This is a genomic window from Desulfofundulus thermocisternus DSM 10259, from assembly GCF_000686645.1.
In the GTDB taxonomy this organism is placed as follows: Bacteria; Bacillota; Desulfotomaculia; order Desulfotomaculales; family Desulfovirgulaceae; genus Desulfofundulus; species Desulfofundulus australicus.
Map to the genome: position 1 here is coordinate 57,672 of NZ_JMLG01000006.1, position 57,671 is coordinate 115,342.

Here is a 57,671-nt window from a genome sequence, read left to right on the forward strand (position 1 = left end):
CGACACGCATAATTTTTCCCCTCTTCCAATCATGACCCTGGATTGATGCGTCGAATACGCACAGCCCGGTCGATAAATAGTATACCATCCAGGTGATCAATTTCATGCTGCAACGCCCTGGCCTGATACCCCCGGGCATGGTGTTCTACCGCATTTCCGTACCTGTCCATTCCTTTAACCCGCACCTCAGCGGCCCTGGTTACTTCACCTACCACATTGGGCAAACTTAAACATCCTTCAGTATCAGTATCTTCTCCCCGGGCCTCCACTATTTCAGGATTAATTAGTTCAATCAAGCCTTCCCCGGTGTCTACCACAATCACCCGTTTGGAAACTCCAATCTGGGGCGCAGCCAGCCCCACCCCCCGGGCATGATACATGGTATCCTTCATGTTGTCCAGGAGCTTGTGAATATTGGGGGTAATTTTGGTAACCGGTTTAGCTTTTTCCCGTAAAATCTCATCTCCAAAAAGTACAATCTTAAAAACTGCCATTTTTAAAACCTCCCCAATTACATCATACTCTGTGGAGCAATATCTACGGAAACTTGTACCCGGCGATAATTACTCATATTGTAAAAACCGTTCATCGCAGCTGTAGCCGCTTCCCGTAAAAAATTTTGAACTGGAGCTTTTAAAACCAGATGCCAGCGGTAACGATCTTTAATCCGGCCGATGGGAGCAGGAGCTGGTCCCAGCAACTCTACAGGCGCGTTTGTGGTTCGAACTGCCTGCGCCAGGAAATCTGCTGCCTCCTGAACCTCCCTTTCCAATTTCCCTGTAACCAGCAACCGGGCAAGATGCGTAAAAGGAGGGTAACCCAGAGCCCGTCTCAAGGCCATTTCCCGGCGGTAAAATCCCCGGTAATCATGGTTTTGGGCACAGGTTATAGCATAGTGTTCCGGGGAATAGGTCTGGATCATTACTTCTCCCTTTTTTTTGCCCCGTCCTGATCGACCTGCTACCTGGGTGAGCAATTGAAAAGTACGCTCACTTGCCCGAAAATCAGGCATATGAAGGGAAATATCAGCATTAATTACCCCCACCAGGGTCACGCCGGGAATATCCAGACCTTTGGCAACCATCTGAGTACCTACCAGAATGTCCGCTTCACCCTCGCGAAAAGTTTCTATGATTTCCCTGTGCGCGCCACGCCGGCCTACCGTATCGCTATCCAGGCGCAGAACACGGGCCGCAGGGAATAAGCGACGGATTTCCTGTTCCACCTTCTGGGTTCCCATGCCCAGGTAAGCTACATAATGGCTACCACAACCGGGACATAAAGAAGGAGCCATTACACTGTAATTGCAGTAGTGACAGCGCAGCCGCCCGCTGGCATGATAGGTAAGGGAAATATCACAGTGGGGGCATTTCAAAACTAACCCGCATTCCCGGCATACTACCAGCGTGGAATAACCCCGCCGGTTCAAAAAAAGGATGACCTGCTCCCGGCGGGACAGACGATCGGCTATGGCTTCCTGAAGAACTCCGGAAAAAATCCCCTTATTTCCCTTTCGTAGCTCCCGGCGCAAATCGATAAGATGAACGGAAGGCAAGGTAAGCTCGCCCACCCGCTGGTTCAATTCCAGCAACTGATACGTTCCCCCACCAGCAGCCTGGCAATAAGATTCCAAAGAAGGCGTTGCACTGCCCAGAACCACCACTGCCCCGGTATATCCGGCCAAACGCAGGGCTACCGTCCGGGCATGATAACGGGGGCTTTCCTCCTGTTTGTAAGAAGGCTCGTGCTCCTCATCTAAAATGATTAAACCCGGTTTTTCCAGGGGGGAAAAAATAGCCGAACGAGCTCCCAGAACCACCTTCGCCTCTCCCGTACGCAGGCGATGGTATTCATCATATCTTTCCCCGTCAGAAAGGCGACTATGCAGAACAGCCACCTGATGGCCAAAACGACTCCTGAATAAATCAATCATCTGTGGGGTCAGAGCAATTTCCGGAACCAGTACAATGGCCTGCTTCCCCCGGTTAAGAGCTGCGGCAATAGCCTGAAGGTAAACCTCTGTCTTCCCGCTACCCGTTACCCCGTGAAGTAAAAAAACATGCCGCCCGTCCTTTTTATCCAGTGCCTCAATAATTTTTTTTACCGCCCGCAACTGCTCTTCATAAAGAACGGGCGGAACACTCCTTTTTTCAGGCAGGTTCCGGCACGGATCTCTGAGTTCAATGCGTTCCTTGCTGGCTAAAAGCCCCCTGGCCACCATGGAGTCCACCACTCGCGGAGAAACACCGGCCGCCTCTGCCAGCTCTTTCCTGGTGAGGCCGGGGCGGGCCTGAATAACCTCCCATACTGCTGCGCTCTTAGGAGCACGACGGGGATCGGGAACATTACCGCAAACTGCAGGCCACAATCCTTTTACCTTTTTCGGCCCCTTTATCTGAAGTAAAGGCCAGATAATTGCCCGCAAGGCCTTCACTGTGGGGCAGAGGTAATACGCCGCCATCCAGCGGGCAAGTGCCAGCTGAAGGGGAGTAAAAATGGGATCTTCATCCAGCAGGGCAGCCAGATCTTTTAATTCTTCTTGATTTGGTGCCGGGTTAAGACCAACTACATAACCTTCTATTTTTCGACGGCCAAAGGGTACCAGTACCCGGCTGCCAACCTGAACCCTGCCCGCCAGGGATGGAGGTATATTATAATAAAAAACCTTGTCCACCTGATGGTGAGCTATAGACACCAGCACTTCCGCTTGCAAACCTTATCTCTCCCTGCCGCCGAACTTTAAACGGGGTATACATTCTCCCGGAGGTGGAACAGAAACTTCCGGGATTTTTTTACTCCTTCTTTCCTGGTAATTAGTTTTATTAACCGGCGAGTCACCTGTTATGGCATTTTTATCACTCATCAGCGCGGGTGAACGACTTTCCTGCGCAGGAAAACGGGGTGCATGGGTAATGGTAATACTATTTAAGATAAATTCTTCTTCCTGAACCAGCTCACCATTGCTATAATAACGGCGCCGTATCTCAGCCCTTGGAATAAAGGCTGCAAACTCCGCCGGCACATCCAGTTTACTGCGCCGGCTCATAATCATGTTCATCTCCCCGAGCCTGATGTCAACCCTGTCATTCTGGCGCCACTTATCCCCATGTGAATGCTGAGGTATGGAAAACCAGGGATGGAGAAACATGGCAAATCACCCCTGGTATATTTTACTACCCGGAAAACGAAAAAGATACACCCCGGGGAACCATTCTGAAAACCAGGCCATAAAAAATGGGATCAGCCATTGACGAAAATATTTAATATATTTACAATTAAAGTACGGAATACTTTTGAATGGGAGGATTTTTCTTGCCTCCAGAAAACAATCAAATCCAGGGAGAAGGTTATCTGGCCGTACGCACCGTGATTGAGCTAACCCGAACCATGGATCTGCTTGAAGACCTGCTGGCCAGGCATTTGGCCCATTTTAACCTCTCCCAGCCCAAATTTAATGCTCTAATGGAACTTTACTATGCAGGGGAAGAAGGCCTCCCCCTTTCCGAACTGGGGGAGCGCATGCTGGTAAGCCGGGCCAATATTACCGGACTGATTGATCGCTTACAAAGGGACGGGCTGGTGGTTCGGGCGGTTGATCCTAAAGACCGGCGCGTGATTCGCGCTCAACTTACTCCCCGGGCTGTACAGCTTATTCACGGAGTTTTACCTCTGCACATGAATTTACTGAAGCAGGCCACAGCCAGTTTAAACCCCGAAGAAAAGGAAACCCTTATCCGCCTGCTGACCAAGTTGCAGGAAGGTTTAGAGAAATTATAAATAATTTTGTTAAGGGAGTTGATTTTCCATGAAATGTGCCAGATGCCAGGAAGAAATACTGCCCCAGGACAGCTATGATTATTACGGGCAAACTCTATGTGAGGACTGTTATATTGCCGCCCTCCAGCCTCCAAAACCCTGTGACCCGACTGCTGTAGCCAGTGCCACAGCTACCAGAAAACAATTGGGACAAACAGGTACGGCAGGTTTGACCCCACTTCAACAAAAAATTTATGCATACATTAAAGAAAAAGGGAAAGTAACCAAAGAAGAGGTGGCCAGCTTTTTAAATCTGCCCCCATGGGAACTGGAAAGACAATTTGCCGTCCTGCGCCATTGTGAGCTGGTTAAAGCCACCAAAGAAGGACAGCAAATATTTTTAACCTTATGGTAAAATATCTAACTGTAGCTATTCCCGGTAGAACGAAGTTCTCTAATAGCATCGAGAATGCGGTGTGCCAGCGTTTTCTTATCCATTAGCGGTAAGGATTGAATGCGACCATCACGGTAAAACAATTTAACAATATTGGTATCACTACCGAAACCCGCCCCCGGCCGCGTTACATCGTTGGCTACGAGCAAATCCAAATTTTTAGCGTGCAGTTTATGATGAGCATTTTTTTCCAGTTCCTCAGTTTCAGCAGCAAATCCTACCAGAGTTTGATCTGGTTTTTTTCGTTGCCCCAATTCATACAGTATATCGGGGTTCTTTTCCAGTTCAAGAAGCAGGGTTCCTTCCTGCTTTTTTATTTTGTGGCTGGCCACTATTTTGGGACGATAGTCAGCCACCGCCGCTGCTTTAATCACTATATCCTGCGCAGGAAATCGTTCCATTACTGCTTCATACATTTGTTGAGCAGTCTCAACGGAAACCAGTTCCACCCCTGCAGGCGGGCTCAAACTGGTGGGAGCTGATACGAGGGTAACCGTAGCCCCACGCTGTAAGGCCGCCGCCGCCAGGGCATACCCCATTTTACCTGAGCTGCGGTTAGAAATGTAGCGTACCGGGTCCACCGGCTCCCTGGTTCCCCCGGCAGTAACCAGGACTTTCAATCCCTTGAAATCAGCCGGTGAAGATAATAATCCCTCAATGTATTCCAGAATGATTTCGGGAGCCGGCAAACGTCCCCTACCCTCCGCACCACAGGCCAGACGGCCTTCAGCTGGCTCAATAATATGGTAACCCAATTCAGCAAGCCGTTTGAGGTTTTGTTGTACCGCCGGATGAGCATACATCTGAACATTCATGGCCGGGCACAGGAGCACAGGACAGGTTGCCGCCAAAACCAGGGTGCTTAAAAGATCATCGGCATGACCATAAGCCAGCCTGGCCAGAACATTTGCCGTCGCTGGCGCTATGACAATTAAATCGGCCTTCCTGGCCAGCTCAACATGGGGAATAGTTTCACCGTCAGGAAGATGACCGAAAAGAGCGGTATATACCGGTCTACCTGTTAGTGCAGTAAAAGTTAGGGGTTGCACAAACTCCTGTGCGGCCCGTGTCATGACTACATCTACCAGGGCACCGGTTTTAACGAGGGCACTAGCCAGTTCGGCAGCTTTATAAGCGGCAATTCCCCCGGTTACACCCAGGATAACGGATTTACCTGAAAGCATACCTTCTTCTCCTCTCATCTCACTTAACTCCATGTTTGGTCCGCCGGTAACGAATTTGCCCCTGTACTACCTCATGCAGTGCCCTGGTAACCGGTTTGGTTACCGGGTCATCCTCCTCACCCTTTTCGGTTAACATTCTCGCCCTTTTTGCCACCACCACGACCAGCGTATAACGGCTATCAACTTTCTTCATTAATTCATCCAGAGAAGGTTGATTCACAGCCATCCCCCGCACTACCGGTATTTTATTCTAGAAGTCACTTAAATTACCCCAGCTTTCATCTATTTTCAGGCGCTGGGGACGACATTTTTCAGCTAAAATAATGGCTTGCAGAGTAGCAACAGCCTCTTCTACCTGCCGGTTAATCACCACATAATCGTAACGTTTAAGGAAACCCAACTCCGTATTGGCCCAGTGTAATCGCCGCTGAATTTCTTCGGCAGAATCCGTACCCCGGCCGGTAAGACGTTCAACCAGTACAGCCCGTGAAGGAGGGAGGAGAAAAACCAGCACTGCCGAGGGAAATTTCTTTTTTACCTGCAATCCCCCCTGGACATCGATCTCCAGGAGCACGTCCTCACCCCTGGCCAGGGCATCTTTCACAGCCTTCAAAGGTGTACCGTAATAGTTGCCGTAAACCTCTGCCCATTCCAGCAATTCTCCAGCATCAACCATTTGCTGGAATTTTTCCCGGGATACAAAAAAATAATTAACTCCGTCCACTTCCCCTGCCCGTGGCTTCCTGGTCGTAGCGGAGATGGAGAGGTGAATGCCCGGTTGCTTTTCCAGCAAAGCCCGGCAAACGGTGCCCTTACCGGCCCCCGAAGGGCCGGATAACACCATCAATATACCCTCAGCTTTCATAGTTATTCATCCGCTCGCTCTTCCAGCTGGGCTGATGTACTCTCCTTGTTAACCAGACGATGGGCCACCGTCTCCGGCTGTACAGCAGAGAGAATTACATGATCGCTATCGGTGATAATTACCGCCCTGGTACGACGCCCGTAAGTAGCATCGACAAGCTTGCCCTGATCGCGCGCCTCATTGATAATGCGTTTAATGGGAGCTGATTCAGGGCTGACAATGGCCACAATACGATTCGCCGAAACAATATTACCAAAGCCAATATTTATCAGTCTAATGTCCATTACTTTCCCCCCCGTCACGGGATTATTCAATATTTTGAACCTGCTCCCGCATTTTCTCCAGTTCACTTTTTACCTCTACTACCATCTGGCTAATCTCAATATCAGGAGCCTTGGAGGCAATGGTGTTGATTTCCCGGTTCATCTCCTGAATCAAAAAATCCAGCTTGCGACCAACGGGGCTACCTTTCTCCAGTAATTCGCGAAATTGACTTATATGGCTGGCCAGCCGTACCACTTCTTCAGTAATATTAGAGCGTTCGGCAAAGATGGCTACCTCCATGGCCAGCCGGTTCTGATCCAGTGGAATATCTGGCAACCATTCCCTTATTCTTTGTAGCAAGCGTTCGTGGTATTCTGTTACCACCTCTGGCGCCCTGGCCTTTATTTGCCCGTTTATTTCTGCAATTCTTTCCAGGCGACGGATCAAATCCATTTTTAGTTGCTTACCTTCGGCCAGGCGCATTTCCATCAAACTATCCAGAGCCTGTTCGATGGCCTGGGAAATAACAGGCCACCAGGTTTCAACCTCTTCCTCGGGTTCAGCCAACACCAGTAACCCCGGCAGGTTAATCAGATGCTGGATGGTAACAGGATCAGTTAAACCCAGGGTTACCTTTAATTCTTCCATTGCCTTATAATACGATGCTGCCAGGGCTTTGTCAACTTTTACAACCGGCTCCTGCTCACTGCATTCCTCCACCGAAAAGTAACCGTCTATCCTTCCGCGGGAGATGCGGGATTGAATTAGCCTTCTGGCCCGATCCTCCAGGGAAACCATATTTCGGGGTAAGCGCAGTATAACTTCGCAAAAACGATGATTGACGGATTTAAGTTCCACCGTAAATTTCTTGCTCTCCCCGTATGCTTCACCCCGGCCGAAACCGGTCATGCTTTTAAGCAACAAATCCTGCTCCTTTCCTTATAAATGTTAGAGCAAGGGGAACGATTTCGTTCCCCTTAATCAATCCGGGAGATAAACTGTTCAATGCGGTTAAGCCCTTCCTCAATATTTTCCATGGAAGTGGCATAGGAAAGACGGAAGCAGCGGTCATCACCAAAAGCCACTCCGGGAACCACCGCCACTTTAACTTCATCCAGGAGAAGGCTGGCCAGATCACTGGCGCCGTTTATTCGCCTTCCCTTATACTGACGACCAATATACCCGGCTATTGAAGGAAAAACATAAAAGGCTCCATGGGGAGTGCTACAGGAAATCCCCGGCATGGCGTTCAAGCGCTGAAGCATGTAATCGCGCCGCCGCCGGAACTCCGCCACCATCTCCTTTAAGGGTTCCTGGGTTCCGGTTAGAGCCGCCACACTGGCCGCCTGAGCAATAGAGGTAGGGTTGGACGTGGAATGGCTTTGTAAATCAACCATAGCTTTAGCCACTTCCGCAGGAGCAGCAGCATAACCAATGCGCCATCCCGTCATGGCGTAAGCCTTGGACATGCCGTTGATAATCACAGTCAGTTCTTTTAAGGCCGGGCTCAAAGAGGCTATACTAATATGGCGGTAATCATCATAGATCAGCTTTTCATATATTTCATCGGAAATGACTACCAGGCCGAATTCTTCAATTACTTTCCCGAGCTCCAACAATTCATCCCTGCTGTATACCGCCCCGGTTGGGTTACCGGGAGAGTTTAAAATGACCATCCTGGTACGGGGACTGATGACCGAACGAAGCTGCTCAGCCGTCAATTTAAAGCCGTTTTCCTGGCTGGTCTGGATAATTACAGGTACGGCACTAGCAAGCTTTATTTGCTCCAGGTAAGTAACCCAATAAGGTGCCGGCAGGATAACCTCATCTCCCGGTTGCAGGAGCACCATCATGGCGTTATAAAGTGAATGCTTGGCCCCCACAGAAACCACTATCTGGTCTGTGGTGTAATCCAGGCCGTTATCAACCTTCAGTTTTTTTACAATGGCTTCCCTTAATTCCAGAATACCACCCACCGGGGTATATCTGGTCTTTCCCATACGGATAGCGGCCATGGCCGCCTCTTTTATATGTTCTGGAGTATCGAAATCCGGCTCACCAGCACCAAAATTAATCACCTTTTCCCCGGCAGCAATCATTTTCTTGGCCCGGGCATCGATGGCCAGAGTGGGTGAGGGACTGATGTTTTTAGCCCTGTCTGCCAGCCTCACAGTTGATCATCTCCTGCAGTAGTTTAGAATTTGACCGGCCCGAGATTACTCTTTAACCGTTCCACCGCTTCCTTTAAACGGGCGGTGTCTACAGTTAGAGATATCCGGAAATAACCTTCCCCGTTGGCACCATAACCGGTACCTGGCGTTATTACCACCCCGGTTCTTTCCAGTACCAGCTCCGCAAAAGATTCGCTGGTATACCCGGTGGGAACGGGAGCCCAGATATAAAAAGTTGCTTTTGGTTTTTCCAGTTTCCAGCCCAGAGAATTCAAACCTTCCACCAGGATATCCCTGCGCTCACGGTAAAGTTCGTTTACCCGGCTGATAACTTCCTGCGAACCATTTAATCCTGCCATGGCAGCATACTGGATGGCCTGAAATTGCCCGGAATCCAGGTTGGATTTCAGGCGACCCAGTGCCTCGATAACCTCAGGACAACCTGCAGCCCAACCTATCCGCCAGCCAGTCATATTAAAGGGTTTGGAAACGGAGCCAAACTCTATACCCACCTCTTTGGCACCGGGAACCTGCAAAAAGCTGGGCGCGCGGTAACCATCGAAAGCTATTTCCGTGTAAGCAGCATCGTGACAAACCAGCACGTTAAATTCCCGGGCAAAAGCAACCACTTCCGCAAAGAATGCTTCGTCAGCTACCGCACCTGTAGGGTTGTTGGGATAGTTGATAAATATCATTTTCGCCCGGCGGGCCACTTCTGTGGGGATAGAAGCCAGATCAGGGAGATACCCCCGCTCAGCCTTTAATGGCATGTAATAGGGAACTGCCCCGGCCAGAATAGCTCCTCCGGCATAAACAGGATAACCCGGGTCTGGTACCAGCACCGTATCCCCGGGGTTCAAGTAGCACCAGGAAATATGAGCAATACCTTCCTTGGAACCGATAAGGGCAACCACTTCGGTCTCAGGATTCAATTGTACCCCGAACCGCCTGGCATACCAGCTAGCAACCGCTTGCCGGTAGCAGAGCATCCCGACAGAAGATGGATACTGGTGATTGGCCGGATTACGGGCCTCTTTAATCAGTTCCTCAATAATATGATCTGGAGTAGGTTGGTCAGGATCGCCTATCCCCAGGCTTATTATGTCTACACCGGCAGCTTTTTTTTCCTCAATCAACCGTTCCACGCGGGCAAAGAGATAGGGGGATAAATTTTTCAGGCGTTGTGCTTGTTCAAATCGCAAAATTGATACCTCCTTTTTCTAGACACAGGGAATATGACCGCAAAATACTTCTTCTGCCGGTCCCGTCATAAAAAGATGTCCATCTTCTCCCCATTCAATGTCCAGGGTTCCTCCCGGAAGGTGAACCATGACCTTACGACCCGTCAGGTTGTTCAGCACACCTGCCACCACAGTGGCACAGGCACCTGTACCGCAGGCCAGGGTAGGTCCGGCACCCCGCTCCCAAACCCTCACCTTAACCTCATCCCTGCTTAAAACCTGCACAAATTCGACGTTAGTTTTTCGAGGGAAAGAGGGGTGATTTTCCAGTTTGGGCCCCAAACCGTACAGGTCTACCTGTTCTACATCGGGTACAAAAAGCACACAGTGGGGATTACCCATAGAAACGGCAGTTATATAAAAGGTCTGTCCTTCAAGAACCAGGGGTTCATTGATCACCATCCCCCCCGGGCCAATCATGGGTATTTCCTCCCTTTCCAAACGGGGAATACCCATGTTTACCTGCACTGCTGCCACCCGTCCCTTTTCCACCAACAGGCGGGGAATCATTACTCCGGCCCGGGTTTCAATATGCATCACTTCTTTTTCAATCCCGCCCCGTTCGTAGAGATATTTAGCCACGCAACGGATGGCGTTGCCACACATTTCTGCCTCAGTGCCATCAGAATTGATGATTTGCATAAAAACATCGGCATTGGGGCTGGGACGGATTAGCACCAGCCCGTCAGCTCCAATGCCCCGGTGGCGATGACATAAGCGCCGGGCATATTCCGGTAAATCTCTTCCCTCCGGCCATTCCTGTTTAGTCAGGTCCACCAGAATAAAGTCGTTCCCCAGGCCATGCATTTTAAAAAATTCCAAGCAGGAAAGCCCTCCTCATTAGAGGTACAATACCCGTCTTCTGTTCCTGGAGACGGTACCCCTTTAATAAATTATTTCCCAACCTTGAAAGGACAAAATTATTACTTCGCCTTATATAGTGGTTTTCCTGCAAAAGATTAAAAATTTGGTCCCTATACTTTAATATACATAACTTTTTCCCTGGCCCGCAACTGCAGGTGCCTGTAGACGGTATTCAATAAAGGTGGAGCCAGGGAGATCAAAATTATTAGTAACCAGTGTGTTAGATTTAGGGGTACAGTATGAAATACCGGCTGTAAATAAGGAACATAGGTAACCGCCAGCTGTAAAGATATAGAACAGAGAACGGCCATGAGCAAATGAGGATTGGAGAATAACCCTATTTCCCAAATGGTATGCTTTTCCGAACGACAGGTAAAGACAAAAAACAACTGGGAAAATACCAGAGTATTAAAAGCCATGGTTCGAGCAAGCTCCAGGCAGCCCTGACTGAAAACATGAACACCGGCAAAGACCAGCAAGGTACACACACCAATGGTTAATCCGCTACCCAGGATACGCCAGGCCAGACCGTGAGCAAAAATGCTCTCCCGGGGGTGCCGGGGCAAACGGTACATTATATCGGCATCCGGTGGATCCACCCCTAAAGCCAGGGCCGGCAAACCGTCAGTAACCAGGTTCATCCACAAAATTTGAATGGGTAAAAGGGGTAGAGGAAGCCCGGCCAGCACAGCGAAAAACATAACCAGTACCTCTCCCACATTGCAGGAAAGGAGATATCGAATAAACTTGCGGATATTATCATAAATACCCCGCCCTTCCTCTATGGCCGCCACGATGGTGGTAAAATTATCATCGGCCAGAACCATGGAAGAAGCTTCTTTGGTAACGTCCGTACCCGTTATGCCCATGGCGATACCGATATCTGCCTCTTTAATTGCCGGGGCATCATTAATCCCATCTCCGGTCATGGCTACTATGTGTCCCGCTTCTTTCAATGCCCGAACAATGCGCAGTTTATGACGGGGTGAAACCCGGGCGTATACGGCTACTTCCCCGGCTACCTTTCTTAATTGATCATCATCCAGCTGATCCAGTTCTTGTCCAGTTATAATACGTCTCTGTCCTCCCAGTATCCCCATTTCCCTGGCCACAGCCGCTGCAGTAAGGCGATGATCCCCGGTAATCATTACCACTTTAATTCCGGCCCGGCGACAACGCTGTACGGCGCTCAACGCAGCCGGCCGGGGCGGATCGATCATACCCGCAAGGCCTACAAAAACCAGATTTTGTTCTACTTCTGCCTCTGTTAGCTCTTCAGGAGATTTTGGACCCAACCTGCGCCAGGCCAGGGCCAGAACACGCAAGGCACCAGAAGCCATGCTGGCATTTTGACGCAGGATTTCCTCCCTCTGGTGAGGAGTTAAAGGAATTATTCGACCGTGATGGTAATGGTGAGTGCATAACTCGAGTACAACATCGGGAGCTCCCTTGACATAGGCAGCCAGGGTACCGTCCTTTTGCTTATAAGCCACAGACATACGCTTGCGCTCGGAATCAAAAGGAATCTCCATCACCCTTTGCTCGCAACGCTCCAGCTCTTCCCGCCAGAACCCTGCTTTAGCCGCCATAACCAGCAATGCCCCTTCGGTGGGATCACCATTAATGGACCATACAGGTGACTCCCGGCGAGCCAGGGTACGAAACATCCCCCCTATTGATACCCCGCTGCGGGTAAGTAGGGCATTATTGCACAGAGCAGCAATCTTAAAAAATAATTGAAATTCTTCAGTATGGGGAGAAAGAGTAGTAACCACCTCTCCTTTGGGATCATAACCTTCTCCCGTAAATTCAACGGGAAATTGCCCTATAATTGCCCGGCGTACCGTCATTTCATTTTGCGTTAAAGTTCCGGTTTTATCGGAACAGATTACTGTAGCACAGCCCAGGGTCTCCACGGCCGGCAGCTTGCGGATTATGGCCCGGCGCCGGATCATGCGCTGTACTCCAATGGCCAGGGCGACAGTGACAATAGCAGGTAACCCCTCAGGAATGGCCGCCACAGCCAGGCTAACCCCCGCCAGGAACATCTGGCCAGCCGGCTCACCGCGATAAATACCCACCGCCACCACCAGAGCACAAATCAGCAGGCAAAAAGCCACCAGCCACCGGCCCAACTGGGCCAAACGGCGTTGCAGGGGAGTCTCTTCACCACCAGCCTCTTGAATTAACCCGGCTATACGGCCCATTTCGGTGGCCATTCCTGTTGCCACCACAATTCCCCTGCCCCGTCCCCGGGTTACCACTGTTCCCTGATAGGCCATATTACGGGCATCACCGGGAGTAACCTTTTCCAGAATGGGTTCTACCCTCTTCTTCACAGGAAGGGACTCACCTGTTAGAGCGGATTCCTCTATTTCCAGGTTTACCGCCTGTATTAAACGCAGGTCTGCCGGTACCCGATCGCCCGCTTCGAGCAGCACCACATCACCGGGTACCAGAGTTGCAGCGGGAATCTTTTTCTCATTGCCCTCCCTAACCACCCTGGCTTCGGGCGCGGTAAGCTGCTTTAAAGCTTCCATGGAGCGCTCTGCCCGGTATTCTTGTATACATCCTAAAATGGCATTAATAATTACAATGATAATAATTGTTGCAGCATCCAGGAATTCTCCTAAAAACCCGGAAATAACAGTAGCTCCCAGCAAAATTAAGACCATAAAATCCTTAAATTGCTCCATGAATATTCGCCATAAAGGTACCGGGGGTTGCCTGGTCAGTTCATTTGGCCCAAAACGACTGATCCTATCCCTGGCTTCCCGCTCGTCAAGACCCCGGTGCGGGTTTGTTTTAAGCACTGCCGCTACTTCTTCACCAGTTAAGGAGTACCATTGTTCCGGCATTGGCCCTCACCCCTACATTTACAGTTTGTCCCAACTTAAGCTTATGCCTGTATACCGGCAAAAATAACCCCGGGATATAAAGGGTGGCCACACTCTTTCACATATGAAGCCTGCGCACCAGGCAATTTGGCAAGCGGTACTCCTGTTCACCGTGTCCCGGTTCTGCCACACCTTGCACTGCACCGGCCGGAGTGATAAACTGTTAACAAGTGTTTATGAACCGGCTTTAGCATGTTATCCCTGATTAAAATGCTCTTGAGGACTGGGAAAGAAGGAATTTCCTTATGCCCTTTGACGGACTGGTAATGGCAGCAATACGTAAGGAACTGGATGGGGAGCTGCTCGGGGGACGTATTGATAAAATATACCAGCCCTCTCCCCTGGAGGTACATTTGCTCATTCACCGCCCGGGAACCCGGGCACGCCTGCTGCTTTCCGCTCATCCGGAAAACGCCCGGGTACATTTGACCGGGCGAGCAAAGGAAAATCCACCCTCTCCACCGGTGTTTTGTATGGTTTTGCGCAAGCACCTAGAGGGAGGACGTATCAAGAAAATCCTGCAGCGGGGGCTGGACCGGGTTCTGGTTTTTCAGGTCCAAACCCACGACGACCTGGGGGAGCCCTGTATAAAAGAACTTATCTGCGAAATTATGGGGCGGCACAGTAACATCATTTTGGTTAATCCCGTCGGAGCACAAATTATTGACGCCATTAAACGTTATACTTACGCCGTGAGCCGCCACCGGGAGGTTTTACCCGGACGGTTATACATACCTCCTCCGGAACAGCATAAACTCAATCCTCTGGAATTGAAGGAAGAGGAATTCCGCCAGATGTTGCTTGAAGCCCCCCTGGAAACCCCTGTAGCCAATGTTTTACAGCGCATCCTGGATGGTATCAGCCAGGTGATGGCCAAAGAGATACTTTACCGGGCCGGGTTGGCAGAAGACCTTATTCTGGATCACTGCGGGGAATATGAACTGGTAGCCCTGTGGCGAACAATTAAACAACTGGCCGGCGCTATTGCCCGGGGAGAATTCCAGCCTTCCCTGATTTTGGACGAACAGGGCAGGCCGAAAGAATTTGCCGCCTTTGATCTAACTCACTTCCATGCTTTCTCCCGCCGGCAGGGCAACATGAATGCACTGGTGGATCTCTTTTATACCGCCAGAGAAGAGGAGCAGAATTACAAAAGTAAAAAACAATCCCTGCTCGCCGTTGTGCGGCGGGAGATGAGCCGCCTATCCCATAAGCTTTCCCTGCAGGAAGAAACCCTGGCCAAAGCCGAACAGGCAGAAGAATATAAAATCTCCGGGGAACTGCTTATGGCCAACCTGTACCGCCTGAAAAAAGGTGTTAACGAGGTAACCCTGGAAAATTTCTACGATCCATCTAAAAAGATGGTAACCATCTCTCTCGATCCCCGCTTGAGCCCGTTGCAAAATGCCCAGGCCTATTTTAAAAAATATACCAAGGCTAAACAAACCAGAGAGGAAACCAGCAACCGGATCGAACAAACCCGCAGGGAGCTGGATTATTTAAAAGATGTGGAAACGTCCATAATCCTGGCCACAGCCGTATCGGAACTGATGGAGATAAGGGAGGAGCTGGAGGAGCAGGGTTACCTGAAACCGTCAAATAGGGGAAAGAAAAAGGAACCGGGAAAACCCCGGCCCCTTGTTTTTACTTCCACCGATGGTTTTACCATTTTAGTTGGACGGAACAACAAGCAAAACGATTATCTTACCCTGCGCCTGGCCAAAGACGAAGATATCTGGCTGCACACCAGGAACATCCCCGGTTCCCACGTGCTCATCCGGACTGGTGGACGACCCGTTCCCCAAACCACCCTGGTCGAAGCTGCCTCCCTGGCCGCTTACTTCAGCCGGGCCAGGGAATCGCAAAACGTGCCGGTGGATTATACCCTGCGCAGAAACGTACACAAACCCCGGGGAGCCCGTCCCGGTTACGTTATCTACACCGGACAGCGCACCCTTACCGTTGATCCCGATCAGGAACTGGTAGAAAGGCTCAAGGCGTAACCGCCGGAATTACATCTTTTTTTAGGATCAGCCCCCGGCAGCCAGCCTTAAACCCGCAGCGGCTATCATGTCCAGGTCCTCTTGTACTTCATTGCCCCGGGTAGTGAGATAGTTGCCGATCATTAGCCCGTTAATGGCCATTTTCAGGGCTTTTTGCTGCTTTTCCCTCAAACCGGGCTCCCTCCCCCCGCACAGGCGTAAAACGGCCCGGGGCATAATCAGGCGGAAAAGGGCCAGGGTTTTGAAGATCTCCTCGACCGGCAGGAACTTTTGCCCGGCCAGGGGCGTGCCGGGAATGGGATTTAAAATGTTTACCGGAACTGATGTTACCCCCAGTTCCCGCAGCTCCAGGACCATTTCCAAACGGTCGGCTAGAACTTCCCCCATACCGATGATCCCGCCGGAACAAACCTTTAATCCGGCTGCCTGGGCGGTCCGGATGGTCATCACCCTCTCCTCAAAGGTATGGGTGGTACAGATATTAGGAAAATAACTCCTGCTGGTTTCCAGATTGTGATGGTAGGTGGTTACCCCTGCTTCCCTCAAACGCCGGGCCTTCTCCCCATCAATGATCCCCAGGGAAGCGCAGAGTTCCAGGCGGGTTTCGGCCCGCAGCACCCGGTAAATGTCCAGCACCCGCCCAAAATCCTGCTCTCCAATGCCCCGGCCGCTGGTCACCAGGGCAAAACGCCGCGCCCCGGCAGCTTCCATGCGCCGGGCCTTTTCCAGGGCCTCTTCCGGCCCAATCAAAGGATAGGTTTTCGCCCCGGTCCGGTAGCGGGAGGACTGGGCGCAAAAACGGCAGTCTTCACTGCAAAGACCAGACCGGGCATTAATGATGGAACAGAGCTCCACTTCCCGGCCCCCGAAGCGCTGGCGTACCTGCCGGGACAGGTTCAGCAGCTCCCCCAGTTTCTCCGGCGGCCAGCCGGCCAGGGCAAAGGCTTCTTCCCGGGTTAAGCCCTCCCCTTCCAGAACCTTACTTTTTATCTCCTGCCACATAAGCTAAAACCCCCCAAAAGATTTTCAGATACTGTCGCATAACTATCGGAGCGGCGGTCGTCCCCCGTCGCTCCGTGCTACGGGCCGGACGAAACATCGGCTTGCCTCGGAGCAAACCTGGCAGCGCCGTGTTTCGTATCCGGCCCTCCGCAATGTCGCTCCTTGAGGGACGACCGCCGCCCATCAAGTGTCTGGTTTTGCGACATTATCTTTCAACTAATTATCCAGGCATGGGGTGTTGGGACGAACTTTTCCCTTGTTCACCTATCGGCACCACGTCACCTTCAGCAAGGGGAGGCCTCACTACGAAATGGATTAGGTGACTTTTTACTTACCCGTGACCACGGCTATAGATTCATAAGTGATCTCCAGGACCTGGTTTAACTCCTCTTCCGACATGGTCAGTACGGGCATGAGTACGATCACATTATCCAGGGGACGGATAACCAGCCCCCGCCGGCGGGCCTCCAGGATCACCCGGTGGCCCACTTGCTCCCCCCTAGGGTAAGGTTGTTTGGTCTTCTTATCCGCCACCAGCTCAATACCCACCATCATACCCCGCTGGCGGATGTCCCCCACATGGGGCAGGTCCCAGAAACCTTCCAGCCTGCGGTGCAGCAGTTCTATTTTAGGCTGCAGGGCGGCCAGCAAATTTTCCTTTTCAAATAACTCAATGCTGGCCAGGGCGGCAGCACAGGCCAGGGGGTTGCCCGTGTAGGTATGGCCATGATAAAAGGTCTTGCCTTCCTCCGGTTTACCCAGAAAGGCGCTGTAAACCTCATCGGTAGTCAGGGTGGCGGCAAGGGGAAGATAGCCCCCGGTAATACCCTTGGCCAGGCACATTAAATCGGGAGAAACCCCTTCGTGTTCACAGGCAAAGAGCCGACCTGTCCGGCCGAAACCCACCGCCACCTCATCGGCAATCAGCAGAACGTTATACCTGGTGCATAGTTCCCGCACCCGGCGAAGGAAACCGTCCGGTGCGGTGATCATCCCGGCGGCCCCCTGAACCAGGGGTTCGATGATCACAGCGGCAACCTCCTGATGGTGCTCCTTTAACAACTCCTCCAGCCGGTCCGCACAGGCCATCCCGCAGCTTTCCCTTTCTCTTTCCAGCGGGCAGCGGTAGCAATAGGGAGCGGGAGCATGCAGGCATTCAAAAAGCAGAGGCTTAAAGATACCGTGAAAAAGGGATATGCCGCCCACGCTGACCGAACCAATGGTGTCCCCGTGGTAGGCTTCCACCAGGGAGATGAACTTCGTCTTGCTGCGGAAGCGCCCTCCTTCCTTTTGCTGCCAGTACTGAAAGGCCATTTTTAAGGCAATCTCCACGGCGGTGGCCCCGGCGTCGGAGTAAAAAACTTTACTGAGTCCCGGGGGAGTAATCTCCACCAGCTTTTTGGCCAGGAGGATCGAGGGAACGTTGGCCAAACCCAACAGGGTAGAATGGGCTATTTCATCCAGCTGTTCTTTGATGGCCCGGTTTAATGCGGGATGACAGTGGCCGTGTACGGTCACCCAGAGGGACGAAACTCCATCCAGGTAGCGGTTTCCCTCTACATCAATAAGGTAGCTTCCCTCGCCCCGGGCAATGATCAAAGGTTTTTCCCGGGCATACTGCTGCATCTGGGTAAAAGGATGCCAGACATACTGCTTGTCCCACTGTTCCAAAAGGGCAGGATCGTATTTAATCAAATCGAGCACCTCCGGAAGAAATAGACTGGATATTGCCCAGTTGGCTGCCGCCCAGCACTCACCAAAATATGACTATACTCCCGGCGTTCCAGGTTTAAATGGCAAATCGGGTTTCGAAAAGAGCCAGCAATCCTGGTGAGTGCTGGATCCACTCGCCCATTTTAAGCGGCAACGTTTCCTCATTTGATTGAAGTGTCATGCAGGGAGTAAGTAAGTACTTTTATCCTGTACTAGTGCACCTGCAAATCCGGGGAACCAAATCCTCCCAGACCACAGTGTTTTCCACTGTCTCCACCAGCCCGTCAGCGCTCCCCTTTTCCACACTGACCCCCGGCAGGTAGGGTACTATCCCCAGCACGGGCACGCCGGTCATAGTTGCAATAATCCCCGGGTTGTCCTTTTCCGCAGGACCCGCCTCCCCCGCTTTTAGGCCGTTAATAATTATTCCGGCCACGGGAAGACCTCTGTTTTGAGCATAGGCTACGGTCAGCACGGTATGGTTGATGCTGCCCAGCCCGGAGCGGGCCACCACCAGCAGGGGCAGGGAAAGCTCCCGGGCCAGGTCGGCCACGGTAAAGTCGGGACCGGAAAGGGGCACACACAACCCCCCGGCCCCCTCTACCAGGACCAGCTCGTAGCGTTGAAGCACTTCCCGGCAAAAATCCACCACCCGTGATGGTTCAACTCTTTCCCCTGAAAGCTTTGCGGCCAGGTGAGGGGAAACTGCAGGGGTAAAACGATAAAGGTTCAGCTCATCTATGGACTGGGGCAGGCCGGCCACATGACGGTAAAAAACTACATCCTCGGGGACTAACCGCCCGTTGGCCTCAACTGCCCCGCTCTGTACCGGTTTTATGGCTACGGCATTAATTCCACGGCGACGCCAGACCCCCACCAGGGCGGCGGTGATGACTGTCTTGCCCACACCGGTATCAGTACCGGTAACCAGATATCCCCTGCCCATTAAAACACCTCCCGGTGGACTGGATTGACGGATTGTAGTGTCTTATATACCCTGCCGCCAACCAGGGAGGCTACCAGGGATAAAAACAGATCTCCCGGTGCACAGACAATGGCTCCAAACCATACCGCCTGGGCCAGGGTGAAGGGTTTTTGCACCACGTAATTTAAAATTATGTACAGGTGGATCACTCCCAGGACGTAAACCACCACGAGCCCGGCCATACTGGCCAAAAAATAACCGGGTACTCCCTTCTCCCTTACCCTTTCTACAACCGCCCCGATAACGTAAGCGCCCAGGGCAAATCCCACCAGGTAACCAAAGGTGGGCTGTAGCACGTAGGCCGGGCCGCCACCCTGGGCAAAAATGGGCAGTCCGGCCAATCCCAGGGCAAGATAGATTACCTGGCTCAAAAAAGCCAGCCGCTTGTCCAACAAAAGCCCGGCAAAAAGGACAAAGAGAAACTGCAGGGTAAAGGGCACATAAGGAATGGGAATCTTAATGAAAGCTCCCACTGCCGTCAAAGCGGCAAACATGGACACCAGAACCATTTCTTTTACCGACAACCGCAAAATTCTATCCCCCCTATCGTTAACCATAGGTAAATGTTTGGTTAACAAATAATATACAAAAACCTTTTCCTCAAGTCAACCAGAATTACCTTGCTCCTGGGAAGCAGTTCCCGGATAACCGTCGCCTACAAAACTGCAAATTGGGCCGGGTTTAACCCGGCCCGTATCAGTATCAAGCATTAAGATAAATACGCGGTACCCGCTTACTAATCATACATACCATTTCATAATTAATTGTGCCTATATGGGAAGCCACTTCCTCAACGGGCAAAAACTGCTCCCCCTGCACTCCGAAGAGAACGACTTCGTCCCCCGGCTGCACCCCCGGAATTCGGGTTACGTCCACCATACACTGGTCCATGCACACCCGACCTACCAGCGGTGCCCTCTGTCCATGAATTAATACTTCGGCTTTATTGGACAGCAGGCGGGACCAGCCATCGGCATAGCCAAGGGGGAGAGTGGCAATAATCGAGGGGCTGTTGGTGGTAAACTTGCGGCCGTAGCTGATAGATGTACCGGCCGGCACCCGTTTAATATATGCTACCCGTGCCTTCAATTGCATGGCCGGCTTTAAATCGATCACCCGCCTTACCTCTGAAGAAGGCCACAGGCCGTACATAATAATACCCGTCCGTACCATATCCAGATGCATTTCCGGTAAATCCAGGGTGGTGGCACTGTTGGCCACATGCTTAAGCGGTATGGTTAACCCCCGGGCTTTAATACCGGCCAGTGCCTCTTTAAAGCGCCTGAACTGCCAGTAGGTGTAGGTTTTGTCCCGTTCATCGGCGCAGGCCATGTGTGTATAGACCCCTTCAATAAAAATGCCCGGCAGCCGGGAAATAGCTTCTGCAAACTCCGGCGCTTCATCAGGGAAGACACCTATACGGCCCATCCCCGTATCCACCTTTATATGCACTCGAACAATTTTCCCCGCTGTTTCGGCGGCGGCAGAAATGGCCCGGGCAACCTCCAGGGAAAATACGGTTTGGGTCAAATCATACTCCACTAATATGCAGGCCTGTTCCGGAGGGGTATAGCCCAGGATTAAAATAGGGGCAGTTATACCTTCCCGGCGAAGAGCCAGGGCTTCGTCAAGGATAGCCACGGCCAGGTACTGGGCACCACTGGCCAGAGCTACCCGGGCTACGGGTATGGCCCCGTGACCGTAGGCATCCGCCTTGACCACGGCCATCAGTTTCGTCCCGGGTTGGATCAATTTCCGGATTTCCCGTATGTTATGAGCTATAGCTCCCAAATTCACCTCGGCCCAAACAGGGCGAACGTTGTCATAACTTCCAGCATTCATTTAAAGGACCCCTTTATGTTTGTATATAACTACACATAAAGTTATTAAAAAATTGGCTGTTATAACACAGGAGGCCTCTCGGAAGAGAGGCCCGCTATTATCATTTTACTGCTTCGGACTACGACATACAAGTACGGCCTCAAGCAATACGCATTAAATCTACCGGCACATCCATCAATTCATGCAGAGGAGTGTATTCTAAATTCAGGGCTTCGGCAACAGCCTTGTATGTTACCTTACCGTCAATTACGTTAACGCCCCTGGCCAGCGCGATGTCCTCTTTAACGGCCCGAGCCACGCCCTTATTGGCCAGCTCTAAAGCGTAAGGTATAGTGACATTGGTTAGGGCATAAGTAGATGTCCGGGCAACGGCACCGGGAATGTTGGCCACAGCATAATGAATAACTCCGTGTTTGACGTAAGTCGGGTTGGAGTGGGTGCTCACCCGGTCAGCGGTTTCCACACAGCCGCCCTGATCTATGGCTACGTCCACAATAACAGAACCGGGTTGCATGGCTTTAACCATTTCTTCTGTAACCAGTTTGGGAGCTTTGGCTCCAGGAATGAGCACTGCCCCAATGACCAGATCGGCATCTTTTACGGCTTCCATAATATTATAGCTGCTGGATACAAGGGTTTTAATGCGGGAGCCAAAAATATCATCGAGGTACTGCAAACGCTCCACGTTTTTATCAATAATAGTTACATCTGCCCCCATACCCACGGCAATTTTTGCTGCATTGGTACCCACTGTACCGCCGCCGATAATAACCACTTTAGCTGGAGGTACACCGGGAACCCCCCCAAGGAGCACTCCCCGGCCGCCGTAATGTTTCTCTAAGAACTGGGCCCCAATTTGAACGGACATACGACCGGCTACTTCGCTCATAGGCATAAGCAATGGCAAAGTTCCCCGGTTGGTTTGAATGGTTTCATAGGCAATGCCTGTAACTTTCCTGGCCAGTAAAGCTTTTGTCAGTTCCGGTTCGGGAGCCAGGTGCAGGTAAGTAAAAAGAATTTGGCCTTCTTTGAATAAATCATATTCCGCCGGAAGGGGTTCTTTAACCTTCATAATCATATCGGCCTGCTCATAAACATCTTCCCTGGTGGGCAGAATGCGTGCCCCGGCAGCTACGTATTCTTCATCTGTAATACCGCTGCCCAGACCTGCACCGGCCTCAATGACCACCTGGTGCCCCGCCTGAACCAGAGCCTGCACACCAGAGGGAGTAATACCGACCCTGTTCTCGTTATCCTTAATTTCTTTAGGCACACCAACAATCATTCCGTCTACCTCCCTGTAAATGTCGCCGATTTTGACCTGCTCTGAAGGTCCTCCCTAAATATTCTTCTTTCAGTTAACAGTATAACCTTGACGTTTTTTTGCCCAACCCTGTTGCAAATTTGCCTTTTTAACCTGTCCGTTTAAACTCATCTTCTGGCATTGGCCGGAGTAAATTGTAACGCTTCGCTACCCTCCTGGTTGCGCCTGTGCATACCGAAGATATAATAAGATGCTATGACCAATATGAACCAGACTGGACCCACATAGAGGGCTATACGGGTACCCGAATCAAAGGCCATCAGAACCAGTACGAAAGCCAGAAAGGCCAGCGCCACCCAGGAGGCATAGGGCCACAGGGGGGTGCGGTATGTTACCCTGGCCAATTCCTCCGGTGATAGTGATTGACGGAATTTCATTTCTGCCACCAGGATAATTCCCCAAATATAAAGGGCACCAACGGTGGCCACACTGGTAATGTAAATGAAGACTTTGGCCGGTACCAGATAATTTAAAATCACACCCACTAGAAGGAAAGCCGAGGAAACCAGTATACCGACGTAGGGAATGCCGTGTTTGGAAAGTCTCCCCAATACGGGAGGAGCATTTTTCTGCAGGGCCAGATTATAAAGCATGCGCCCGGTACTGAATAAACCACTGTTACATGATGATAATGCTGCAGTCATAACCACGAAGTTAATTAAATCTGCAGCTGCTGGAATACCAATTTTAGAAAAAGTTAACACAAAGGGGCTACCCTTGGTACCTATTTCGTTCCAGGGATAAATAGCCATTATCACCAGTAAAGCGCCAACATAGAATATCAGGATCCGCCACAGTACCTTATCAATGGCAGCGGGAATACTTTTTTCCGGGCTCTCGGCTTCACCGGCAGTGACGCCTATGAGCTCGACCCCTAAATAAGCAAACATTACCATTACCAGGGACATAACTACCCCTTCGATACCATGAGGGAAGAAACCACCATGGGACCATAGATTGCTTATACCAACGGGCTCGCCATGATTACCCCAACCCAAAAAAATCATGCCTGCACCCAGGATGATCATAGCAATAATGGTCACCACTTTAATCAGAGCAAACCAGAACTCAAATTCGCCATAAGCTTTAACGTTGATTAAATTAACCACCGTCATGGCCACCAGGGCAATTAAAGCCGATAGCCACTGGGGAATTTGAGGGAACCAGAACTGTACGTAAATCCCCACGGCAGTTATCTCAGCCATACAGGTAACAACCCACATAAACCAGTAAGTCCAGCCGGTTACATGACCGGCCAGGGGACCTAAAAAATTATTGGCGTAAGCACTGAAAGAACCTGCCACCGGATAAGCAACTGCCAGCTCTCCCAGGGCACGCATGATAATGAAGATAACCAGCCCACCGATTAAATAGGAGAACGCAAGGGCAGGTCCTGCAGTTTTTATGGCCGTGGCCGAACCCAGAAAGAGCCCCACACCAATAGCTCCACCAATAGCAATAAGCTGAATATGCCTTTCTTTTAACCCGCGATGCAAACCTTCATTGTTTTTGTCCAGCATATTGCTAATTTAACCTCCCGTCATAAAAATAAGCACCGGTTCATAATCCGAAATGTTAATTCAGGTGTTCTTCCCGCTTCTCCCCTCCCCCGTAAGAATGATTTGATTGATAAGACTTAAATTAGATTTTCGACAATTTATTTCTCTGACCTTGACAGGTATAATTCTTGTTTTTTTGTATTTTTAACGGGAAACGTGCAGGATCTGGAAGTCAATATAATTATTTTGTCCCCAAATAAAACATTTTTGACTCCTCCAGAAATGAAAAAACCTTCATGGTACAATGGGAAGAAAAGTTGTTATAATAATGCACGGAGGAGATTATTTCATGATACTCAGCCCGGAAAATTTATCCCACTTAATTGACAAAGTTAAATTTATTAAAATAGTAGAATGTTTTACCAGGGCGACAGACATTACTATTGACATAAACGATGTATATGGTAACCCGGTAGTAAAACACAACTTCTTTTACGGTTTTTGTGCCGCCATTCGCTCCACAACCGAGGGGCTAAAAAGATGTATCCGCTCCAACGCTGAGATAGGATTCCGTACAGCAGCCACGGGAGAAGTATGCTTCGGCACCTGCCACGCCGGCGGAACCCTGATAGCCGTACCTCTGGTGGTGGATGGGCAGTTCTGGGGTTCCATCACCTGTGGCCAGATACATCTGGCCCCGCCGGATGAAGAAGACGTGGAGCAAATGCTCCGGGCAACAGCCGACCTGGGGCTGGACCAGCGGGAACTGGTACGCGGTTTCAAGGAAATTCAAGTCATCACCGCCGATAAATGCCAGGCTATTTCCCAGCTGATTCAATATGTGGCCAATTATATAGCCGAGCTAATTTACCGGGCCAAAATCCAGGAAAAAGAGGCTCACGAGAAGCTGCGTACCATGCACGAAGCCAGAATCCGGGCAGAACTGGAAAAATCCCTGCGTCTGGCCGAGTTGAAAAACCTCCAGGCACAAATCAAACCCCATTTTCTCTTTAACACCTTGAGCACCATAACCAGCCTGGTCAGTTTAAACAAAAACCAGAAAGCTCTGGAAACACTTTACGCCTTATCCAACCTGCTCCGCTGTTATCTTCACCAGTCCAAAGAACTGGTACCCTTACGCGAAGAACTGAAATACGTGCAAAGTTACTTAACTATCCAGCAAACTCGCCTGGGCAACCGGCTAAATGTAACCATTGATGTACCGGAGAATCTGCAGGAATTAGCGGTACCATTTTTAAGCCTGCAACCACTGGTGGAAAATGCCTGTATTCACGGGCTGGAACCCAAAGAAGGACCGGGGCACCTGATTATAACCGGAGAAATGGAGGGTGGGATCTGCCAGCTCAGCGTTATCGATGATGGTGTGGGCATCCCTCCCCAAATACTGGCTCAATTCAATGATCAAAACCAGTTGAAACCGGATGTGACGCGGGGAATCGGCCTTCAAAATGTAAACGAAAGAATAAAACTTTACTTCGGTCCCCAGTACGGGATTAATCTCGCTAGCCGCCCGGGATGGACAAAGGTATCTTTAAAACTACCCTTTTACCTGCCCAAAATAACAACTGAAGCAAGCTGATTCTCTTTAACGTGCAGGAGGAAGGTTTCGTGTATAAAATCCTGTTAGCCGAAGACGAAGAGCTGGAACGTGCATTTTTGCGTCACCTGGTGGAAAATACGGGCCTGCCCGTAACCGTGGTTGGTGAAGCAGCAAACGGCAGGGAAGCAGTGAAACTGGCTGAGCTTCTTCAGCCTGATATCATCCTCATGGATATTAAAATGCCTGGAATGGATGGCCTTACGGCCACCCGGCTCATAAAAGAAAAAAACCCCTCCGTAGAGGTAATTATTATTACCGCTTACGGGGAGTTCTCCTACTCGCAGCAAGCCATCAAAAATAAAGTAGCCGATTATCTTCTAAAACCCGTGCAGCCGGAAGAACTTTTCACCTGCCTGAAAAAAATTACATCCCAGCTGGCTCAAAAAGCTTCGGACATAGAGGGAATACTCTACACCGCACCTCCTCTGTATTCACAGGCCACTACACTTGTGAGCGCCATCAAACTCCTGGACCGGGAAGCAGCAATCCAAATAGGTTATGATCTGGTAAATACATTTTTAAGCGAAATAAAGCACCCCACTCCCCGGCAAATAGCAACTTTTGCCTTTGAGTTTTTAATTATGGCCGGTCAGGCTCTCTTGAAACCGGAGGAAGGCAAGGTAAACCTTTCATCTCAGCAAAACGAACTTGCCCGGCAGATTACCCTTCTTAACTCCCCCGGCGACCTGTACCGCTGGGTGGAAAACGTTATCCATACATATATCCACTGGCTGCAGGAACAGGCATCCAGTACAGACCAGAACATCATCCGCCAGGTGAAGGAGCTAATCCATAACAATTATAACAAGCCCATCAGCCTTTCCCAGGTGGCCAATCAGGTTCATTTAAGCCCGGCCTATTTAAGCCGCCTGTTCAAACAGCGAACGGGCCAGAGTTTTATAGATTATCTTACCCAAGTCCGGGTAAACGAGGCCAAGGCCCTGCTGCTGGCCGAAGATAAAACCATCGACCAGATTGCCAGTGCAGTGGGATTTAATAATAACAGCTACTTCACCGCAGTTTTTAAGAAACGTGAAGGAGTTACCCCTTCGGAGTTCCGCCAGCGCCGGAGAGGTGGCGGCTCCCGGGCTTGACCGCCGGAATACCTTCACGGCAAAGAGGACATTCCTCCGGGCTATAGGTAACCACCGGAATGGTCAACAGAGCTCGAAGGGGTACATCCAGATTTGCATTCCCATTACTGCGGTCGACAAGTACGGCAACCCCGGCCACCTGTGCGCCGGCCTCCCTGGCTACGGCAATCACTTCCCGTACCGAACCCCCAGTAGTAATTACATCCTCCACCACCAGCACCCGTTCCCCGGGTGACAGGGTAAACCCCCTGCGCAGCGTCATTATCCCGTTCTCCCTTTCAGTAAACAGGCTTCTCGCCCCCAGAACCCGGGCTACTTCATAGGATACCAGTATGCCACCAAGGGCAGGGCCAATAACGGTTTCCACGCCTGCAAGTTCCCCATCCCCCCATTTACGGACAAGCTCCCTGCATAACAATTCGCAGTAGCGGGGGTATTCGAGTACCCGGGCGCACTGGAAATAACGATCGCTATGACGCCCGGAGGTTAACACAAAATGACCGGTAAGCATGGCGCCGGTTTTTTTAAAAATCGATAAAATTTCCTCATGATTGAGCAAAGCTTTTCACCCCAAACCTTTAAATTCTTACCAGGAATGATGCGCCTGGATTAATTGCATATTAATAATGCCGCCTTATCCTATCAGTCATGCCGCTTTTAAAAGGAGGCAGGCTAATGGACAGAAGGCGTAAAGGATTGATGTCCGAAAGGCTGAAATACGAGTTGGCCGAAGAACTGGGAGTAGCCGATCTGGTACGCAGGGAAGGTTGGGGAAGCGTTTCCTCACGGGACTGCGGAAACCTGGTCCGGCTGGCCATCGAAAGAGCCGAACGGGCAATGATTCAGGGATAAAGGCGGCAGGGGTGGGCTGTTTGTAAATAGCCACCCCTTTGTTATATCGCAATCATCTCATCCAAAATAAATCTGGCTGCTTCCGCGGGATCGGGCGCAGCAATAATGGGACGACCTACTACCAGGTGGCTGGCCCCGGCGGCGAGAGCAACTGCAGGAGTCACGATTCGTTTCTGATCGCCACCAGCAGTACCGGAAGGACGAATACCGGGGGTAACTATTATAAAGTCCGGCCCGCAAAGGCGGCGGATAGCCCCGGCTTCGTGAGCCGAAGCCACTACACCATCCAGTCCGCATTCCCGGGCCAAAAGTGCCCAGGCTACCACCTTATCGGTAACCGGCCCCGAAAAACCAAGCTCCTGATTAAAAGCAAGCTGATCGATGCTGGTAAGAACAGTAACAGCAAGAACCAGCGGCCGGGAAAGACCAAGTTTAGCCGACTCTTCCTGGCAGGACTCCAGCGCCGCCCGCATCATAGCCCGCCCACCGGCAGCGTGAACGTTAAACATGGCCACACCCAGCCTGGTGAGTACGCGGGTTGCACGAGCCACGGTATTGGGAATGTCGTGTAACTTTAAATCAAGGAACAGTTTTACTCCCCGCCGGCGCAATTCATTTATTATAACCGGCCCCTGACTGTAAAACAGCTCCATACCAACTTTAAACAGGCCCGCCCACGGTTTGAGCCGCTCAACAAGCTTCAAAGCCTGTTCCGCAGAATCCACATCCAGGGCAACGATTAATTTTTCCCTGGCCTCGGAAATATGCACAAAAACCCTCCTTACATTACATTAATTTCAAAACTACCTGTGAGCCGCTCCAATTAATTCCCGGATATCTTTTATACCTTCTTCCTCCAAAAATCTTTCGATCCCCTCTATAATGTCCAGGGTAGCCCGGGGATTGATAAAGTTGGCTGTTCCTACGGCTACGGCGGTAGCACCGGCCATGATAAATTCCAGGGCATCGCCGGCCGTAACGATGCCACCCATGCCCACAATGGGCACCTTCAAAGCCCGGTAAACCTGCCAAACCGCCCGAACCGCCACCGGCCTGATAGCCGGGCCGGACAGGCCACCCACAACGTTGGCCAGGACCGGACGGCGGCGGCGAATATCTATGACCATCCCCAGGAGCGTATTAATCATGGACAGGGCATCGGCTCCTGCTTTCACCACCGCTTCCGCCACCTGGACAATACTGGTCACATTGGGAGATAGCTTGACCACCACCGGAAGGCGGGTAGCACTTTTTACCTCCTGCACAACTGCTGCAGCCGAGCCGGGATCAGCACCAAAAGCCAGCCCGCCTTTTTTAACATTCGGGCAGGATATATTTACTTCCAGCGCCGCTACCCCCGGCACCCCATCCAGCCTGGCCGCCAGGGCGGCATATTCCTCCACCGTGTCCCCGGCAATATTCACAATCACCGGCAGGTCAAACTGCCTCAGGTAGGGCAGGGCTACTTCAATAAAATGTTCCACACCGGGATTTTGTAAACCTATGGAATTTAAAATGCCCGCCGGTGTTTCCACAATACGCGGAGGAGGATTCCCCGGACGGGGGTTAAGGGTGGTTCCCTTGACTACAATAGCTCCCAGGCGGTTTAAATCAACAAAAGGAGCATACTCGGAACCAAAACCAAAAGTACCCGAGGCTGTGGTCACGGGGTTTTTCATCCTGATGCCGGCAACATCCACGGCAAGGCTGGGCTTAGCCATTAATACATTCCTCCTAATCCCATACCAGCTGGTCGGCTCTAAAAACCGGTCCTTCCACACACACCCGGCGGTACCGGAAGGGTCTTTCTCCCTCACCGGTAGTTTTGCACACGCAGGAAAGGCAAGCCCCCACCCCGCAACCCATACGCTCCTCCAGGGAAAATTCCCCGGGCAGGCCATAGCGGGCCATAAGCATAGCCGTCCGGCGCAACATACCACCTGGACCGCAAGCGTAAACCATGTCTACCTCTCTGCCGGCCAGCGCCCTTTCCAGTAAATCCGTCACCGGCCCGTGGTAGCCGCAGGAACCATCATCAGTGGCTATGGTCACATCAAAGGGAACGTTATTTCCCCCTTCTCTTCCCAGGGGTAGATGGTGGATACTGCGGGCTCCCACCAGCAAAAGGACCGGGTTTTTTCTCTGAACCAGCTCGTTTCCCAAAAAAACAAGGGGAGCCACACCAATACCTCCACCAACCAGAATTACCCGCCGCCCCGGTTCCGGCAGGGTGAAACCACGACCCAGGGGTCCCATAACCGCGAGTTGCTCCCCCTGTCTTTTAGCAGCCAGTAAGGAAGTACCTCTTCCTATTACTTGATAAAGAAGAAGTAATTCTCCTCTCTCCCGGTTTATCCCGTGAATGCTTAGCGGGCGGCGCAGCAGGGGATCCAGGCTGCCGCTACAGCGTATATATACAAACTGGCCCGGCACAGCACGAGAAGCTATCTCAGGAGCATAAAGGGTCATCCGGTACTGCCCCAACCCCACCTGCTCCTGTTTTATGATCCTGGCAGTTATATCAGTTGCCATTACCGGGTTTCCTCCTGCAATTAATTTTGTTACCGTGAGATACCTGGGTTAGGCAGCAGGCTCAGGTAGCGGAGCCGGGCCGGCCAGTTCCTGGATGGGAATAATTTTCATATCCGCACCATCCCTGATGGAAACAAGCACTTCCAGAATGGCCCGGGCAGTATCCAGGGAGGTCAGGCATGGTACGCCATGCTCCACGGCGGCCCGGCGGATGCGAAAACCGTCCCGCTCCGGCGCTTTCCCGCGAGTAAGAGTATTGATGACCAGATGAATTTTTCCTGCCCGGATGAGATCCACAATGTGGGGTGAACCTTCCCGCACCTTGTTCACCCTCTCCACTTCCAGACCGTTCTCCCGCAAGAAGGCCGCCGTCCCGGCAGTGGCACAGATATTATACCCCAGGCCAGCCAATCCCTTGATAACAGGCAAAGCCTCTTCTTTATCCTTGTCCGCAATGGTAGCCAGAATGGTACCGTTACGGGGAATATTGTAGCCTGCTGCCAGAAGAGCCTTATACAAAGCTGCCGGATAGCTGGTATCCACCCCCATAACCTCTCCGGTAGATTTCATTTCCGGTCCCAGGGATATATCCACCTGAAGCAGCTTGGCGAAGCTGAACACAGGCGCCTTGACACCAAAATAACGGCTCTCCGGGTAGAGTCCACCCTCGTATCCCAGTTCCCTTAACTTGCGCCCTAAAATTACTTTTGTGGCCAGCCTGATCATGGGTATGCCGGTAATCTTGCTCATATAAGGCACTGTACGGCTGGCCCGCGGGTTCACCTCCAGTACGTAAACCTGGCCGTTATAAAGCACATACTGGATATTAATCATTCCCCGTACGTTTAACGCCCGGGCCAGTCGGGTAGTATAATCCACCAGTTGTTCCCTTACTTCTGCGGTAATTCCATTACCCGGGTAAACGGCTATGCTATCCCCGGAATGAACGCCAGCCCGCTCGATATGTTTCATAATCCCCGGAATTAACACCGTTTCCCCGTCGGATATAGCATCTACCTCCAGTTCTTCGCCCTGCAAGTACTTATCTACCAGTACCGGGTGTTCGGGAGTAACCTTAACGGCGTTGGCCATATAGCTGAGCAGTTCCTCACGGTTATAGACAATCTCCATGGCCCGGCCACCCAGAACATAGGAAGGCCTGACCAGGACGGGAAACCCAATTTCGCGGGCTATGTTTACTGCTTCTTCCACGGAAAAAGCCGCCCTGCCCGGAGGCTTAGGAATCCCCAGTTCCACCAGCAGCTGATCGAAACGCTCCCGGTCTTCCGCCCTGTCAATATCTTCTACCGAGGTACCCAAAATAGGTATACCGTACCTGGCCAGGGGAACAGCCAGGTTGATGGCCGTCTGGCCGCCAAACTGGACAATTACCCCCTCGGGACGCTCCTTTTCCAGGATATTTAATACGTCCTCCAGAACCAGGGGTTCAAAATAAAGCCGGTCAGCAGTATCAAAGTCGGTGCTCACTGTTTCCGGATTGTTGTTAATAATGACCGCCTTTACGCCTTCTTCCCGCAGCGCCCATACGGAATGAACCGAGCAGTAGTCAAACTCGATACCCTGGCCGATACGGATTGGACCCGATCCCAGAACCACCACTTTTCGTACGTTGCTGTTATTTGCTTCATCCTCTTTATCGTAGCAGGAATAGTAATATGGAGTCACGGCTTCAAACTCAGCCGCGCAGGTATCCACCATTTTATAGACCGGCTTGATTCCACAATCCTCCCGTAAAGTTCTGATCTCCGCCTCTTTCAGGCCAGTAATCTGGGCCAGGTAAGCGTCGGCAAAACCCATTTCCTTGGCCCGGCGCAGTAATTCCGGCGTCAATGCCGCCGGTCCCCGGCTGTGGATTTCCTGTTCCAGCTGTACAATATTTTGGATTTTGTTAAGGAAGAAACGATCAATACCCGTTAAGGCATGAACCCTATCCAGAAGCATTCTCCGGCGCAATGCCTCGGCCACTACAAACAGGCGCATATCTTCAGCCCGGGACAACTTGTTTTCAATTTCTTCATCGCTCCACTGTTTCATTTCCGGAACCAGAAGACCCATCAGGCCGATTTCCAGAGAACGCACTGCTTTCAACAGGGCACCTTCCAGGGTCCGATCTATGGCCATAACTTCCCCCGTAGCCTTCATCTGGGTGCCCAGGGTACGATCGGCCAGAACAAACTTGTCAAAGGGCCAGCGGGGGAATTTCAACACCACGTAGTCTATGGAGGGTTCAAAACAGGCATAGGTCTTACCGGTAACTGCGTTTTTGATCTCGTCAAGGGTCAAACCCACAGCAACCTTGCTGGAAACCTTGGCAATAGGATAACCCGTAGCCTTGGAGGCCAGGGCCGAAGAACGGGATACCCGGGGGTTGACCTCAATAACAAAATATTTATAGCTGCCGGGATCCAGGGCAAACTGGATGTTGCAACCCCCCTCTACCCCCAGTGCGCGGATGATATTCAGCGAGGCAGTACGCAACATATGAAATTCCCTGTCACTCAAGGTCTGCACGGGGGCAACCACTATGCTGTCCCCCGTATGAATGCCCATGGGGTCAATATTTTCCATGCTGCAGATGATGATGCAGTTATCGGCGCTATCCCGCATTACCTCAAACTCAATTTCTTTCCAGCCTACAACGCTTCTTTCCACCAGCACCTGGTGAATAATGCTGGCTTTTAAGCCTTTGGTTACCGTGGCCCTGAGTTCTTCGCGGTTATAGACCATACCCCCGCCTGTACCCCCCAGGGTGTAGGCCGGGCGTACCACCAGAGGAAAACCTATTTCCCTGGCAAAAGCTTCTGCCTCCTCAACACTGCTGGCGATAATGCTTTCCGGTACCGGCTCACCAATGCGCTCCATGGTAGCCTTAAACTCCTCCCGGTCCTCCGCCCGGCGAATAGCCTCCAGGGGAGTACCCAGAAGTTGCACTCCCTCAGCCTCCAGGACTCCCATATTGGCCAGCTGCAGGGCCAGATTTAGCCCCACCTGCCCCCCCAGGCTGGGTAGCAAACCGTCCGGTTTTTCCCTGCGGATAATGCGGGCAACAAACTCGGGCGTCAGTGGTTCTATATAGACCCGGTCAGCCATGTTGGTATCGGTCATAATGGTAGCCGGATTACTGTTTACCAGCACCACTTCCAGACCTTCTTCCCGCAGAGCACGGCAGGCCTGAGTGCCGGCGTAATCAAATTCTGCTGCCTGGCCAATAACTATGGGTCCGGAACCTATAACCATTACCTTGCGCAGTCCTTTTTTCAACGGCATGTTCTCACTTCCTCCGCTGCATTAATTGAATGAACTCGTCGAAAAGGTAAGCCGATTCCCGCGGTCCTGGAGAAGCCTCGGGGTGATACTGCACCGAAAAAACCGGTAGCTCCCTGTGCCTGATACCCTCCACTGTACCGTCGTTCAAATTACGATGGCTGATTTCCACAGGTAAACCGGCCAGAGAATCTTCAGCCACAGCAAAACCATGATTCTGGGAGGTAATATAGACTCTACCTGTTCCCAAATCTTTAACCGGATGATTGGCTCCCCGGTGACCAAATTTCATTTTATAGGTCCTGGCTCCCAGGGCCAGGGCGATTACGTGGTGACCCAGGCAAATACCAAATATTGGGCACTGACCTATCAATTCTTTAATAGTCTTGATGGCATAGGGAACATCCATGGGGTCACCGGGACCATTGGATAAAAGAATGCCATCGGGTTCCAGGGCCATTATTTCCCGGGCCGTAGCGGTAGGAGGTACCACCACTATCTCACAATCCCGCTCCTGTAAATGGCGGATAATATTTAATTTGGAACCGAGGTCTATTAGAATCACACGGTACCCTTTACCTTCCAGAGTAAAGACTTCCTTTGTGGCCACCTCAAGTACCAGTTCCTGCCCTGTAAGATGGGGACACTGCCTGGCCTTTTCCACCAGCAGGGCGGGGTCGTCACATTCCGTGCTCAAAACCCCCCGCATTGTTCCCCGATTACGCAGATGGCGGGTCAGGGCACGGGTGTCAATGCCGGAAATACCCACCACTCCCTCCCGGGCCAGGAAATCGGAAAGGCGATAACTGGCCCGCCAGTTGCTGGGACGATCACACTCTTCGCGTACCACAAAACCTCTTACAAATGATTTTTTTGATTCGAAATCCTCCCGGTTGATACCGTAGTTACCAATCAAAGGATAGGTCATCACCACAATCTGGCCGCAGTAAGATGGGTCGGTGAGGATTTCCTGGTAACCAGTCATGGCGGTATTAAAAACCACCTCTCCCCATCTCTCCCCCCTCGCTCCAAAGGCCCGACCGGTAAATACCGTTCCATCTTCCAGAGCTAAAATGGCCTGCACTATCGAAACACCTCTCCATCTGGTGATTATTTGCCTATTTGGGTCGCCCTGCTTCAGGTTACCGCCAGCAACCCGCGGTCATAGATCAACCGCCCCCTGACGATGGTGGCTACGGGGAGCCCCTGCAACTTCTTCCCACTAAAGGGGGAGTTCCGCCCTTTACTGGCAAAGGTAGAGGGATCTACCACCTCGGTCAGGCCGGGGTCAATTATGGTAATATCGGCATCGGCACCAACTCTAATCACACCATCCTGCAGTCCCAGGATGCGGGCTGGATTTACTGTCAGTTTGCGGATGGCTTCTACCGGACTCAGAACTCCTGGTATCACTAGCTCCGTCCAGACCAGACCGACAGCGGTTTCCAGCCCCACCATGCCGAAGGGGGCCAGCTGGAACTCAACATCCTTTTCTTCCACCGTATGAGGGGCATGGTCGGTGGCAATGACGTCAATGGTACCGTCGGCCAGAGCTTCCTTCAACGCTGCCACATCCTCCTCCGTGCGCAGGGGAGGATTGACCTTGGCGCTGGTATTATAACCGGCCACCGCCCGGTCGGTAAGAGTGAAATGATGGGGCGTGACCTCTGCAGTCACCGGTACTCCCCGGGCCTTGGCCTCGCGGATCAAACGCACCGATCCAGCAGTGCTGACGTGGGCAATGTGCAGGGGGCAACCAGTATGCTCGGAAAGGATAATATCTCTAGCAACCATGATTTCTTCAGCAGCAGCCGGTATGCCGGGCAACCCTAAGACGGTAGACATATAACCTTCATGCATCACACCACCGGCAGATAGGGCTGGTTCCTCACAATGGGAGATTACAGGCAACCCTACCATCCGGGCATACTGCATAGCACGACGCATAACGGCTGCACTGGATACCGGGCGACCGTCATCGGAGAATGCCACTGCCCCGGCCTCCTTCAAATCGGCCATTTCCGTCAGCTCTTCACCCCGACTGCCGCGGGTAAGAGCTGCTACGGGGTATACTTTTATCAAACCCGCTTGTTCAGCTCTGGCCCTGATATAGGAAATGACTGCCCGGTTATCAGCCACCGGATCGGTATTGGGCATACAGGCCACGGCGGTAAATCCTCCCCGGGCAGCTGCCCGGCTGCCTGTAGCAATAGTTTCCTTGGCCTCAAAACCCGGTTCCCGGAAATGAACATGCATATCGATTAGACCCGGTGATACCAGCCTGCCTCCAACATCGATGACAGTCCCCTCACCAGCTTCCAGGCCCTGTCCAATAGCGGCAATCTTTCCCTTTACGATTAAAATATCCGCGGGGAAAATCTCACCGGCAGCGGGATCAACCACCCGGCCACCTTTAAGCAGTAACTTATGCAACCGGTATCCCCCCTCCACCCAGCAGGTAAAGCAAAGCCATGCGTACAGCCACTCCATTGGTTACCTGCTCAGTAATTACTGAATTAACCCCGTCAGCCACCTCCGGTGATATTTCCACCCCCCGGTTGATTGGCCCGGGATGCATAACCAGAGCTCCGGGACGGGCCAGGGCCAGTCTTTGCCGGTTCAGGCCAAATAAACGGGTGTACTCTTGCAGGCTGGGGAAAAGACCTTGTTGCTGTCTTTCCAGCTGGATGCGTAACATCATTACCACATCAGCGCCTTCCAGAGCCTCTTCTACCCGTGTATATACCTCCACGCCCATGGTTTCTATGCTGGCAGGGATCATGGTAGCGGGACCACAAATACGTACCCGGGCTCCCATTTTGGTAAAACCCCATATATTGGAACGAGCTACCCGGCTGTGCAGGATATCTCCAATGATGGCTACATTCAGGCCAGCCAATTTCCCCAACTTTTCCCGTACTGTAAACATGTCCAGAAGAGCCTGGGTGGGATGCTCATGGGTACCATCCCCGGCATTTATAACTGCTGCAGGAATGGTCTCAGCCAGCAGGTTAGGGGCTCCGGCCATAGGGTGGCGCAGGACAACCACATCTGCACCCATAGCCGCCAGCGTGCGGGCGGTATCCTTCAGGGTTTCTCCTTTAACCACACTGCTGGTCGAAGCTGACAGGTTAACGCTATCAGCGCTTAAATATTTGGCGGCCAGTTCAAAGGAAGTCCGGGTACGGGTACTGGGCTCATAAAATAACGTTACCACCGTCCGTCCTCTTAAAGCGGGAACCTTTTTAATAGTACGCCCCAAAACCTCTTTCATGGAAACTGCGGTATCCAGGATTACTTCAATTTCTTCCACCGACAGGTTTTGCAGGCCAAGAACATCCTTGCGTTTCCAGGTCATGCTGCGAGACCTCCGAAATTCCCAAAATAAAAGCCCCGTCCGGTTTGAGTACCTGAACGAGGCCGGCATGCACCACCGGATGTGCCCTCCTTGCCGGCCTCTCTGGACCGTTACTTAAAAGACGGCACCGGAATTATTTAATCTTTTTCCAAAATAAGCACCCTTTCCTCACCATCGGTTTCCTGCAAGCAAACCTCAACAATTTCGCGCCGGGAAGTAGGCACGTTCTTCCCCACGTAATCGGGCCGGATAGGCAGTTCCCGGTGTCCCCGGTCGATAAGAACCGCCAGCTGTATCACCCGGGGCCGGCCCAGATCCATGATGGCATCCAGGGCTGCCCTTATCGTGCGGCCGGTATATATTACATCATCCACCAGGACGATTTTTTTCTCAGTAACGGAAAATGGCACCTCAGTCCGGTGTACCAGCGGCTGCTGGTCTCTGGTATTCAGGTCATCCCGATAGAGGGTGATGTCGAGAGTCCCAACAGGAACGACACTCCCCTCAATTTCCCGGATCTTCGCCGCCAGCCTTTCCGCCAGAGGCACCCCTCTCCGGCGAATGCCGATCAGGGCCAGATCCTCGGTCCCTTTATTACGCTCAATAATCTCATGGGCTATCCGGGTCAACGCCCGTCGAATACCCTCCTTATCCAGGATCTGGACCTTATGTTTCATTAACCTTCCCCCTCCCGCCCATAAAAATACCTGCTCGCCACCGGCAAGCAGGCATAGTCGCAATTCCAATCTATGGCCTATATTCCTTGCCGGCCTCGCGGGACCGACTTAAAGGACCTTATTGTCACTTGTAAAAAGAATATACAAAATCAAAATGAATGTCAAGAACCAGTTTCCCGGCTTTTCCCCCATTTCAGGTCTGGTTTTTGCAGGTCATCCTGTACCGGCAAGTCGAGTTATGCTATACTGGTTCCGGACAGGTCGATTAAGCAAATCAGAAAGGGGAATCGGCAATGTCCTGGTCCATAACCCTTATCCTGGCTTATAGATTAAGTATGGTGGCTACAGCAGCCTTTATTCTATCCCGTACGCCGGCCCTGGGTCGCATTTTATCCCGGCAGCTAACCCCGCGGGATAAGCTACTGTTGACCATAGCCCTGGGTGGCATGGGCATTATAGGCACTTACGCAGCTATACCCATTCATGATGCCCTGGCCAATTCACGGGTGGTAGGTGTTATGGTTGCTGGACTCCTGGGCGGTCCTGTGGTGGGAGCAGGGGCAGGGCTAATTGCCGGAATACACCGATACCTGCTTGGTGGTTTCACCGCCTTCTCCTGCGCCCTGGCTGCTGTGCTTGAAGGCATCCTGGGCGGGCTGGTACAGCATTATTACCGCCGCGGCCCGATTCCCTGGTTTATAGCTCTGGTAGCCGGGCTGGCTGGGGAAACTTTGCAAATGGTTATTATCCTGTTAACTGCCCATCCTTTTAGTGAAGCATGGGCCCTGGTAAAGATTATCGGTTTGCCCATGATCATTGTTAACTCCATTGGAGTGGCCATTTTTATGGTTATTGTTAAAACCGCTGCCGAACAGCGGGAACGCATAGCCGCCTGTCAGGCTCAGCAGGCTCTGCGTATAGCTACCCAGACCCTCTCCTTTTTACGGCACGGACTAAACAGGGAGTCAGCAGAACAGACGGCCCGCATTATTTATAACTCTGTCAAGCTGGCCGCTGTGGCCATTACCAACGACAGGGAAATCCTGGCCCATGTGGGTATGGGCAGCGATCACCATCACCCGGGAAATCCCTTTTTAACCAGTGCCACTTTAAAGGCACTGTCTACCGGTGAGGTACAGGTAGCTCAAAAAAGAGATGAAATAGGCTGCCAGGAAAAGAGTTGCCGCCTGGCTTCGGCAGTGGTGGTACCTCTTAAAAGACGGGAAGTAACCATTGGAACTTTAAAGCTCTACCATGACCGTGAAAACAGCATTACGCCGGTAGAGCTGGAACTGGCCCGGGGGTTGGCCCACCTGTTTTCCACCCAGCTGGAACTGGCTGAAGTGGAATCTGAAGCCAGGTTGCGTGCTCAGGCAGAACTTAAGGCTCTCCAGGCCCAGGTCCATCCTCATTTCCTGTTTAACGCCTTAAATACAATCGTCTCCCTGGTTCGCTCAAAGCCGGAAAAAGCCCGGGAACTATTAATTAAACTGGCCAGTTTTTTACGCTACAGCTTGCGGAAAGACGATGCTCCCATCCCCCTGGCGGAAGAACTGGCCCATGTCGATACCTACCTGGCCATTGAAAGAACCCGCTACGGAGATAAACTCAAAGTAGCACTGATGGCAGACCCTGCAGCGCTCAACTGCCCCGTTCCCGCTTTCACCCTGCAGCCGGTGGTAGAAAATGCCATCAAGCACGGCCTGCAGCCCAAAAGAGAAGGCGGGAGTATTAAGATCCTGGCCAGAAGTTATCCCGGAGAAGTGATCGTGACCATAGAAGATAATGGAGTGGGTATTTCACCCGAAGAGCTGGATAAAATACTGCTCCCGGGTTATGGCCGGGGACATGGTCTGGGATTGTCCATCGTAAATGAGCGACTGAAGGCACTTTACGGGCCGGAATATGCTTTGAAAATAATAAGTATACCCGGCCAGGGAACGAAGGTAACCCTGCGTTTTCCGCAGGAAAATAGTTATCAAGAGGTGAAGGATGATGCCCTTTACAGCTGTTGTGGTTGACGATGAACCTCTGGCCAGGGACGAGCTAAAATACCTGCTTTCAAATTACCCGGAATGCCGCGTAACAGGTGAAGCAGAAGACGCTCAGGAAGCGATTAAACTGGTCAGGGAAACTCAACCCGATGTGGTATTCCTCGATATTCAAATGCGCGGGATGTCCGGATATGAAGCCGCCAGGCATATGCTTTCCTTTCCGCACCCGCCCCTGGTGGTATTTGCCACCGCTTACGACGAGTATGCTGTTAGAGCTTTCGAACTTGGTGCAGTGGACTACCTTTTAAAACCCTTCGAAGAAGAGAGGCTCTCCAAAACTATTAAACGCATTGGAGAATTGCGCAAACGCTCTGAAGACTGGACCAGAGCCGTGGAACAGGTGAATGAGCTTCTGGGAGGGAAAAAACAGCGAATTAAAAAATTGCCCGTGGAAAAAAACGGGGAGATCAGGCTCCTGGATTACCGGGATATAATCTTCGGCCGGGCCAAAAATGGCAGTGTCCAGGTATTTACTGCCAGCGATACCTGTACTTTTACTGGCAGCATGACCGAACTGGAGGCACGGTTAAAAAGCGAAGGTTTTTTCCGGGTACACAAAAGTTTTCTGGTCAACCTGAACCATGTTCAGGGGGTCTTGCCCTGGTTCAAAGGTACCTACTGGCTGGTAATGAGCGACGCTAAAAAATCTCAAATTCCAGTCAGTAAAAGCCAGGTGAAAGAATTAAAATCCATACTGGGATTGGAAGTTTCTTGATAACCGGCAGCGCTTTCTTCTGGTTGCTCCCGCTGTAAAATCAGTATTCATGGAGAGTACGGCCTCTGTATCCCCACGACCCCACGAAAGTGGGGTTTTTCTGTTTATGGAGATATATTTCCGATCAACCACTCTTTTATTCTGCTGGTTAATTTGTTGTTACCCGTTGTAGCTGAATGATTTTATAATGTAACACGGACTGGCCGGTCTCACAGGTTTTTAACAGGGAGGGAAATATTGTGCGCGCCTTAACTCTAATAATAATTGCGGCCCTGGTATTCGTTCTTTCCTACCGGTTTTACGGTGCTTTCCTGGCAGCAAAAGTCCTGGCCCTGGATCCAAAACGCCGTACCCCTGCGGAAGCCCACAATGATGGCCGGGACTACGTACCCACCAACCGCTGGATTTTATTTGGTCATCACTTTGCTGCAATTGCCGGTGCCGGCCCTTTAATCGGCCCCGTCCTGGCCGCCCAGTTCGGCTACCTTCCCGGCACCTTGTGGATTCTCATCGGTGCGGTGGTAGCCGGCGCAGTGCACGATATGGTCATCTTATTTGCTTCTATTCGGCATGACGGACAATCCCTGGCCGAGATAGCCCGCCGGGAAGTAGGCAATGTCTCCTACTGGCTGGCTTCTGTAGCCATTCTATTCCTGTTGATTATTGTGCTGGCAGGTGCCAGCGTATCAGTGGTTAACGCCCTGTTCAACAGTCCCTGGGGTACCTTTACCGTGGGTATAACCATCCCCATCGCCTTTTTTATTGGCATTTACCTTAAGTGGCTACGTCCGGGACGCATTGCTGAGGCCACTGTAATTGGCGTGACCTTAATCATTCTTGGAGTGTTGCTGGGGCCGGTTGTGCAGCAGTCCGCTCTCGCCCCGTTCTTAACTCTCAATAAGCAGCAACTTTCGCTAATAATTGCTGCCTATGGATTCCTGGCCGCTGTACTGCCCGTGTGGTTGCTTATGGTACCCCGGGATTACCTGAGCACCTATATGAAAGTGGGTACCATGCTGCTGCTGGCCGCAGGGGTAATCATTGTTAACCCCGTGCTGCAAATGCCGGCGGTAACCAAATTTGTAGCCGGAGGGGGGCCGGTTATCCCGGGCAAAGTATGGCCATTTATGTTCATCACCATTGCCTGTGGCGCTCTATCAGGGTTCCACGCCCTTGTTTCCAGCGGCACCACACCCAAAATGGTGCGCAGTGAAGCCGACATTCTGCCCATCGGTTACGGCGCCATGTTAACGGAAGGTTTTGTGGCCCTGATGGCCCTGATCGCAGCCACCGTGCTGCCGGCCGCCGATTATTTTGCCATCAACAGCCCGCCGGAGGTCTTTGCCAGGCTGGGCATGCAGGTACAGGACCTGCCCGTACTCTCCCAGCTGGTATCAGAAAACCTGGCCGGGCGACCCGGGGGTGCCGTCTCCCTGGCCGTAGGCATGGCCGACATTTTCTCAAAAATTGGCGGTCTACGGCATCTAATGGGTTACTGGTACCACTTTGCCATTATGTTTGAAGCGCTGTTCATTCTGACCCTGATCGACGCCGGTACCAGGGTGGGGCGTTACCTGATGCAGGAAATTTGCGGTGCGGTATATAAGCCGTTAAAGGATCACAACTGGTGGCCGGGCATTATCCTGACCAGCGGTATTTTCACCCTGGCCTGGGGATATCTGTTATATGGTGGCAGTATTTCTACTATCTGGCCATTGTTTGGCGTGAATAACCAGCTACTGGGAAGCATGGCCCTGGCCATTGGCACCACCATGTTAATCAAAATGGGTAAGGCCCGTTATGCCTGGACTACCTTAATACCCATGGTATTCCTCACCGTTACAACCATTACGGCTGGCTACCAAAATATTGTTATAAACTACCTGCCCAAGCAAAATTATCTGCTGGCCGGAATTTCTACGGTTATGCTGATCATGGTTATTCTGATCATTGCCGATTCCATCAGGGTATGGTTACAATTATTTACCGGAAGCAAAGTCAAAACAAAGGGTGTTCTTACCGGGACAGGCAAGTAAACCCACCGGATTCCCTGGAGGAGATTCACTACGCTCAAAAAGCAACTCCCCCAAAACAGCTTCCTTAAAAATCAAACCCGGGAACTTATAATGTTACCCGGGTTTTTATATAACCAGAAAGACTGGTTTAAAATGTCCTATTGATTGTTATTGCCCGATATTTTTTCCCAGGCTCTCCGGTACACCATGTAGTCATCTTCCCGGAAGAGCACAAATCGAACTTCGTCAAAGAAAGGGTGTTCCCGGACAAAATCGCGAACGGTGGTTAGAGCAATAACAGCAGCCCGTTCCACAGGAAAGCGATAAGCCCCCGTACTGATGGAAGGGAAAGAAATAGAACGGATTCCCTTATCCCCGGCCAGAGAGAGGCTGTTAAAGTAAGCGTTTTTGAGCAATTCATCCTCCCCCCGACTACCCCCGGACCAAACCGGTCCCACGGTATGGATTACAAAACGGGCCTTTAAATTCCCACCGGTGGTCATTACTGCCTGGCCGGTAGGCAGACTACCTATACGGGCAACAATCTGTTTACACTCCTCCAAAATTTGCGGCCCGCCAGCCCGATGAATGGCCCCATCCACACCCCCACCGCCCATCAGGCTGGAGTTTGCTGCGTTGACAATGGCCTCGGTATCCTGCTGGGTGATATCCCCCACCATCAAGCGCAGCAAGGTTGAACCCAAACGCACCTCCATGAAGGATCCCTCCCGGAATCAAAAAACTTTGCCCAAATAATTCGCGTTCGGGCAAAGTTTTCCTCTCTTTTTAGCGTTTTATTTTAACTTGAAGGTAAATATTCAGTGAACCCGGTTGGATGCGGCGCTGTCCCCGCTCACTCCAGTGCTTCGCGCCGACAGCACCGCGGCTCGCTTCGGGCCGGCTCTGGCTCTCTGCGGATTGCCCGCCACTAATCATTCTTCGTTGTTACCTCTTGAAACAGTATGTCTTAAAAGATCTTCTTCCGGGTAGTTCATCATGCGTCCTCGAGAGCCGAGCCGGCGGCCTCGCTTCACCGGGTGCTGTTACCGGCGCTTCGCAAGTCGTTCGCTCCGGACAGCGCCGCATCCTCATCATAGCGGTTTTACTGAATATTTACACCTGAAAACACCTGTTTTAGTGCCTCGACAAAATAGCCATCCAGTTAGTCAGAAATTGCCCGGCCACCTGCCGGTATTCCTCCCAGATTGCCGCGGTCTCCTGCATCAGGCGGCCGGCGGCACCGGGACCGCCGTATTCTTCTAATTCATCGGCATAAGCTTCAACCCAGGTATTAATTATCTCCGGGTTTATCTCCAGATGAAACTGCAGGGCAAAGATGTGCCGCCCTAAAGAAAAGGCCTAGTTAATACAATCCTCGCTGGCAGCCAAGTGAGAAACCCCGGGAGGCAGGGCAAAGGTGTCGCCGTGCCACTGGAAGACAAAAAACTCTGCGGGCAAACCGGCAAACAGGGGCGACTTCAAACCGTCGGCGGTAAGCCGGAGTTTGTACCAGCCGATCTCCGGAACCGGGTTGCGGACAACAGGTGCACCCAGGGCCTTGGCAATCAGCTGACCGCCAAGACAGATACCCAGCACGGGTAAACTTTTTTGGATTGCTTCTTTAATCAGTTGATCAACTTGCCTTAAATAAGGGTAGGACTCCTCTTCATAGACGTTCATCGGGCCGCCCAGGATTACCAGGGCGCCATAGCCATCTAAAGAGGCGGGCAAGTGTGTCCCCGGTTGATCCATCACCCGTATATCAAGCTGCCAGCCCTCCTTCTCCATGGCCGGCTGTAAAAGACCCGGCCCTTCAATGGCCACATTTTGTACTACCAGCGCTCGCAAGTCAAAAAACCTCCAGTCCGCTTTTTGAATTATTTTTAGCCTAAAATCCCCTGAAATAGCAGCTATTTTTTAGTGACGGTCAAAGCCTTCCAGCCGTATTTACTTCCCATATTACCATGACCGCACGTACCGGGCAAGCCTTACCCGGACCGGATACAACGATCTTGACATCCGCTAATTACCTGTGCTAAGCTGACCTTGACAACTGAAAGCTGAGTTTGAGCTGAGCAGGGAAGAGCCAGGGGGAGCTTGAGACGACTCGGAGATTTTGGGGTGAGGACCAGCGTGGGCTGGTCTTTTTGTTTTTCCGGTACGGATTTGACTTTATTAGTTCTTTAAATGATGAAGGGGGGAGTGCAGTGATCATAATGATCGATAACTACGACTCCTTCGTGTACAACCTGGTTCAATATCTGCAGGAACTGGGGCAAGAGGTGCTGGTGTTCCGTAACGATCAAGTAACCCTGGAGAAGATGGAAGATCTTTCTCCCAGCCACATTATAATTTCCCCGGGTCCCTGCACACCAGATGAAGCAGGAATATCCCTGGCTGCAATCAAACACTTTGCCGGACGCATCCCCATCCTGGGCGTATGCCTGGGCCACCAGGCTATCGGTCAGGCCTTCGGCGGGCGTGTGGTAAGGGCCGGACGGCCCATGCATGGCAAGACTTCCCTGGTCTACCATGACGGCAGTGGGATCTACAGGGGGTTACCTAACCCCTTTTCCGCCGCCCGGTATCACTCCCTGCTGGTGGAAAGAGAAACCCTCCCGGATTGCCTGGCCATTACCGCCCGGACTGCTCAGGGGGAAATTATGGGTTTAAGGCACCGGGACTATCCGGTGGAGGGAGTCCAGTTTCACCCGGAATCCATTTTAACACCGGTAGGGAAAAATCTCCTGAAAAATTTTATAAATTTATCCAAGTCCCGGTAAAAGGTGATTTATTTATGCCTGTACACTTACCTTTAATAAAAAAACTGCCGGTCACGGCAGATGTTCCGGCTCTCTTTGAGAGCCTTTCCTCCCGCCCTTATAGTTTTTTGTTGGATAGCGGGATAATCGTCCGGGGGCTGGGCCGGTACTCTTTGATGGGAGCAGATCCCTTCCTGGTTTTACGTTCAAAGGGAAAACGTTTATGGCTGGAATATCAGGGAAAAATGAAATCCCTGGCCGGCCACCCGCTGGAAAAGCTTAAAAATCTTTTAAACCGTTTCCGCCTCCCCCAGGGTATCTGTCCACTTCCCCTTTGCGGCGGTGCAGTGGGGTATTTCAGTTATGACCTGGGACGGCTGCTGGAAAAAATACCCTCCCTGGCCGTGGATGACCTGCAGACCCCCGACCTGTGCCTGGGCTTTTACGACGTGGTTACGGTGGTAGATGGGGTAACAGGGGAAGTATGGGTTGTTTCCACCGGTTTTCCAGAAATCGAACCTGCAGCAGCCCTGCAGAGGGCAAAACACAGGCTGGCTGAGACCTGTACCTTATTATCCGGCTGCCGGCAGCAGCAAAAACCGGATATCTTTACCACCAGTGCAAACCACGAGCAGCCATTGACTACCGTAAATCACCATAAAAGCCATCCCGGTAAACAGGATGTACCTGTTCTTATAGCCCATTTTGACGAGGCCAGTTATTGCCGGACAGTGCAAAGGGCCAGAGAATATATTGCCGCCGGGGACATCTTTCAAGTTAACCTGTCCCAGCGTTTCTCCCTCCTCCGGGTGGTGGAACCCTGGCCCCTGTACCAACAACTGCGAAGGATAAATCCTGCCCCCATGGCGGCCTACCTTAATTTTGGAGAATTTCAGCTGGTCTGCTCTTCCCCGGAACGCTTTCTTAAAGTTACAGGCAGGCGGGTAGAGACACGCCCCATAAAAGGTACCCGCCCCAGGGGAAATGACCCGGCCAGCGATATGAAATTCAGGGATGAGCTATGGAACAGTGAAAAAGACCGGGCCGAACTGGTAATGATTGTGGATATGGAGCGTAATGACCTGGGACGGGTCTGCCGCACGGGCTCTGTGCGCGTACCCGAACTTTACAGGCTGGAAGAGTACGCCACCGTATTTCATCTGGTTTCCACGGTGGAAGGAGAACTGGCCGCGGATAAAGATGTGGTGGATCTGCTGGCGGCAACCTTTCCCGGTGGCTCCATCAGCGGGGCACCAAAAATCCGGGCCATGGAAATTATTGAGGAACTGGAACCTGTACGCCGGGGCATTTACACCGGTTCCATAGGTTATATTGGTTTTGACGGCAATGCCGATTTGAACATTGTAATCCGTACCCTGATATTCAAGGGAGAACAAATTTACTTTCAGGTCGGAGGCGGTATTACCATTGACTCCGATCCTTATATGGAATATGTGGAGACGCTGGATAAAGCCCGGGCACTGGTGCGGGCCCTGGGTCTGGACGACCGGCAGGCTTTTTCTTCCCTGACCGTAAAGCCGGTGATAGATAAAGGTTATCAATTAATCCGCTAGTTTTATTAAACGACGAAATTCCCGTAACTACCGGCGTTAAGCGGCATTAGCCAGTTGCGCATATCTAAACGCCAGAAGCTCCCCGGGGTGATAAAATTTGCATACGATAATATGTATAAATGGCCAGTTTCTGCCGGCAAGCCGGGCCCAAATCTCCGCCCTGGACCAGGGATTTCTTTACGGCTACGGCCTTTTTGAGACCATCCTGGTGCTTGAAGGCCAACCAGCCTTGCTGGAAGCACACCTGAAACGATTAACAGATGGGTGTGCTGCGCTGGGGATTACCATCCCGCCCTTATTAGCCAGCCTGAACGTACTGGTTAAACAAATAATAAAATTAAACAATATAACTGAAGGGGCTCTCCGTATCACTCTTTCCGCTGGAGCATTACCCGGCAAAAAAGCTGGTAACCTGGTTATTTCCCCCCGTGCCTTTCCTTATAAATCTCCGGATTACAAGAAGGGATTCAGCGCCGGATGGGCATCAACCAGGCGGAATGAACAGTCCTTCCTGGTAAAATTAAAAACTTTAAACTACCTGGAAAATATCCTGGCCAGAAGGGAAGCCCGGGAAAAGGGATGGGATGAAGCAATTTTTTTGAATACTGCTGGTTATGTGGCGGAAGGAACGGTAAGCAACATTTTTCTGGTTAAAGACAACCGGGTGATTACCCCTTCTCCAGATCAGGGACTGCTGCCCGGCATCTTGAGACAGGTGGCGCTGGAAACATGCCACCGCCTGGGTATTATTGTCCAGGAGCGCCCCGTTTCCCCCCGGGAACTGGTCACTGCCGACGAATGCTTCCTGACCAATTCCCTCATGCTGGTAATGCCTCTGGTAAAAATAAACGGCTGCCCCATTGGAAAAGGGCAGCCAGGTCCCGTTACCAGGCGGCTCCGGGAAAACATTCTCCTCTTTTTATCCCGTTCACCGGGTAAAACATCCCTTTAATTCGCTACCGTATACACACTCTCAACGTCATTACTGTCTTTGTTTAACCGGGCTATTTTCCCAATATGGAAACAACCTTTCCTTCTGGATAATAATTTACTTTAGCTTTCAGACCCTCACCGATAAAGCGGAGGGGAACCAGGGTACGCCCGCCAACGACTTTCGCCGGAACCTCGAGCATCACCGGCCTGCCGTCCACCAGCGCCTTTTTGTTGCCAATTACCAGAGTTACTGTGTTATCACCCTGCTTAATAACGATGGCGTTATCTTTATATTCGACGGTAGCACCCAGGGCTTCCGCCAGCGCCCTAAGGGGTACCAGAACGCGCCCTTTCTCCACGCGAGGAGTTACATCAAACCCGGGCATTGTTCCCTTAACGTAAACCTTTACCTTTGTATCTTTCATTTTAGCAAAAACTTTGCTTATAACAATATAGCTATCTTCGTCTTCCGGGTTGTTGAGCAGGGCCTCTTCAAGGAAGTCACGCGCTTTGAGCATTTCTCCCACATCAATCAGCAATTCTCCCAAACGTTTGTAGCACTCGCTCAGGGTAAGATCATCAATGGATTCATCTTCTTCCAGAGCTTCCTTTAACGCTTCTACCACCAGGGTAACTTCAACCCGGTTGTTCTTCCAGTTCTTAAGTGATTCCTTGGCCTTATAAACCGCTTCAGGAACACTTTCCCCTTTCAAAATTGCTTCCAGCGCCGCCCGGGCCACCGGGTTTTTAACATGCTGAAGGGCATTTTCAATCCCCGTATAAACATGTTTTTGTACGCTGCGTTTTTCATATACGTTTTCCCTTACACTGAATTTTTCCTGTTCCCTGTGCCTGTTTTGTTCCTGCTCACTCTGAACTTCCCTGGCTTCTACTTTCACACTTTTGTTGTAATTTTTCTCCTTCTCCTGCCACGTATTTTTCTCCTTAAAACCTTTCGCCCGGTCAGGCAGGTCATTTGGGGGCGCTGCCCACGCTGCTGAGACAAGTGACAGCAGCAGGATGGCAACTACTGTCAGGGATAATAATTTGCTTCCTTTCCTCAAAATGATCACCCTCCCTTTTTTATTTTCCATACATTTTATACGATTAACCAGTAAGTTTTCAGGGATAAAAACGATATGAATTTTTCCAGAGATGCCGGGACCGATTTTTCAAAAGTTGCCAGTCCCCCCGCCACGTCCAGAGCCCGGGCAATCCTGGCTTCTGCCCGTTCTTCACTTTTGGGCAGCCGAAAACGACAGTAAAGTAAGAAGAAAAGGAAGGAAACAGGTGAAGGGTGTGGCTACAGCCATACCGGCCAGAGGCTGTATCCGTACAGCCTCTGGCGAACAGCCCTCCATTTGATTTCACTTGCCAGGTAGAATACTCAACCATCCCTGAAAAAAAATTTTTTTGCTCCCTGTTTTGGCCTCTTTCAGAAGACCTGCAGCACGAAACATTTCAAATAATACGTTTCCGGCGAGGCAAGAAGCATGGGGTGATCCCTGGCCTGGCGGCGCATTTCCACCAGGCGCAACTGTCTTTTTACATCACGGGCGGCATCCAGCAATACCTCCATGAAAAGACTTTCGGTCATATGATAGGAACACGAGCAGGTAACCAGAAAACCGCCTGCCGGCAGGAGTTTCATGGCCCGCAGGTTAATCTCCTTATAGCCACGGATGGCACCTTCCAGTGCTTCCCTGGACTTAGTAAAAGCTGGCGGGTCGAGAATGATCAGGTCAAAGCGCTCCCCCGCCCGATCCAGATCTCTCAACTCGTCAAAAGCGTTGCCCTCCCGGAAGGTGCAGACCCGGTCAAACCCGTTACGGGCTGCATTTTCCCTGGCCATCTCCAGTGCGTCACCTGCCACGTCAATACCCAGTACCTCCCTGGCCCCAAAGCGGGCGGCATATACGGAAAAAGTACCGGTGTGACAAAAACAATCCAGCACCCGGGCATCCCGGGCCAACCCCTCCAGAGCCAGGCGGTTTTCCCGCTGATCCAGAAAGTAACCGGTTTTCTGTCCCCCGGCCAGGTCAACCAGAAAACGCAGGCCGTTTTCTTCTATTTCCACTACAGGATTAAAAGGCCCCTTCAAAAAACCCGTCCTCAGGGGCAGCCCCTCCAGCTCCCGCACCGACACATCGTTTCTCTCATAAATGCCAGCGGGATTCAGCAACTCATCCAGGAGCTCGACAATGGTTTCTTTATACAGGTCAATTCCCAGGGCCAGGGTTTGCAGGGAAAGGTAGTCGCCAAAGCGGTCTACAATTAGCGCCGGCAGAAAATCCGCCTCGGCAAAAACCAGGCGGCAGGCATTGCTATGCCTGACCACCCGCCGGCGGTAATCTATGGCCGACATCAGGCGCCGGCGAAAAAATTCGCGGTCGATTTTTTCCCCTTTTTCCCGGGTGAGGAGGCGCACTATAATTTGCGAGGCGGGGTTAATGTAACCCCGTCCCACAAACCGCCCCCGGTAGTCCACCACTTCCACCACATCACCGGGGTTGAAATCTCCCTGGATGTCTTCCACCTCGGTCCGGTAAACCCAGGGGTGACCGAGTAATACCCGGTGATACCTGCGCCGGGTTAGCTTAACCACTGCCATAAAGCCACCTTCATTCCTTTGTAAGTTCCCAAACGCACCGGGGCCTGATAATACGATAAAGAATCCTATCCGGCACTAACTCCTGACAGCCCCCACCAGTTTCTCCGCGCGTTTCTGCACTTCATAATAAATCCTTTCTTCGTCAAGGGTAAGGATCTCTCTATTTTCCATCACCAGCCGGCCATCGATGATTACCGTTTCCACATCAGATGCCCGGGCTGCATAAACCAAATGGGCCATCAGGTTGTGGCGGGGATAAAAGTGGGGCCGGTCAAGATTGACCAGAATAATGTCCGCCTTATTACCAGGCTTAAGCGGGCCCACATCTTTTAACCCCAGTACCCGGGCACCGTTTACCGTGGCCATGGCCAGGGCATCCTGGGCAGGGAGGGCCATGGGATCCATGGTGGCAACTTTTTGCAGCAAGGCTGCCGAACGCATTTCTTCCATCATATCCAGGTTGTTGTTACTGGCTGCTCCATCGGTACCCAGCCCTACCAGCGCCCCTGCGGCCAGCAGCCGGGTTACCGGGGCAATTCCACTGGCCAGTTTCATATTGCTTTCGGGATTATGAGCTATACCTGCACCCCTGGCCACCAGAATGCGGATATCTTCATCGGTAAGATGAACGCAATGGGCAGCCAGCACAGGAAAATTAAATAATCCTACCTGTTCCATCAGGGCTACTGGTGTTTTACCGTACTTTTGCTGAATTTCTTCTATTTCAGCCCGGGTTTCTGCAATATGGATATGGATACCCACCTTCAACTCATCTGCCATATCCAAAACCCGGGCCAGAAAATCGGGCGGGCAGGTGTATGGGGCGTGGGGTCCCAGCATGGTGGTAATGCGCCCTTCCGCCTGACCATGCCACTCGCGGATAAAACGGCGGCTGTTGCTCAGGGCCTCCCCTGCCCCCGGTGAAAGCCCGATCAGGCCCTGGGACAGGCTGGCCCTCATCCCCGCCTTCTCTACTGCCCGGGCCACTTCGTCCATATGGAAATACATGTCGGCAAAGGTCGTGGTCCCGGAACGAATCATCTCCAGGCAGCTAAGCATGGCACCCCAGTAAATATCTTCAGGCTCGAGCCTTTCTTCTACCGGCCAGATTTTTTTTTGCAGCCATTCCATAAGGGGCAGGTCATCGGCATATCCCCGCAGTAATGTCATGGATGCGTGAGTATGGCAGTTAACAAAACCCGGCATGGCCAGCATGCCCCGGGCATCAATTACCCGGTCAAAATTTTGTTCCGGGGAAACGCTCCCCGCAGGACCCACATGGGTTATGTATTGTCCCTCAATAATAATTTCACCGTCGGGAATAAGGGCGCTGCCCTGCTCCATGGTTAACACAGCGGCCCCTCTGATCATTATTTTCATAATTGATTCCTCCAGACGTTGTGGTTAAACAGGTCTCCAGCCTGCAGGCAAAATACAGGTTATTGCCGTTCATTTAGGGAGAAATTACGTACCATTGCCAGACTGTAGCCTTGAAGGTAGGAACTCCTCAGCGCCTCTACCTCTTCAGCAGGCAAAATGGCCGGCTGCCCAACCAGGTCAGCCCAAACGTATACTTTAGCTGACTTTTCCACAATTTGGCATACCATAAAAGCTTCCTCCAGGTTGCGTCCCACTCCCACCACGCCATGATTGGCCAGGAGCACCGCTCCCCGGTCTCCCAGGGCTTCCACCGCCGCCCGGGCCAGCTCCTCCGTACCGGCCCGGGCATAGCTGGCCACAGCCACGCCATTACCTACTGTCTGGGCCAGGTCTTCTAAGATAGGAGGAATGGGCTTGCGGGCCACGGCCAGGGCGCTGGCAAAAACGCTGTGGGTATGCATTACAGCATAAACATCAGGGCGGGCATGGTATATGGCCAGGTGTAACATAAATTCCGTAGAGGGACGTTTCTCTCCCTCCACCACCCGGCCGTCCAGATCCAGCACCACCATATCCCGGGCCTGCAGGTTAGCATAGGGTATACCGCTGGGTGTGATCACCACCAGTTCCTCCCTGGGCACCCGGGCAGAAATATTACCCCAGCTCCCTGTCACCAGACCGCTGGTAGCCATCCGCAGGCTCATTTTGTAGACCTGCTCTTTATATTTCTCCACTGCCACCGTCATAAATTCCCCATCCTCCCATCATCCTGTCTGCCAGCTCTGAAGGTAGGCCTTTTGATCCGGTGTCAGCTGATCGATTTCAACGCCCAAGGAAGATAATTTTATCTCCGCCACCCGCCGGTCCAGTTCAGGCGGCACCAAATGCACCCCGGGCTTCAAACAATTCCCGTTCTCCCGGATATAACGGGCGGAAAGAGCCTGCAGGGCAAAGGACATATCCATGATTTCCGCCGGGTGACCGTCCCCGGCAGCCAGATTCACCAGCCGGCCTTCCCCCAGGAGATATATACGTCGCCCGTCCGGCAGGGTAAATTCTTCTATATTTTGCCGGACAAGCCGGCGGGAAACCGCTATTCCTGCCAGCTCAGGTTTGTTAATTTCCACATCAAAATGACCGGCATTGGCCAGGATGGCTCCATCTTTCATCCGCCGGAAATGCCTGCTCCTCAAAACATCACGGCAGCCGGTAACGGTGATGAAAATATCTCCCACTTCAGCAGCCTGTTCGCTTTTCATCACCAGGTAACCGTCCATGTATGCCTCCAGAGCCCTGACCGGGTCCACCTCACAGACAACCACCTTTGCCCCCAGTCCTGCGGCACGCCTGGCCACCCCTTTACCGCACCATCCGTAACCCACAACCACCACGGTCTTGCCTGCCACCAGCAAGTTCGTGGTACGCATGATACCGGCCCAAACCGATTCTCCCGTCCCGTAACGGTTATCAAAAAGGAATTTGCAGCGGGCATCGTTGACGGCAATCATGGGAAAAAGCAACCGGCCCTCCTGTTCCATCGCCTTCAGGCGGGAAACTCCGGTTGTAGTTTCCTCGCATCCCCCAACCACTTCCCCGGCCAGTTCACGGCAACGGGTATGCAGCAGGTGAACCAGATCACCCCCGTCATCGATAACCACGTGGGGACGGATTTCCAGAACTTTAACCAGGTGTTCCACATATTCTTCACCGGTCGCCCCATGCCAGGCGTAGACGTGAATGCCTTCTGCAGCCAGAGCTGCAGCTACGTCGTCCTGGGTTGACAGGGGGTTGGAGCCGGAGATGGCCACTTCCGCTCCACCTGCTTTAAGAACTTCGGCCAGATAAGCTGTTTTGGCCTCCAGGTGAATACTCATGGCCACCCTTACCCCGGCAAAAGGACGTGTTCTTTCAAACTCTTCCCTGATAACATTGAGAACCGGCATATGAACCCGTACCCAGTCAATTTTCAGCCTGCCCCCGGGTGCCAGGTTGATATCCCGAATAAGATATTCCTGCATTTTTATTGCTCTCCTCCCGCTAAAATACCTGCTGATGTTCTCATCGGCTCAGGCTTTGAAAAGCCCGGCCAGGCTTTCCCTGTAGGGCGGTCTGGCCACCCCTTGATCTGTAATAATGGCTGTTATCAGCCGGGCCGGAGTGATATCAAAGGCAGGGTTCCAGACCTTGATTCCCCGGGGAGCTACCGGTATCCCGGCCAGGTGGGTCACCTCTTCCGGCCGCCGCTCTTCAATGGGAATATCCTTCCCGCTGTCCAGGGAAAGGTCTATGGTGGACAGGGGTGCCGCAACATAAAAGGGCACGCCGTGTTCTCTGGCCAGGACAGCAAGGCCATAAGTACCGATCTTGTTCGCCACATCCCCGTTGGACGCAATGCGATCTGCCCCCACCACCACCAGATCTACCATCCCCCGGGCCATTAAATAAGCGGCCATATTATCAGTAATAAGGGTAACGGGTATATTTTCCTGGAGCAACTCCCAGGCAGTCAAACGTGCACCCTGCAAAAGGGGCCTGGTTTCACTGGCATATACACTGACCCGCTTCCCTGCTTCCTGAGCAGCCCGGATTACCCCCAGGGCAGTACCATAACCGGCCGTAGCTAAAGCTCCGGCATTGCAATGGGTTAGAATCCTCGCCCCGGGAGGAACCAGTTCCTGGCCGTAACGCCCGATGCGCTTGTTACCCTCCCGGTCTTCCTGATAAATTGCATGGGCTTCATTTATTAAAAGCTCCGTTAATTCCCGGGTATCCTGAGAGGGGGTTGCTTCCAGCTTATGCAAAAGTCGGTTTAGTGCCCAGGTAAGGTTAACCGCAGTGGGACGGGTAGAAGCCAGAACTTCAGCCACCTCCCGGGCACGGGCAAGGAGTTCCTGGCGATTCCGGGGTCTGGCCGCCAAAACCCCCAGCACCAGCCCATAGGCCGCCGCTGCACCTATAGCCGGTGCTCCCCGCACCCGCAAGCTGCGGATGGCTTCCGCAACAGTCTCATGGTCCCGGCACTGAATATATTCAACCGTACCAGGCAACTTGGTTTGATCCAGGAGCAATAAAACCCCATCTTCCCAGCGCATGGTCTCCAAAGGTACCAACTCCTTCCTATTCCACGGCAGAAGGATCAAGTGGGGTTTCGTGACAGAGACAGGTACGGTCCGGCTGCAATAACTCTATGGCCCGCATAACCAGACGGCGCAGGTTGGCCGTATTTTCAGCCATTACCTCCACCACTTCCTGGTGGGAAAGACGATTGGGCGAAATCCCGGCAGCAAAATTGGTCACCATGGCAATAGTTGCATAACAGATTCCAGCTTCCCGGGCCAGAACCACCTCGGGAACACTGGTCATACCCACAATATCTCCTCCCAGCTGGCGGAACATGCGGATTTCAGCGGGGGTTTCGAAACGCGGCCCCTCGGTACAAACATAGGTGCCCGCGGTATGATGTTCCAACCCCAGCTCCCGGGCGGCCCGGGCAAGGGTAGCTCGCAATTCCGGGCAGTAGGGATCGGTCATATCCAGGTGAACCACGACTTTCTCTATAAAAGTCTGGGGACGGCTTTTAGTAAAATCAAGAAACTGGTCCACAAAAACAAGCTGGCAGGGTTTCATCTCCGGATTTAAAGAGCCCACGGCAGCTGTAGCCAGGATACTCTTTACCCCCAGCTGTTTGAGCCCCCAGATATTGGCCCGGTAATTGACAAGGTGCGGTGGTACTGAGTGATCTTCCCCGTGGCGGGCTACAAAGGCCACCTCCCTCTCCCGGTAGTTACCAATTTTAACCCATACAGGACCAAAGGGAGTTTCCAGCCTCTTCTGACGAACGTCATCCAGGATACTGGGATCGTATACTCCTGTCCCGCCAATGATGGCTATACGCACGGTCATCTTCAAGCCCTCCATTCCCTGTAGAACGTCAACCTGGTTATTTCTAGACTTCATCTTAACCTTAGCTACTATTCGCCCTTGCTGCTTACTTTCCTTTAGTGACGATAAATTTTTCAAAATTACAGCCAGCCAGGGGGCCATTTGACAGATGGATTTATCTACTTTAAAATCGTAATATACAAATATAAAAATAGCAGGTGACATTATGAATAATGTCCATGATTATGAAGAAAAGGCTGAACTTTTAAAAGCCCTGGCCCATCCCGTCCGCCTGTGCATTGTCGACGGGTTGCTGCAAAACGAATGCAACGTGACCAAAATCCGCGAATGCCTGGAGTTGCCGCAGTCCACCGTTTCCCAGCATTTAAGCATTCTTAAATCCCGGGGCATTATTAAAGGACGGCGCCGGGGAACGGAAATCTGCTACACCGTGAGCAATGAACTGGTCAGAGAATTAATGAAAATTCTGACAGGAAAAAATGTGCATAGCCAGGGTCCTGAGGGTAAAAAATAAAGCTGAGGTGGTTTTGTTTGTCTCTCCTCAGCGAAAAGGAAATACTTAATTACGCTTTCAAAAAGGCAATTGAAATGGAACAGCGGCGACAGGCCAAGTATTCCTTTCTGGCCCGCAATTCCCGGGATAAGAAGCTACAGGAACTTTTCGGCAGCTTTGCCGTCACCTGCCGCCGCCATATTGCCCTGCTTAAGGAGGAAATGAAAAACTTAAACATACAATAAAAACGGTAACTTTATGAAGAAGGGAAGAAAAGGGTTGAACAAGCTGGATTTGCTTTATGATGCTCTTACTGACAAACTATGGAGCCAGCATTTTTACAACGAACAATTTCTCATGATCGTCAACCCAATCGCACGAAACCTCTTTGCGCGTTTAAGGGATGAGGAAAGCCAGCACGTACTGACTCTGCACCGGGCGATTGCCGCCATGGAAGCCAATCCTTTTCCACCGAGCCGGATTTTACCCGGACTCAATAAAAACCCGCGCTACCGGCTTTAATAATCCCCTTCCTACCCCCCCGGCTTGATCACCCCCAGCCACTCTCCCAGCCAGAATAATAAAGTAAAGCCAGTCACATTTAAACCCAGACTCCGCCAGAGCGACCAGTTATTGGTATGGATGAAGTTTCCGGTAATAATCATCAACCACTCCACCAATAAATACGCTGCAGATAGCAGGATAATGTAGGGCAACCGCAGCCAGCGCCTGGTCGGGTAAAACCGGGCCACCGTGACCCCGTTTAACATGCTGGCCAGAAAATATAGCGGCGGCAAACCGCCCAGAACCGGAAGACCGAACTTATAAGTAAAAGCCCCCAGCCTGATCAGGGTAACATCGAGTACGTAAACAACCACCAGGGCAACCAGTCCCATGGGCCAGAGTAAAACCCAGCCTTTTTTCCCCACGAGTAAAACAGACACAAAAAAGGAAACAAGAAACAAAACCAGCCAGGCCACAGAAATGCCTTCTCCTTCCCCGTCCTATTCTTAAACCTGCACCAGAGAAAACGTTCAATTTTCTCTCATAAATGCAACTTCTTGACCACCTGCAGCCAGAGAGCAACCGCCAGGGCCACTCCCAGCGAGAAAACTGTAAAGGTGAATAAATCCAAACCTTTCCCTCCCCATAAGAACCGTTTGTATTTACCGCCAGCCCTTGCGCTGGCTTTCTACCACCCAGGCCAGGAAAACAAAAACCATAAAATTTATCATTAAACTTGCCGGGTGGTACCAGTTGATATAATCCAGAACACCGGCCAGCATGAACATATGTTCCTGTAAGAGAAAGAGACCGGAAAAAACAAGTATATGCAAACCCTGTAACCAGCGCGCCCCGGGGAGATACTGCCCGAACAGAGCCCCCATGGTAAACACAGGACCGAAGGTAAAGAAAGCCGAAGAACAAAAAATGGACAGGAGGGGCGAGGAAACTTGATATAACTCCAGGTCATGACCGATAAAATCGGTAACAAGCTGGATAATACAGGCCGACAGCCCGCCTGCCAGGTGGGATACCCAGAACTCCCTTCTGGCCAGGGCCAAAAATATAAGCCAGCTAATGGCAAAGGTAATTAACCAGGGCATTCTTAACCCCCCGCATTTTTGCATATTTTACCCCTTAACCGGGAGTTTCATGAGTTCCACCAGCGGCTCATAATATCCCCCGCCTTAACCAACAATATGGTATGGGTGAGTAAAATTGCGGGTAGCTATCATAGGAGCCGG

At 51.7% G+C, this 57,671-nt stretch carries 56 protein-coding genes (2 of these 56 cut by a window edge); 16 read left to right on the forward strand and 40 right to left on the reverse strand.

The genetic code is table 11. The annotated features are described in order from the left end of the window. The 4 genes in view from fmt to BR83_RS16370 are tightly spaced (at most 19 nt apart) and all read right to left on the reverse strand, a layout consistent with a single transcriptional unit that may run on beyond the window. On the reverse strand, positions 1-10 hold the 5' end (the start) of the coding sequence (gene fmt, locus BR83_RS0106990) for a methionyl-tRNA formyltransferase (RefSeq protein ID WP_027356485.1). Its footprint begins 929 nt before the window's first position; the window shows 10 of its 939 coding nt (coding positions 1-10); the start codon lies at positions 8-10; its stop codon lies beyond the left edge, outside the window. Between the two features lie 19 nt (positions 11-29). Further along, positions 30-494: a peptide deformylase gene (gene def / locus BR83_RS0106995; RefSeq protein WP_027356486.1), complete on the reverse strand. Its 465-nt coding sequence runs from the start codon at positions 492-494 to the stop codon at positions 30-32. Between the two features lie 17 nt (positions 495-511). Next, the gene (priA, locus tag BR83_RS0107000; protein WP_027356487.1) at positions 512-2,713 is read right to left on the reverse strand and encodes a primosomal protein N'; all 2,202 of its coding nucleotides are present in this window, start codon (positions 2,711-2,713) and stop codon (positions 512-514) included. Between the two features lie 3 nt (positions 2,714-2,716). After that, complete coding sequence (locus BR83_RS16370; RefSeq protein ID WP_051617997.1) at positions 2,717-3,148, reverse strand: hypothetical protein; 432 nt, start codon at positions 3,146-3,148, stop codon at positions 2,717-2,719. A 164-nt stretch (positions 3,149-3,312) separates the two neighbouring features. On the opposite strand from BR83_RS16370, the gene BR83_RS0107010 reads away from it, so the two are divergent. Together BR83_RS0107010 and BR83_RS0107015 are read left to right on the forward strand one after the other, a co-directional pair. Continuing rightward, positions 3,313-3,777, forward strand: coding sequence for a MarR family winged helix-turn-helix transcriptional regulator (locus tag BR83_RS0107010; protein WP_242655802.1), 465 nt, complete (start codon positions 3,313-3,315; stop codon positions 3,775-3,777). Positions 3,778-3,805: 28 nt separating this feature from the next. Next, a complete protein-coding gene (locus tag BR83_RS0107015) occupies positions 3,806-4,171 on the forward strand; it encodes a hypothetical protein (RefSeq protein ID WP_027356489.1) in 366 nt (121 codons plus the stop codon). A gap of 5 nt (positions 4,172-4,176) precedes the next feature. Here the strand turns inward: BR83_RS0107015 and coaBC are convergent, their stop codons facing one another. The 9 genes from coaBC to BR83_RS0107060 form a co-directional block, all read right to left on the reverse strand. Further along, the gene (gene coaBC, locus BR83_RS0107020) at positions 4,177-5,394 is read right to left on the reverse strand and encodes a bifunctional phosphopantothenoylcysteine decarboxylase/phosphopantothenate--cysteine ligase CoaBC (RefSeq protein WP_027356490.1); all 1,218 of its coding nucleotides are present in this window, start codon (positions 5,392-5,394) and stop codon (positions 4,177-4,179) included. Positions 5,395-5,413: 19 nt separating this feature from the next. Next, complete coding sequence (rpoZ, locus tag BR83_RS0107025) at positions 5,414-5,614, reverse strand: DNA-directed RNA polymerase subunit omega (protein ID WP_027356491.1); 201 nt, start codon at positions 5,612-5,614, stop codon at positions 5,414-5,416. 30 nt (positions 5,615-5,644) lie between these two features. After that, positions 5,645-6,259, reverse strand: coding sequence for a guanylate kinase (gmk, locus tag BR83_RS0107030; protein ID WP_027356492.1), 615 nt, complete (start codon positions 6,257-6,259; stop codon positions 5,645-5,647). A 2-nt stretch (positions 6,260-6,261) separates the two neighbouring features. Then, a complete protein-coding gene (gene remA / locus BR83_RS0107035) occupies positions 6,262-6,543 on the reverse strand; it encodes an extracellular matrix/biofilm regulator RemA (RefSeq protein WP_027356493.1) in 282 nt (93 codons plus the stop codon). 22 nt (positions 6,544-6,565) lie between these two features. Further along, entirely contained in the window at positions 6,566-7,444 is an 879-nt protein-coding gene (locus tag BR83_RS0107040) for a YicC/YloC family endoribonuclease (RefSeq protein ID WP_027356494.1), read from the reverse strand. A 56-nt stretch (positions 7,445-7,500) separates the two neighbouring features. After that, a complete protein-coding gene (locus tag BR83_RS0107045) occupies positions 7,501-8,694 on the reverse strand; it encodes a pyridoxal phosphate-dependent aminotransferase (protein ID WP_027356495.1) in 1,194 nt (397 codons plus the stop codon). Between the two features lie 23 nt (positions 8,695-8,717). Next, positions 8,718-9,896, reverse strand: coding sequence for an LL-diaminopimelate aminotransferase (locus tag BR83_RS0107050; protein ID WP_027356496.1), 1,179 nt, complete (start codon positions 9,894-9,896; stop codon positions 8,718-8,720). Between the two features lie 18 nt (positions 9,897-9,914). Further along, complete coding sequence (gene dapF, locus BR83_RS0107055; protein ID WP_027356497.1) at positions 9,915-10,757, reverse strand: diaminopimelate epimerase; 843 nt, start codon at positions 10,755-10,757, stop codon at positions 9,915-9,917. A 152-nt stretch (positions 10,758-10,909) separates the two neighbouring features. After that, positions 10,910-13,657: a calcium-transporting P-type ATPase, PMR1-type gene (locus BR83_RS0107060; protein WP_027356498.1), complete on the reverse strand. Its 2,748-nt coding sequence runs from the start codon at positions 13,655-13,657 to the stop codon at positions 10,910-10,912. 284 nt (positions 13,658-13,941) lie between these two features. On the opposite strand from BR83_RS0107060, the gene BR83_RS0107065 reads away from it, so the two are divergent. Further along, positions 13,942-15,699: an Rqc2 family fibronectin-binding protein gene (locus tag BR83_RS0107065; protein WP_027356499.1), complete on the forward strand. Its 1,758-nt coding sequence runs from the start codon at positions 13,942-13,944 to the stop codon at positions 15,697-15,699. Positions 15,700-15,726: 27 nt separating this feature from the next. Here the strand turns inward: BR83_RS0107065 and bioB are convergent, their stop codons facing one another. The 7 genes from bioB to BR83_RS0107100 form a co-directional block, all read right to left on the reverse strand. Continuing rightward, a complete protein-coding gene (bioB, locus tag BR83_RS0107070; RefSeq protein ID WP_027356500.1) occupies positions 15,727-16,701 on the reverse strand; it encodes a biotin synthase BioB in 975 nt (324 codons plus the stop codon). A 327-nt stretch (positions 16,702-17,028) separates the two neighbouring features. Next, the gene (gene bioA, locus BR83_RS0107075; RefSeq protein ID WP_114679203.1) at positions 17,029-18,396 is read right to left on the reverse strand and encodes an adenosylmethionine--8-amino-7-oxononanoate transaminase; all 1,368 of its coding nucleotides are present in this window, start codon (positions 18,394-18,396) and stop codon (positions 17,029-17,031) included. Between the two features lie 220 nt (positions 18,397-18,616). Then, positions 18,617-19,360: a dethiobiotin synthase gene (gene bioD / locus BR83_RS0107080; RefSeq protein ID WP_027356502.1), complete on the reverse strand. Its 744-nt coding sequence runs from the start codon at positions 19,358-19,360 to the stop codon at positions 18,617-18,619. Beyond that, a complete protein-coding gene (locus tag BR83_RS0107085; protein WP_027356503.1) occupies positions 19,360-19,929 on the reverse strand; it encodes a biotin transporter BioY in 570 nt (189 codons plus the stop codon). The genes bioD and BR83_RS0107085 overlap by 1 nt, the downstream gene beginning before the upstream one ends. A 172-nt stretch (positions 19,930-20,101) precedes the next feature. After that, positions 20,102-21,241, reverse strand: coding sequence for an alanine racemase (gene alr / locus BR83_RS0107090; RefSeq protein WP_027356504.1), 1,140 nt, complete (start codon positions 21,239-21,241; stop codon positions 20,102-20,104). A gap of 139 nt (positions 21,242-21,380) precedes the next feature. After that, positions 21,381-22,526: an alanine dehydrogenase gene (gene ald, locus BR83_RS0107095; RefSeq protein WP_027356505.1), complete on the reverse strand. Its 1,146-nt coding sequence runs from the start codon at positions 22,524-22,526 to the stop codon at positions 21,381-21,383. Positions 22,527-22,672: 146 nt separating this feature from the next. Further along, positions 22,673-24,085 (reverse strand): amino acid permease, encoded by a 1,413-nt coding sequence (locus tag BR83_RS0107100; protein WP_034634691.1) that lies wholly within the window; start codon positions 24,083-24,085, stop codon positions 22,673-22,675. A 328-nt stretch (positions 24,086-24,413) separates the two neighbouring features. On the opposite strand from BR83_RS0107100, the gene BR83_RS15285 reads away from it, so the two are divergent. Together BR83_RS15285 and BR83_RS0107110 are read left to right on the forward strand one after the other, a co-directional pair. After that, positions 24,414-25,664: a sensor histidine kinase gene (locus tag BR83_RS15285; RefSeq protein ID WP_051618000.1), complete on the forward strand. Its 1,251-nt coding sequence runs from the start codon at positions 24,414-24,416 to the stop codon at positions 25,662-25,664. A gap of 29 nt (positions 25,665-25,693) precedes the next feature. Then, positions 25,694-26,779 (forward strand): response regulator transcription factor, encoded by a 1,086-nt coding sequence (locus tag BR83_RS0107110; protein ID WP_027356507.1) that lies wholly within the window; start codon positions 25,694-25,696, stop codon positions 26,777-26,779. Here the strand turns inward: BR83_RS0107110 and pyrE are convergent. Next, positions 26,727-27,338, reverse strand: a complete 612-nt coding sequence (gene pyrE, locus BR83_RS0107115) for an orotate phosphoribosyltransferase (RefSeq protein ID WP_027356508.1) — start codon at positions 27,336-27,338, stop codon at positions 26,727-26,729. The genes BR83_RS0107110 and pyrE overlap by 53 nt on opposite strands. Positions 27,339-27,454: 116 nt before the next feature. On the opposite strand from pyrE, the gene BR83_RS0107120 reads away from it, so the two are divergent. Then, the gene (locus BR83_RS0107120) at positions 27,455-27,631 is read left to right on the forward strand and encodes a small, acid-soluble spore protein, alpha/beta type (protein ID WP_027356509.1); all 177 of its coding nucleotides are present in this window, start codon (positions 27,455-27,457) and stop codon (positions 27,629-27,631) included. Positions 27,632-27,672: 41 nt separating this feature from the next. Here the strand turns inward: BR83_RS0107120 and pyrF are convergent, their stop codons facing one another. The 8 genes from pyrF to pyrR all read right to left on the reverse strand — a co-directional run bounded on the left by pyrF (position 27,673) and on the right by pyrR (position 37,483). Further along, positions 27,673-28,401, reverse strand: coding sequence for an orotidine-5'-phosphate decarboxylase (gene pyrF / locus BR83_RS0107125; RefSeq protein WP_027356510.1), 729 nt, complete (start codon positions 28,399-28,401; stop codon positions 27,673-27,675). 33 nt (positions 28,402-28,434) lie between these two features. Next, positions 28,435-29,352 (reverse strand): dihydroorotate dehydrogenase, encoded by a 918-nt coding sequence (locus BR83_RS0107130; protein ID WP_027356511.1) that lies wholly within the window; start codon positions 29,350-29,352, stop codon positions 28,435-28,437. 13 nt (positions 29,353-29,365) lie between these two features. After that, positions 29,366-30,163, reverse strand: a complete 798-nt coding sequence (locus BR83_RS0107135; protein ID WP_027356512.1) for a dihydroorotate dehydrogenase electron transfer subunit — start codon at positions 30,161-30,163, stop codon at positions 29,366-29,368. A gap of 48 nt (positions 30,164-30,211) precedes the next feature. Then, positions 30,212-33,451: a carbamoyl-phosphate synthase large subunit gene (carB, locus tag BR83_RS0107140; protein WP_027356513.1), complete on the reverse strand. Its 3,240-nt coding sequence runs from the start codon at positions 33,449-33,451 to the stop codon at positions 30,212-30,214. A gap of 4 nt (positions 33,452-33,455) precedes the next feature. Continuing rightward, entirely contained in the window at positions 33,456-34,532 is a 1,077-nt protein-coding gene (carA, locus tag BR83_RS0107145) for a glutamine-hydrolyzing carbamoyl-phosphate synthase small subunit (RefSeq protein ID WP_027356514.1), read from the reverse strand. A gap of 53 nt (positions 34,533-34,585) precedes the next feature. Continuing rightward, entirely contained in the window at positions 34,586-35,881 is a 1,296-nt protein-coding gene (locus tag BR83_RS0107150; RefSeq protein WP_027356515.1) for a dihydroorotase, read from the reverse strand. Further along, positions 35,874-36,806, reverse strand: a complete 933-nt coding sequence (locus BR83_RS0107155) for an aspartate carbamoyltransferase catalytic subunit (RefSeq protein ID WP_027356516.1) — start codon at positions 36,804-36,806, stop codon at positions 35,874-35,876. The genes BR83_RS0107150 and BR83_RS0107155 overlap by 8 nt, the downstream gene beginning before the upstream one ends. Positions 36,807-36,943: 137 nt before the next feature. Continuing rightward, positions 36,944-37,483 carry a bifunctional pyr operon transcriptional regulator/uracil phosphoribosyltransferase PyrR gene (gene pyrR, locus BR83_RS0107160; RefSeq protein ID WP_027356517.1) on the reverse strand — a complete coding sequence of 180 codons (540 nt, stop codon included), beginning with the start codon at positions 37,481-37,483 and terminating at the stop codon, positions 36,944-36,946. Between the two features lie 293 nt (positions 37,484-37,776). Between pyrR and BR83_RS0107165 the strand changes: the two genes are divergently transcribed. The 3 genes from BR83_RS0107165 to BR83_RS0107175 all read left to right on the forward strand — a co-directional run bounded on the left by BR83_RS0107165 (position 37,777) and on the right by BR83_RS0107175 (position 42,288). Next, positions 37,777-39,504: a sensor histidine kinase gene (locus tag BR83_RS0107165; RefSeq protein ID WP_027356518.1), complete on the forward strand. Its 1,728-nt coding sequence runs from the start codon at positions 37,777-37,779 to the stop codon at positions 39,502-39,504. Further along, the gene (locus tag BR83_RS0107170) at positions 39,479-40,252 is read left to right on the forward strand and encodes a LytR/AlgR family response regulator transcription factor (protein WP_084327090.1); all 774 of its coding nucleotides are present in this window, start codon (positions 39,479-39,481) and stop codon (positions 40,250-40,252) included. Before BR83_RS0107165 ends, BR83_RS0107170 begins: the two co-directional genes overlap by 26 nt. 239 nt (positions 40,253-40,491) lie before the next feature. Continuing rightward, the gene (locus BR83_RS0107175) at positions 40,492-42,288 is read left to right on the forward strand and encodes a carbon starvation CstA family protein (protein WP_027356520.1); all 1,797 of its coding nucleotides are present in this window, start codon (positions 40,492-40,494) and stop codon (positions 42,286-42,288) included. Positions 42,289-42,425: 137 nt separating this feature from the next. On the opposite strand, the gene BR83_RS0107180 is transcribed toward BR83_RS0107175, so the two are convergent. Together BR83_RS0107180 and BR83_RS15290 are read right to left on the reverse strand one after the other, a co-directional pair. Continuing rightward, positions 42,426-42,983 carry an O-acetyl-ADP-ribose deacetylase gene (locus BR83_RS0107180; RefSeq protein WP_027356521.1) on the reverse strand — a complete coding sequence of 186 codons (558 nt, stop codon included), beginning with the start codon at positions 42,981-42,983 and terminating at the stop codon, positions 42,426-42,428. A 643-nt stretch (positions 42,984-43,626) separates the two neighbouring features. Continuing rightward, entirely contained in the window at positions 43,627-44,115 is a 489-nt protein-coding gene (locus BR83_RS15290; protein WP_242839644.1) for a type 1 glutamine amidotransferase, read from the reverse strand. A 359-nt stretch (positions 44,116-44,474) separates the two neighbouring features. Between BR83_RS15290 and BR83_RS0107190 the strand changes: the two genes are divergently transcribed. From BR83_RS0107190 to BR83_RS15295, 3 genes are all read left to right on the forward strand, one after another. Further along, complete coding sequence (locus tag BR83_RS0107190) at positions 44,475-45,050, forward strand: anthranilate synthase component II (RefSeq protein WP_027356522.1); 576 nt, start codon at positions 44,475-44,477, stop codon at positions 45,048-45,050. Between the two features lie 14 nt (positions 45,051-45,064). Then, complete coding sequence (gene pabB / locus BR83_RS0107195) at positions 45,065-46,603, forward strand: aminodeoxychorismate synthase component I (protein WP_027356523.1); 1,539 nt, start codon at positions 45,065-45,067, stop codon at positions 46,601-46,603. A gap of 97 nt (positions 46,604-46,700) precedes the next feature. Further along, positions 46,701-47,555: an aminotransferase class IV gene (locus tag BR83_RS15295; RefSeq protein WP_051618003.1), complete on the forward strand. Its 855-nt coding sequence runs from the start codon at positions 46,701-46,703 to the stop codon at positions 47,553-47,555. A 52-nt stretch (positions 47,556-47,607) separates the two neighbouring features. Here BR83_RS15295 and BR83_RS16375 read toward each other — a convergent pair whose 3' ends face one another. The 7 genes from BR83_RS16375 to mtnP form a co-directional block, all read right to left on the reverse strand. Next, positions 47,608-48,600 carry a copper amine oxidase N-terminal domain-containing protein gene (locus tag BR83_RS16375; protein WP_027356524.1) on the reverse strand — a complete coding sequence of 331 codons (993 nt, stop codon included), beginning with the start codon at positions 48,598-48,600 and terminating at the stop codon, positions 47,608-47,610. A gap of 371 nt (positions 48,601-48,971) precedes the next feature. After that, positions 48,972-50,147: a class I SAM-dependent rRNA methyltransferase gene (locus BR83_RS0107210; protein WP_027356525.1), complete on the reverse strand. Its 1,176-nt coding sequence runs from the start codon at positions 50,145-50,147 to the stop codon at positions 48,972-48,974. Positions 50,148-50,222: 75 nt separating this feature from the next. After that, positions 50,223-51,530, reverse strand: coding sequence for an amidohydrolase (locus BR83_RS0107215; protein ID WP_027356526.1), 1,308 nt, complete (start codon positions 51,528-51,530; stop codon positions 50,223-50,225). 56 nt (positions 51,531-51,586) lie between these two features. After that, positions 51,587-52,273, reverse strand: a complete 687-nt coding sequence (locus BR83_RS0107220) for a class II aldolase/adducin family protein (protein ID WP_027356527.1) — start codon at positions 52,271-52,273, stop codon at positions 51,587-51,589. 18 nt (positions 52,274-52,291) lie between these two features. Next, complete coding sequence (locus BR83_RS0107225) at positions 52,292-53,545, reverse strand: adenosylhomocysteinase (RefSeq protein WP_027356528.1); 1,254 nt, start codon at positions 53,543-53,545, stop codon at positions 52,292-52,294. Between the two features lie 48 nt (positions 53,546-53,593). Continuing rightward, entirely contained in the window at positions 53,594-54,628 is a 1,035-nt protein-coding gene (gene mtnA, locus BR83_RS0107230) for an S-methyl-5-thioribose-1-phosphate isomerase (protein ID WP_027356529.1), read from the reverse strand. Positions 54,629-54,644: 16 nt separating this feature from the next. After that, entirely contained in the window at positions 54,645-55,430 is a 786-nt protein-coding gene (gene mtnP, locus BR83_RS0107235) for an S-methyl-5'-thioadenosine phosphorylase (protein ID WP_027356530.1), read from the reverse strand. Positions 55,431-55,635: 205 nt separating this feature from the next. On the opposite strand from mtnP, the gene BR83_RS0107240 reads away from it, so the two are divergent. The 3 genes from BR83_RS0107240 to BR83_RS0107250 are packed head-to-tail and all read left to right on the forward strand — an operon-like array spanning position 55,636 to position 56,445. Further along, positions 55,636-55,944, forward strand: a complete 309-nt coding sequence (locus BR83_RS0107240) for an ArsR/SmtB family transcription factor (protein ID WP_027356531.1) — start codon at positions 55,636-55,638, stop codon at positions 55,942-55,944. A 17-nt stretch (positions 55,945-55,961) separates the two neighbouring features. Then, positions 55,962-56,168: a hypothetical protein gene (locus BR83_RS0107245; RefSeq protein WP_027356532.1), complete on the forward strand. Its 207-nt coding sequence runs from the start codon at positions 55,962-55,964 to the stop codon at positions 56,166-56,168. Positions 56,169-56,202: 34 nt separating this feature from the next. Then, complete coding sequence (locus tag BR83_RS0107250) at positions 56,203-56,445, forward strand: hypothetical protein (RefSeq protein WP_027356533.1); 243 nt, start codon at positions 56,203-56,205, stop codon at positions 56,443-56,445. A gap of 11 nt (positions 56,446-56,456) precedes the next feature. Here BR83_RS0107250 and BR83_RS0107255 read toward each other — a convergent pair whose 3' ends face one another. Further along, a complete protein-coding gene (locus tag BR83_RS0107255; protein WP_027356534.1) occupies positions 56,457-56,903 on the reverse strand; it encodes a hypothetical protein in 447 nt (148 codons plus the stop codon). A gap of 186 nt (positions 56,904-57,089) precedes the next feature. Further along, positions 57,090-57,530, reverse strand: a complete 441-nt coding sequence (locus BR83_RS0107265; protein ID WP_027356535.1) for a hypothetical protein — start codon at positions 57,528-57,530, stop codon at positions 57,090-57,092. Positions 57,531-57,645: 115 nt separating this feature from the next. Here BR83_RS0107265 and BR83_RS17760 point away from each other — a divergent pair, with 115 nt between their 5' ends. Further along, on the forward strand, positions 57,646-57,671 hold the beginning of the coding sequence (locus BR83_RS17760) for an NAD(P)/FAD-dependent oxidoreductase (RefSeq protein WP_051618007.1). 1,072 nt of this gene lie beyond the right edge of the window; the window shows 26 of its 1,098 coding nt (coding positions 1-26); its start codon is at positions 57,646-57,648; its stop codon lies beyond the right edge, outside the window.

Coding starts and splice junctions, on each gene's coding strand:
- def (WP_027356486.1), bottom strand. CDS start 494: ATGGCAGTTTTTAAGATTGTACTTTTTGGAGATGAGATTTTACGGGAA.
- BR83_RS16370 (WP_051617997.1), bottom strand. CDS start 3,148: ATGTTTCTCCATCCCTGGTTTTCCATACCTCAGCATTCACATGGGGAT.
- BR83_RS0107015 (WP_027356489.1), top strand. CDS start 3,806: ATGAAATGTGCCAGATGCCAGGAAGAAATACTGCCCCAGGACAGCTAT.
- coaBC (WP_027356490.1), bottom strand. CDS start 5,394: ATGCTTTCAGGTAAATCCGTTATCCTGGGTGTAACCGGGGGAATTGCC.
- gmk (WP_027356492.1), bottom strand. CDS start 6,259: ATGAAAGCTGAGGGTATATTGATGGTGTTATCCGGCCCTTCGGGGGCC.
- remA (WP_027356493.1), bottom strand. CDS start 6,543: ATGGACATTAGACTGATAAATATTGGCTTTGGTAATATTGTTTCGGCG.
- BR83_RS0107060 (WP_027356498.1), bottom strand. CDS start 13,657: ATGCCGGAACAATGGTACTCCTTAACTGGTGAAGAAGTAGCGGCAGTG.
- BR83_RS0107065 (WP_027356499.1), top strand. CDS start 13,942: ATGCCCTTTGACGGACTGGTAATGGCAGCAATACGTAAGGAACTGGAT.
- bioB (WP_027356500.1), bottom strand. CDS start 16,701: ATGTGGCAGGAGATAAAAAGTAAGGTTCTGGAAGGGGAGGGCTTAACC.
- bioD (WP_027356502.1), bottom strand. CDS start 19,360: ATGGGCAGGGGATATCTGGTTACCGGTACTGATACCGGTGTGGGCAAG.
- alr (WP_027356504.1), bottom strand. CDS start 21,241: ATGAATGCTGGAAGTTATGACAACGTTCGCCCTGTTTGGGCCGAGGTG.
- ald (WP_027356505.1), bottom strand. CDS start 22,526: ATGATTGTTGGTGTGCCTAAAGAAATTAAGGATAACGAGAACAGGGTC.
- BR83_RS0107100 (WP_034634691.1), bottom strand. CDS start 24,085: ATGCTGGACAAAAACAATGAAGGTTTGCATCGCGGGTTAAAAGAAAGG.
- BR83_RS15285 (WP_051618000.1), top strand. CDS start 24,414: ATGATACTCAGCCCGGAAAATTTATCCCACTTAATTGACAAAGTTAAA.
- BR83_RS0107120 (WP_027356509.1), top strand. CDS start 27,455: ATGGACAGAAGGCGTAAAGGATTGATGTCCGAAAGGCTGAAATACGAG.
- BR83_RS0107130 (WP_027356511.1), bottom strand. CDS start 29,352: ATGGCTAAGCCCAGCCTTGCCGTGGATGTTGCCGGCATCAGGATGAAA.
- BR83_RS0107135 (WP_027356512.1), bottom strand. CDS start 30,163: ATGGCAACTGATATAACTGCCAGGATCATAAAACAGGAGCAGGTGGGG.
- carB (WP_027356513.1), bottom strand. CDS start 33,451: ATGCCGTTGAAAAAAGGACTGCGCAAGGTAATGGTTATAGGTTCCGGA.
- BR83_RS0107155 (WP_027356516.1), bottom strand. CDS start 36,806: ATGACCTGGAAACGCAAGGATGTTCTTGGCCTGCAAAACCTGTCGGTG.
- pyrR (WP_027356517.1), bottom strand. CDS start 37,483: ATGAAACATAAGGTCCAGATCCTGGATAAGGAGGGTATTCGACGGGCG.
- BR83_RS0107165 (WP_027356518.1), top strand. CDS start 37,777: ATGTCCTGGTCCATAACCCTTATCCTGGCTTATAGATTAAGTATGGTG.
- BR83_RS0107170 (WP_084327090.1), top strand. CDS start 39,479: ATGCCCTTTACAGCTGTTGTGGTTGACGATGAACCTCTGGCCAGGGAC.
- BR83_RS0107180 (WP_027356521.1), bottom strand. CDS start 42,983: ATGGAGGTGCGTTTGGGTTCAACCTTGCTGCGCTTGATGGTGGGGGAT.
- pabB (WP_027356523.1), top strand. CDS start 45,065: ATGCCTGTACACTTACCTTTAATAAAAAAACTGCCGGTCACGGCAGAT.
- BR83_RS0107210 (WP_027356525.1), bottom strand. CDS start 50,147: ATGGCAGTGGTTAAGCTAACCCGGCGCAGGTATCACCGGGTATTACTC.
- BR83_RS0107220 (WP_027356527.1), bottom strand. CDS start 52,273: ATGACGGTGGCAGTGGAGAAATATAAAGAGCAGGTCTACAAAATGAGC.
- BR83_RS0107225 (WP_027356528.1), bottom strand. CDS start 53,545: ATGCAGGAATATCTTATTCGGGATATCAACCTGGCACCCGGGGGCAGG.
- mtnP (WP_027356530.1), bottom strand. CDS start 55,430: ATGACCGTGCGTATAGCCATCATTGGCGGGACAGGAGTATACGATCCC.
- BR83_RS0107240 (WP_027356531.1), top strand. CDS start 55,636: ATGAATAATGTCCATGATTATGAAGAAAAGGCTGAACTTTTAAAAGCC.
- BR83_RS0107265 (WP_027356535.1), bottom strand. CDS start 57,530: ATGCCCTGGTTAATTACCTTTGCCATTAGCTGGCTTATATTTTTGGCC.